Origin of the sequence: Amycolatopsis granulosa, from assembly GCF_011758745.1 — a bacterium.
Taxonomy (GTDB): Bacteria; Actinomycetota; Actinomycetes; order Mycobacteriales; family Pseudonocardiaceae; genus Amycolatopsis_E; species Amycolatopsis_E granulosa.
Map to the genome: position 1 here is coordinate 446,784 of NZ_JAANOV010000001.1, position 55,228 is coordinate 502,011.

Consider the following 55,228-nt stretch of genomic DNA (forward strand, 5'->3'; position numbering starts at 1 on the left):
CTCCGGCAGGTGCAGGATGACCTCCTCCCACACCGCGCCACGGAACCGGTCGGCGAGGTAGTGGATCTCGTCCATCACCACGTAGCCGAGGTCGGTGATGGCCGAGGAGCCCGCGTAGAGCATGTTGCGCAGGACCTCGGTGGTCATCACGACGATCTGCGCGTTGCCGTTGATCGCGGTGTCACCGGTGAGCAGCCCGACCGCGTCGTTGCCGTACCGGGCGACCAGGTCGCCGTACTTCTGGTTGGACAGCGCCTTGATCGGCGTCGTGTAGAAGCACTTGCGCCCCTCGGCGAGGGCGAGGTGGACCGCGAACTCGCCGACCACGGTCTTGCCCGCACCGGTGGGCGCGCACACGAGTACGCCGTGGCCGTCCTCCAGCGCGCGGCAGCCGCGGATCTGGAAGTCGTCGAACCCGAAGTCCGCCTCGTCGGCGAAGCGGGTCAGCTGGGGGTACTGGGCGCGGCGCTTGGCGGCCTGGTAGGCCTCGGCCGGCGACACGGAAGGGCGAGCAGCCACCCTGCCAGGGTGTCACATGCGGTGTCCGGGCCGCAGGCGGCGGGTATCAGCCCAGCACCGCCAGCGCGTCGCGCTCGCAGCGCACCGTGACCGGACCGGCGGCGAGCATCCCGCGGCCGGCGCACAACGGCCAGCCGCCGGCCTCGATCCGGGCCTCCCGCGCAAGCAGCGTCCGCACCGCCGGGTGGCGCAGGGGCTTGCCCTGCCGCAGGCCGGTGCGGGCGTTGACGGCGGCGTCGAAGCCGGTGCACCGCACAGTCGCGCACCAGGTGCCGCCCACGCGGCCCAGGTCCACGGTGCGATGCCACTGCTCCCGCACGGCGGCCGACCATCGCGTCGGCCGCCCTGACCGGACTGAGCGGACTGAGCGGAACCCCGAGACCGCGGGCCAGCTCGTTGCCGGTGCCGGCCGGAACCAGCCCCAGCGGCGTACCGGTGGCGGCGCAGAACTACACGGTGTGGTGCACCGCCCCGTCCCCGCGAGCACGACGAGCGCGTCGAGGTCCCCGGTCAGCGCCGGCCGGGGTGGACGGCCGGGGCCGCACGGACCCATCGAGCGCCGGCCGGCTAGGTCACATCCTCGGTCCTGGGCTTGGCCGGCGTGTCGTCATCGATGGTGGCCGGGGTGTAGTCGAACGGGGCGGGCTGGTCGTCGGGCAGGTGCGCCCACTCCGAGCTCTCCCTCTCGCGGTACTTGCGCGCGTCGTGGACGCGTGCGATCTGGATCGCGAGTTCGGCGAGCACGGTCAGCGCGCCGGCCAGGGCGATCATCGAGAACGGGTCGGAGCCGGGGGTGGCGAACGCCGCGAACACGAACACCAGGAAGATCAGCCCGCGACGCCACTTCTTCAGCTGGGCGTACTTGACCACGCCGACGAAGTTCAGCATCACCAGCACCAGCGGCAGCTCGAAGCTGACCCCGAAGATGATCAGCAGCGACAGGACGAACGAGATGTACTTGTCGCCGGTCAGGCCGGTGATGAAGAAGTCACTGCCGAAGCCCATCAGCAGCTGCAGTGCGTGCGGGATGATCAGGTAGGCCACCACCGCGCCACCGGCGAACAGCACGCTCGCGCAGCCGACGAACGTCAGCGCGTACTTGCGTTCCTTGCTGTACAGGCCCGGCGCGATGAACGCCCAGAACTGGTACAGCCACAGCGGGGAGGTCAGCACGGCGCCCGCGGCCAGGCCGACCTTCAGCTGGATCATGAACGCTTCGAACGGCACGGTCTGCAGCAGTCGGCAGCCTTCGCCGCTGCCCAGCCGCCGGTCGGGCGGGATGGCGCAGTACGGGTCGTTGACGATGTCGCCCAGCGACGGCACCGGCCCCATCCGGGTGTTGAACCAGATGAAACCGAAGATCCCCCCGGCGACCACGGCGAGCAGTGCCCAGCCGAGCCGGCGCCGGAACTCGTAGATGTGCTCGATGAGCGTCATCGTGCCGTCGGGGTTGAGCCGGCGGCTGCGCTTGCGCCGCCGGTCCCTCCGGCTCGGGGAGGCGGAGTCCGCCACGACAGGCTCCGTCCTCGTCAGCTGGCGTGCTTGTGCGCCTGGTCGGCCTTCTCCGCCGCCTGCTGCCGCTTCAGTTCGTCGAGCTGCCGCTGCAGCTGCGCGACCTGGTCGTCGGCCGGGCCCGCCGTGGACCCAGTGGACGCCGTGGCGGTCGTCCCCTCGGAGGTCGTGATCTGCTTCGTGTCGGGCTCGGTGGCCGTGCCGTCCTCACGGAGGTCCTTGGTCTCGGCCTTGAAGATCTTCATGGACTTGCCGATGGACCGCGCGGCGTCCGGCAGGCGCTTCGCGCCGAACAGCAGGACCACGAGGAGCACCAGAATGATCAAGTGCCACGGCTGCAACCCGTTCAGCATCAGTGGCCTCCTTCCTTGCTTGTGACCAATGCTACTTGCTCGGGGGTGGGACGCCGCCGCTGCTCGATCGCGACGCGCAGACCGGCCGACCGGGCCTTCAGCAGCCCGGTGCGGTCGGTGATGTTCACCGTCACCATGCTCGATGCCCGCCGGAACCGGCGCAAGACCCGGACTGTCCGGATCAGGACAACAATGAGCGCGAGCACACCCGCGGCGGCGAGCAGAACACTCGGCAGGTACGACACGGCGTCACCCTACTGGCCCAAGGTGACCGGCAGGTGACGTGCCCTTTCCAGCGCGGCGGCGGCCCGGCTGCGCACCGCCGCCGCGAGCCCGGGCGGGCTCTCCACCCGCGCATCGCCGCCCAGACCCAGCACCAGTCGCACCATCCAGGACTCGTCGCCGTAGCGCATCCGCACCCGCAGCCGCCCTCCGTCGAGCTCGCCCAGCTCCTCGCACGGGTAGTACTCGGCCACCCACCGGGCGTCCGGTTCGAGCACCAGCTGCGCCTCCGCCTGACCGGGCCGCGCCCGGAACACCCCGTCGGAGATGTCCGTGGGCCGCGCGGCCGACGGCGGCGCGGCCCGCTCGTCGAGCACGTCGACCTCGTCGATGCGGTCCAGCCGGAACAGCCGCACCCCCTCGGCGCGCCGGCACCAGGCCTCCAGGTACCCGACCGCCTGCACGATCAACAGCCGCATCGGGTCGACCGTGCGCTCGGTGATCTGGTCCCGCGACGCCGTGTAGTAGCGGATCCGCAGCGCCCGGCCGGCCCGCAGGGCGTGCTGCACCACCCCCCGGGTGGCCGCCGTCTTCTCACCCTCCCGCAGCGCCCGGCCGACCACGACCCCGGACGGCTGCGCCTGACCCGCCGCTGCCTCGATCTTCGCGATGGCGCGGTGCACCGCGTCGGTGTCGACCACGCCGGGGGTCTCGGCCACCGCGCGCAACGCGACCAGCAGCGCGGTCGCCTCACCGCCGGTGAGCCGCAGCGGCCGGTTCATGCCCGCATCGAAGGTGACGGTGACCGTGTCACCCTCGAAGGACAGGTCGATCAGATCACCCGGACCGTACCCGGGCAGACCGCACATCCACAGCAGCTCCAGGTCGCGGCGCAACTGCCGCGCGCTCACCCCGAAGTCGCGGGCCGCGTCCTCGATGCGGATACCCGGCCGGGCCAGCAGGTACGGCACGAGCGCGAGCAGCCGGGGCATCCGGTCGGTCGACCCGCTCATCGCCGCACCTCGTGGTGCAGGATCGACTCCAGCCGCCCGCGGACCGCCTTGGCCAGCACGTCCGGCTCCAGCACCAGCACGTCGGGCCCGTGCCCGGCGATCCAGTCCGCCGCGCTCTCCGGGAAGTACAGGTCGATCTCGGCCAGATCGCCCGGCACCCCGTCCACCGTCATCCGGCCGGTGAGGCGCGCCCGGCGCCGCACCCCCGCCGCGCGCTGGTCGGCGATCCACAACTTCGCGGTGGTCACCGGCGACGGTTCCGGCTCGCCGGTGCCGGCGATCAGCTCCAGCAGGTTCACGTTCTCCGGTCGCTGCACCTCACCCGGCCTGCCCACCGTGCGCACGTCACCGACGATTCGCGACAGCCGGAAACACCGCGGCGCCGCACGATCCCGGTCGTGCCCCACCACATACCACCGCGCCCGCCAGGACACCACACCCCACGGCTCCAGGGTGCGGATCAGCCGCTCCGCCGACCCCGACCGCCGGTAGGAGAACTGCACCGCCTGATGCGCCTGCACCGCGGCGACCAGCGGGGTGAAGGCCGGCTCGGCCCGCACCCGCGACTCCACCACCGGCGGTTCGCTGTGGTCCACCTCGACCCCGGCCGCACGCAGCTTCACCAGCGCACCCTGGGCCTGCCCGGTCATCTCCGGCGAGTCCCACAGCCGCACCGCGAGCCCCACGGCCGCGGCCTCGTCGGGCGCCAGCTCGATCTCCCCCAGCTCGTAGTCGCGGCGCGCGATGCGATAACCCTCCGCCGGGTCGAACGCCGAGTTGCGGCCGGTCTCCAGCGGAATGCCCAGTTCGCGCAGCTCGGTCTTGTCCCGCTCGAACATGCGGGAGAACGCCTCGTCACTGGCCGCGTCGGCGTACCCGGGCACGATCCCGCGGATCCGGTCAGCGGTCAGGTACTGCCGGGTCGACAGCAGAGCGAGCACCAGGTTGACCAGGCGCTCGGCGCGGGCGGTGGACACCCGACAACAGTAACTCGCACTGATGATCGAGTCCGCGCGGTCCGCCCCCGGCGCGCCAGGATCTTCACGAGATACCCACCCGTGCCGCGCCGAGCCGCGAAATCATCCGCTCAGCGGCGTTCCCACGGGATCTGCTCGCCCGCCTCCACGGCGAACGGCAACCGGTTCTCCGCCGGCGGCAGCGGGCAGGTCGCCAGGTCGATGAACGCGCACGGCAGGTTCACCGCCCGGTTGAAGTCCAGCTCCACCCGGCCCCCCGCGTCCGGCGCCGCGACCGACAGGCTGCGGTTCGCCGCATACGTCGTCACCCCGGACGTCGCGTCGGTGAACAGCACCGAGAAAGCCGCCGCCCCCTTGCCGTTGAACGCGGTCAGCGCGAACTCCTCGCCCGCACGGGTGAACCGCAGCACCCCCGGTGACGAATACACGTGCGACAGTCCCTCCACCACCGCCCCGACCGTCACCGCACGCGGCTCGTCGAACGGCTCGAACCGCCCGGGCAGCACCCACGCCGGATCCGGTTCGTAGGCCGGCACCCCGCGGAACGCCGCCCGCACCGGGGCCGCCGGATCCCGCAATCGCACCAGGTACCCGCCGCGTCGCGCCACCTCCACGACCCGGTCACCGGCCTTGACCATCTCACCGGGACCGCTCTCGGCCAGCTCGAACCGCGCCGTGCCGGCCACCTCGAGCTCGTCGTCCGGGCCGGCCGACACCACCGCGGCGGCGCCCTCCTCGTGCCAGGTGCCGGGGATGCCCTCGAACCGCTGCGGCTCCGGCGTCAGCCAATGCCGCGCCGTGATGCTCAACCAGCCGTGCGGCTCTGCGAGCACCCGCTCCCGTTCGGCGTGCCACTCCCGCCACGCCGCCGCGAACCCGCCACTCACAGCGAGCTGATCAGCCGGTCGACGCGCTCGTCCACCGCGCGGAACGGGTCCTTGCACAACACGGTCCGCTGCGCCTGGTCGTTCAGCTTCAGGTGCACCCAGTCGACCGTGAAGTCACGCCCCGCGGCCTGCGCCGCCGCGATGAAATCGCCCCGCAGCTTCGCGCGCGTGGTCTGGGGCGGAGTGTCCTTGGCCAGCTCGATCTCCCCGTCGTCGGTGATCCGCCGCACCAGCCCCTTGCGCTGCAGCAGGTCGAACAGGCCGCGCCCCCGCCGGATGTCGTGGTAGGCCAGGTCCAGCTGCGCCACCCGCGGGCTGGACAGGTCCAGGTTGTGCTTGGCCCGGTACCGCTCCACCAGCCGGTGCTTGATCGCCCAGTCGATCTCGGTGTCGATCTTGCCGAAGTCCTGCTGCTCCACCGCGTCCAGCGCGCGGCCCCACAACTCGACGACCCGCCGCGCGGTCGGGCCGGAATCGTTGGCCTGCACGTGCTGGACGGCACGGCCGTAGTACTCGCGCTGGATGTCCAGAGCCGAGGCCTCCCGCCCGCCGGCCAGCCGCACCGGGCGCCGCCCGGTCAGGTCGTGGCTGATCTCCCGGATCGCCCGGATCGGGTTGTCCAGCGTGAAGTCCCGGAACTGGACACCCTGCTCGATCATCTCGAGAACCAGGTTCGCCGTCCCGATCTTCAGCAGGGTCGTCGGCTCGGCCATGTTCGAGTCACCCACGATGACGTGCAGCCGGCGGTACCGCTCGGCATCGGCGTGCGGCTCGTCCCGGGTGTTGATGATCGGCCGCGACCGCGTGGTGGCGCTGGACACGCCCTCCCAGATGTGCTCGGCCCGCTGCGACAGGCAGTACACCGCGCCCCGCGGCGTCTGCAGCACCTTGCCCGCGCCGCAGATCAGCTGGCGGGTCACCAGGAACGGCAGCAGCACGTCCGCGATCCGGGAGAACTCGCCCGCACGCGTCACCAGGTAGTTCTCGTGGCACCCGTAGGAGTTGCCCGCCGAGTCGGTGTTGTTCTTGAACAGGAAGATGTCGCCGCCGATACCCTCGTCGGCCAGCCGCCGTTCCGCATCGACCAGCAGGTCCTCGAGGATCCGCTCACCGGCCTTGTCGTGCGTGACGAGCTGCACCAGGTCGTCACACTCAGCGGTCGCGTACTCGGGGTGCGACCCCACGTCGAGGTAGAGCCGGGAGCCGTTGGACAGGAAGACGTTGGACGAGCGCCCCCACGACACGACCCGCCGGAACAGGTAGCGCGCCACCTCATCGGGCGAGAGCCGGCGCTGCCCGTGGAACGTGCAGGTGACGCCGAACTCGGTCTCGATGCCAAAAATCCGCCGCTGCATCTCTCAATGCTAGGCGCTTTTGGCCCGCCAGCGGTGCGCCGTTCGGGCGGCGACACGCCGCGTGATCGTCGCATCCCGTGCCCGATCGCCGCGGGCAACGCCGTCACCTGGGGTTTCCCACCACCTCGCCGGAACCACCCGATAGAGTCGGATGGGACTGCGACAGGGGTGATCCGAAACCGTGACCGGCGACGAGCTGCGAGCCGACTGCTCCCGCTGCGTCGGCCTGTGCTGCGTCGCGCTGCCGTTCGCCGCCTCCGCCGACTTCGCCGTCGACAAGCCCGCGGGCACCCCCTGCACCAACCTGCTCGCCGACTTCCGCTGCGGCATCCACTCCCGCCTGCGCGCGGAGGGGTTCGCCGGCTGCACTGTCTTCGACTGCTTCGGCGCCGGTCAGCGCCTCTCCCAGGACACCTTCGGCGGCCGCGACTGGCGCCAGTCGCCCGAGCTGCGGCAGCCGATGTTCGACGCCTTCCCGGTGATGCGGCAGCTGCACGAACTGCTGTACTACCTCACCGAGGCACTCCGGCTGCCCGCCGCGCGCCCCATCCACGACGCGCTGCGCGCCGCACTGGACGAGACCGACCAGCTGGCCCGCGGCGGACCGGCGGACCTGGCCGCGCTCGACGTGACCGCGCACCGCGACCGGGTGAACAGCCTGTTGCTGCAGGCGAGCGAGCTGACCAGGGGCACGCGCGGGAAGAACCACCGCGGAGCCGACCTCATCGGTGCGAAACTGCGCGGAGCCGACCTCCGGGACGCCAACCTGCGCGGCGCGTACCTGATCGGGGCCGACCTGCGCCGCGCCGACCTGCGCCAGGCCGACCTGATCGGCGCCGACCTCCGCGGCGCGAACCTGGCAGGCGCCGACCTGACGGCCGGCCTGTTCCTCACCCAGGCCCAGGTCAACGCCGCCCGCGGCGACGTCACAACCCGCCTGCCCGAGGCGCTCACGCACCCCGCGCACTGGAGCTGATCGGGAGCCGGACGCGACAAGGCCCCCGGAACCGCAGTCCCGAGGGCCTTCCCGAGCAGTGTCAGCTCGCCGGCGGCGTCTCGTCGTTCTCCGGCGTCTCCGGCTTCGCATCACCGGCATCCGCGGGCTGCTCGGGCAGCAGCGCGTCCAACGCCGCGCCCTGGATCCGGCGGAACTTCCGGCCCGGCCGATCCCGGTCCAGCACCGCCACCTCCAACTTCAGCGGCGCGCTGTCCCCGTTGTTGCTCACCGCCCGCAGCGCGTCCAGCGCGACCTTCAGCGCGTCCCGCAGCTCCAGGCCGTCGGAGTAGATCTCCTTGAGCTTGTTCGCCACCGGCTCGGTCTGCCCACCGGTCACGACGTACCTCGGCTCGTCGAAGATCGACCCGTCGTAGGTCAGCCGGAACAGCTGGTCCTCCTCCGGCGTCGACCCCACCTCGGCCACGCACAGCTCCACCTCGTACGGCTTGAGCTGCTCGGTGAAGATACTGCCCAGCGTCGCCGCGTAGGCGTTCGCCAGGGCACGCGCCGTCACGTCACGGCGGTCGTACTGGTAGCCCTTCAGATCCGCGTGCCGGATACCCGCCACCCGCAGGTTCTCGTACTCGCTGTAGCGGCCGACCGCCGCGAACCCAATCCGGTCGTAGATCTCGGAGATCTTGTGCAGCGTGGTCGACGGGTTCTCCGCCACGAAAAGCACACCGCTGCGGTACTTCAGCACGACCACACTCCGGCCGCGCGCGATGCCCTTGCGCGCGAGCTCCGAGCGCTCGCGCATCAACTGCTCGGGAGAGGCGTACAGCGGCAGCGTCACGGTCAGGCTCCAAAGGTGTTCGAAGGAAGGGGGACTTCGGCGTCAGGCGCCCGCGGTCAGGTCCGGCCGCGCGTGGCCTGCTCGGCCCGGCCCTCGACGACCGCCTCCGCCACCGCGGCGGACTGCTCGTCCGGCAGCCGCACCGAGCCGCGCTCGGCGGTGATCGTCACCAGCGTCGGGAAGATCCGGCGCACCAGGTCCGGCCCGCCCGTCGCGCTGTCGTCGTCGGCCGCGTCGTACAGCGCCTCGATCGCGGTGCGCACCGCGGTCTCCTCGTCGGCGTCCGGGTCGTACAGCTTCTTCAGCGACGACTTCGCGAACAACGACCCCGACCCGATCGCGTGGTAACCCGCACGCTCCTCGTACCGGCCGCCGGTCACGTCGTAGGACACGATCCGCCCGGCCCGCTTCGGGTCGTCGGCCTCGATGTCGTAACCGACGAACAACGGCAGCGCCGCCAGGCCCGCCATCGCCACGTCCAGGTTGCCCTTCACCATCGTGGCGAGCTTGTTCGTCTTGCCGTCCAGCGACAGCGGAACGCCCTCGATCTTCTCGTAGTGCGCCAGCTCCACCGCGTAGAGCCGCACCAGCTCCAGCGCGATACCGGCGCTGCCCGCGATGCCCACCGCGGAGTAGGCATCGGTGACGTGCACCTTGTCCATGTCGCGGGAGGCGATCAGGTTGCCCGAGGTGGCCCGGCGGTCACCGGCGATCAGCACACCACCGGCGAACGACACGGCCACGATCGTGGTGCCGTGCGGGGCATCCAGCTCGCCCGCCCCGGAGTTCGGCAGCTGCCGGCGACCCGGCAGCAGGTCAGGCGCCTGCATGCGGAGGAACTCGGCGAACGACGACGTCGTGCTCGAGAAGAAGGCAGCGGGCAGCGCGGAGCCCGTGGGGCCCGAGGTGTGTTCCATACGTGCTCGTGGTTCCCATCGACGAAGTGTGGTGCTCCCGCGGGCCGGAAACCAGCGGGAACACGACAACCGGCACTACAAGCTACTCAGTGCGACCACCCTAATGGCCGCCGGTGAGCGGCTACTCGCCGCCCTTTTGCACGTAGGCGCGCACGAAGTCCTCGGCGTTCTCCTCGAGCACGTCGTCGATCTCGTCCAGGATCGTGTCGACGTCCTCACCCAGCTTCTCGCGGCGTTCCTGGCCGGCCGGGGCACCACCCTCGACCTCGTCGTCGGAGCCGCCGCCACCGTGCTTCTCGATCTTCTCCTGAGCCATCTCGCCTCCCGGTGAGTCCTGCCCCTAGCCTACCCAGAGACAACGACAATCGGTGGTTTTCCCGCTGCGGTCAGTCGGAACCGGTGAGCGCCTCGACCAGCTCCTCCGCCGTCGCCGACTCGTCCAGAAGGCGCCCGACGTGCGCCTTCGTGCCCCGCAGCGGCTCCAGCGTCGGGATGCGGACCAGGGACTCCTTGCCCACGTCGAAGATCACCGAATCCCAGGACGCGGCCGCGATCGAGGTGGCGTACTTCTCCAGCGCCCGCCCCCGGAAGTAGGCGCGGGTGTCCTCCGGCGGGTTCGTGATCGCCGCCTGCACCTCCTCCTCGGTGACCAGCCGCTTCATCGAGCCGCGGGCCACCAGCCGGTTGTACAGGCCCTTCTGCAGCCGCACGTCCGAGTACTGCAGGTCCACCAGGTGCAGCCGCGGCGCCGCCCAGCCCAGGTTGTCACGCTGCCGGTAACCCTCCAGCAGCCGCAGCTTCGCCGGCCAGTCCAGCCGGTCGGCGCACTCCGCCGGGTCCCGGGCGAGCGCGTCCAGGATCTCACCCCAGACCCGCAGCACCTCCTTCGACACCGCGTCCCCGCCCGTGCGCTCCAGGTGCGCCGCGGCCAGCTCGTGATAGGCGAACTGCAGGTCCAGCCCGGTGAACTTGCGCCCGTTGGCCAGCGACACCTTTGTCTTCAGCGTCGGATCGTGGCTGATCTGGTGCACCGCGCGCACCGGCTCGTCCAGCTTCAGGTCGTCGAACCGCTGCCCGGCCTCGATCATGTCCAGCACCAGCGCGGTGGTGCCCAGCTTGAGGTACGTCGAGTACTCGGCCATGTTCGCGTCCCCGATGATGACGTGCAGCCGCCGGTACTTGTCGGCGTCGGCGTGCGGCTCGTCGCGGGTGTTGATGATCCCCCGTTTCAGCGTCGTCTCCAGGCCGACCTCGACCTCGATGTAGTCCGAGCGCTGCGACAGCTGGAAACCGGCCTCCTCGCCCTGCGGCCCGAGGCCCACGCGACCCGAACCGGTGACCACCTGCCGCGACACGAAGAACGGGGTCAGCCCGCCGATCACCGAGGTGAACGGGGTGGACCGGGACATCAGGTAGTTCTCGTGGGTGCCGTAGCTGGCGCCCTTGCCGTCGACGTTGTTCTTGTACAGCTGCAACGGCGGCTGCCCGGGCACGGTGGCCGCCCGCATCGCGGCCTCCTCCATCACCCGCTCCCCCGCCTTGTCCCAGATGACCCCGTCCCGCGGGTTGGTCACCTCGGGCGCGGAGTACTCCGGGTGCGCGTGGTCGACGTAGAGCCGGGCGCCGTTGGTCAGGATGACGTTGGCCGCTCCGAGGTCCTCCACGTCCGGGTCGTGGCCCGGACCGCCCGGTCCGGCCAGGTCGAAGCCCCGGGCGTCGCGCAGCGGCGACTCGACCTCGTAGTCCCACCGCGCACGACGTGCCCTCGGGATGTCCGCGGCCGCCGCGTAGGCCAGCACGACCTGCGTCGATGTCAGTACCGGATTGGCCGTCGCGTCGCCCGGCACGGCGATGCCGTACTCGACTTCGGTTCCCATGATCCGCCGCATGTCCCAAGCCTACGGGTCCCGGGCCGCAACGGTGAGGTGGCTACCGGTTGCGACCAGGTGAAGCACAGTGCAGCACGGCCTCTGGGATGCTGGCCGTGATGGCGCGCGACGCGGACGAACTGGTGGCCCACTACGACGCGGCGGGGACGGTGGTGGGCCGGGTGCGCCGCGCCGAGATGCGCGCGCACGGTCTCTGGCACGCCGCGACGCTGGTGCTGGTGCGCTCCGGCGACGGTTCCCGGGTCTACGTCCACCGCCGCGCACCGGACAAGGACGTGTTCCCGGGTCTGCACGACTGCTGGGCGGGCGGGGTCTTCGCCGCCGGCGAAACGCCTGAGCAGGGGGCCGAACGGGAGCTCGCGGAGGAGCTCGGGGTGCGCGGCGTTCCGCTGGCACCGCTGTTCACGTTCGAGCAGCCGCCGGTGCGGTGCCACTACTTCGCCTACGAGGTGCGCTGGGACGGCCTCATCGCGCACCAGCCGGAGGAGATCGTCTCCGGCCGCTGGATGTCCCTGGCCGGACTGCGGGCCTGGGCCGAAGACCCGGAAAGCCCTTTCGTGCCCGACGGCAGGTACGCGATCCGGGAGTGGTTCCGCCGGCGCGGACAAGGCTTTCCGGGGCAGGACCTCAGCTCTGGGGCAGCTTCCCCGCCGCACGGGGGGCCAGGGTCTTGAGGGCCTCCGCGGCGCGGTTCTGCGTGCTCGCGGTGATCTGCAGGCCCGACAGCACGTGCCCGCCCGCCAGCAGGAGCGTGCAGGTGGTGCCGTCGCACCAGGCACGCACGGCTTGCGCACCCGCGGGGCGCGGCACTGTCAGGGCCTGCCCGCCGCAGGCCACGTGTGCCAGCACGTCCCCCGCGCTCCGGTCCAGATAGCCGGTGACCTGCTGGGTGAGCGTGGAACCGCTGCTGTAGAGCCAGGTCGAGCCACGGGGGTCGCCAGCGGGCACCGCGTCGAAGCAGGAACCGTCGGCGGCGCGGGCGGCCGCCTCCCGGACGCCCTCGCTCGCCAGGTCCGTCTTGGTCAGCACCGCCGCCGCCACGTCCTGGGCGATGTGGTTCACCGGGCCGTTCGCGGACGCCTGCTCGACCGGGACGCTGGACGAGGTCGCCGGGGGCACCGGGGACGAGCTGCCCGCACCCGCCGGCTTGTCGTAGTAGGTCTCGAGGTCGTTCGGGCGATCCGCGCACCCGGTAAGCCCGGTCAGCACGACCGCGGCCAGGACCACCATCCCTCCATGACGCACGGTGACGTTCCCTTCAGTATGCGTTGTGGGCGCTGAGATTAATGCAAGCGCTCACTGCCACTGCAGCGAGGACCGCCGATCCCAGTAGCGTTGCGCGGGTTCGGCCAGCCCGCGCAGCGCCGCGAGCTCACCCGGCGGCAGCACGACGGTGGATGCGGCGAGGTTCGCGGCCAGTTGCTGCGGGCTGGACGGGCCGATCAGGACGATGTCCGCCCATGGCTGCGCGAGCACGGCCGCGACCGCCACGGCGTCGGGCCCGACGCCGAACCGTTGTGCCAGGCGGCTGATCGCGGGCGGCGGCTCCACCACGAGACGCCCATTGGCGAGGGTTTCCTTCACCAGCACCAGGTTCCCGGCGGCGTGTGCCTCCGCCAGGGCCGGTCCGGCGGACGGCTCGAGGAGGTTCCAGGTGGACTGCACGGCCGAGAATACCGGCCGCCCGGCCACCTCCAGCTCGAACGCCCGCCGGATCGTCGCCGCCTGAGCCGGGCCGGAGGTGGAGAACCCGACCCGCACCCCGTCGTCGCTGAGGGCCGCCAGCGCCCGCTGCAGCGCCTCGTCGGTGAACAGCGGGCTGTCCACGGTGAGCGAGTGCACCTGGTAGAGGCTGATCGCGGATCCCAGCAGCGCGCGACTTTCGGTCCACTGGCGGGAAAACACGCCGGCGGAATGCTCCTTGACCTCGTGCATCGTGGCGTCCATGCGCCAGCCGCCGACGTAGGTGTAGCCCCACTTGCTGGACACCGTGAGGCCACCACGACCAGCACGTTCGCTGACGGCGCCGAGGTCTCCGACGTCCCGGTGCCCGCGCTCGGCCAGCCAGTCGGCGAGGAACTCCTCGGCGCGGCCGTAGGAGCGGGCCACGTCGATCCAGCGGACGCCGGCCGCGTAGGCCGCGTCGAGCACCGCGAAGGTTGCCTCCCGCATGCTCCGCACGTCCCGGCGGACCGGGAGCTCAGTGCTTCTGCCGAGGTTGATGTAGGCGGGCCGGCCGAGGGCCGCCAGGCCGAGTCCGATGCGCAGCAGACTGTCCTTTCCGTGCGGGTTTTTCGCGGCGGCGCGTTCGTCGCGCTAGCAGGCCGCGACGTATAGAACGTTATACACCTGACGATCGCTGGCGAAGGATCTCCAGCCACTGGTCCGAGTTCAACGCCTGCCGGTGCAGTTTCTCCAGTCGCGCCGCCGGCGCCCGCACATAACCCTTGCCGAAGACCGGCGCGATCTGCCGCAGGCTCGCCCCCTCCTCGCGCGCGGCCAGCAGCACCCAGTCCGAGGCGTCCGCACAGGCCGCCGACGCGCGCCGCAACTCCCCCAGCAGCCGGATGAGCTCCGCCGCGGGGATCTCGTGGGCCCGGACCGCTTCTGCGGTCTCCTCCAGCCAGGTCAGGACATCGGCTTCGGTGATCGGGGCGCGAGGCTCGGCCGTGGGCTCGGTCATGGGCAGCAGTATAGGCCGTTATACGGCCGCCGGGCCCATCGAACACGCCGGCGCCGTCGGGCCGCAACCGATGCCGAAAACAAGGAGAGGCCGCCGACCGTGTGGTCGGCGGCCTCCCGGACCTGCCTGGTTACAGGTACTGGCCGGTGTTGGTGGCCGTGTCGATGACGCGGCCGGACTCCTGGTTCTTGCCGGTGACGAGCGTGCGGATGTAGACGATCCGCTCGCCCTTCTTGCCGGAGATCCGGGCCCAGTCGTCCGGGTTGGTGGTGTTGGGCAGGTCCTCGTTCTCCGCGAACTCGTCGACGATCGCGTCGAGCAGGTGCTGCACCCGCAGCCCGGGCTGCTTGGTCTCCAGGACCGACTTGATCGCCGCCTTCTTCGCCCGGTCCACGATGTTCTGGATCATCGCGCCCGAGTTGAAGTCCCGGAAGTACAGGACCTCCTTGTCACCGTTGGCGTAGGTGACCTCGAGGAACCGGTTCTCGTCGGTCTCCTCGTACATGCGCTCGACGGTGTTCTGGATCATCGCGTCGACCGTGGCCTGCTCGTCCCCGCCGAATTCGGCGAGGTCGTCGGCATGGATCGGCAGTCCCGGCCGCAGGTACTTGGAGAAGATGTCCTTCGCGCCCTCGGCGTCCGGCCGCTCGATCTTGATCTTCACGTCCAGCCGGCCGGGCCGCAGGATCGCCGGGTCGATCATGTCCTCCCGGTTGGAGGCGCCGATGACGATGACGTTCTCCAGCCCCTCGACACCGTCGATCTCGGCCAGCAGCTGCGGCACGATCGTGGTCTCCACGTCCGAGGAGACACCACTGCCGCGCGTGCGGAAGATCGACTCCATCTCGTCGAAGAACACGATGACGGGCGTGCCGTCGGACGCCTTCTCGCGAGCCCGCTGGAAGATCAGGCGGATACTCCGCTCGGTCTCGCCGACGAACTTGTTGAGCAGCTCCGGGCCCTTGATGTTGAGGAAGTACGACTTCGCCTCGCTGGAGTTGCCGTCGCCGCGCGCCTCGGCCACCTTCTTGGCCAGGGAGTTGGCGACCGCCTTCGCGATCAACGTCTTACCGCAGCCGGGCGGGCCGTAGAGCAGAACACCCTTGGGCGGCCGCAGCTCGTACTCCCGGTAGAGGTCGGCGTGCAGGAACGGCAGCTCGACCGCGTCGCGGATCTGCTCGATCTGCCGCCCGAGGCCACCGATGTCCTCGTACCGGACGTCCGGGACCTCCTCCAGCACCAGGTCCTCGACCTCGGCCTTGGGCACCCGCTCGTAGGCGTAACCCGCCTTCGAATCCACCAGCAGCGAGTCGCCCGGCTTGAGCGTCTGCGCGGCGAGCGGATCGGACAGCCAGACCACCCGCTCCTCGTCGGCGTGCCCGACGACCAGGGCGCGGGCACTGCCGCTGTCCGTGGCCGGCGACAGGACCTCACGCAGCGAGCAGACCTCGCCGGTGAGCTCGAAATCGCCCGCCTCGACCACGGTCAGGGCCTCGTTGAGCCGGAGGGCCTGACCGCGCTGGAGGGACTCCACCTCCACCGCCGGGGACACGGACACCCGCATCTTGCGGCCGGCCGTGAACACGTCGACGGTGTTGTCCTCGTACGCGGTGACGAACACGCCGTACCCGCTCGGGGGCTGGGCGAGCCGGTCGACCTCCTCACGCAGCGCGAGGAGCTGTCCCCGTGCCTCGCGGAGGGTCTCCACCAGCTTGTTGTTCCGCTCCGTGAGCTGGGCGACCCGCTCCGACGCCTCGGCGAGACGCTGCTCCAGCACCCGGTTCTGACGGGGTGATTCGGTTAGTTTGCGCCGCAGCAGCGCCACTTCCTCTTCCAGGAAGCGGACCTGCCGCGCCTGCTCGTCCGCCGTCGTTCCAGCTCCACTGATCTCAGAAGGGTCGGCGTCCTCGTGCCGACCTCCGGGAAGGTCGTGTTGCATGTCGGCACCTCCTCGGAGTGCTTTTAACCCACGGTACCGGCGATCACCGACATGAAAAGCCCTATCCGCATCACAGGATCGGCGCGTCGCATCACGAATGCGGACAGAACCGTTACACCGGCGTCCCGCCCGGCGGTCGGCGAACCGCTCGAAAAACCACGGAAAGTGACCACCCGGCGGCCACCAGCGGCCATCCGGGCGGTGAGCGATTCACTCATGTGACGACCACCCAACCAAGGCTTTACCGGACGTTCACAGAGCGTCTTCCCCCTCGCCTCATGCTTCAAACCCCAGCGCTTTCCGCGCCACCACACCGGATCCGCGCCGCCAGGTCGCACCGCCGAGATCGGGTCCTCCCCCGCCCGGGCCACCACCGGCCCCGCTCCCGATCGGGACGAAACCGGAAGCCGTCCCGGCGCGTCCAAGGCGGGCGGACACCCACCGTGCACGAGGAGACGTCCGTGACCCGTCCGCCGCACGGCCCAGGCGGCCGGCCCGTGGACCCCGGGGATGCGCCGGCCGTCGCCCCGCGCCGATCTGGGGATCGGTCCACTCCCGGGGGCCACTCCGGGCGAAGTACCCAGCCTGCGGCCGGAGTGGGCGCCGGCCGAGCTGCGCGGCACCGGTGACCGCCGAGATGCGAAGATTCCGGTGAAACGGCAGGGTTCGCACTGGTGCGTCGACGGATCCTGAGCCAACCCATCCACGAAGGGCGACCCGATCATGACCTACCCGCCGCAACCGCCCGGGCCCCACGGCTCGCCCGGCCCCTACGGCCCGCAGGGCCGCCCGGGTCCCTGGGGGCAGCAGCCGGGCGGCGGCCACCCCCAGGGCGGGCCGCAGCAGCCGGGATACCCCCAGGGCGGGCAACCCGGTTATCCGCAGGGCGGGCAGCCGGGCTACCCGCAGACCCCGGCGCCCGCGTTCCCCGGCGCCACGCAGCCCTTCGGCCAGGACCCGTACGCCACCCCGCAGTTCGCGGGCGGCCCGGGCGGTGAGCCGCCGAAGAAGAAGACCGGGCTGATCGTGGGCATCGCGATCGCCGCGGTGGTCGTCGTCGCCGGCGCGGTCACCGCGATCCTGCTGCTCAGCAACGGCGGCGACACCGGCAGCACCGCCGCTCCGGCCACCGGCGCCGCCCCTGCCCCGGCGTCCAGCTCCGGTCCGGCCAGCAGCTCGCGCACCTCGGCCTCCACGCCGAAGGGCACCGCGGTGCCCGGTGCGAAGCCGAGCCCGGAGGAGGCCGCGCAGGCGATCGCCACCGCCTACAACACCGGGGACAAGGCGACGCTGCAGGACATGGTGTGCGCGAGCAAACCGCAGCAGGTGCCGCCGATCCCGTCCGGCATCACCGTGACGGTCACCGGCAGCCCCGACGTGGCGGGCGACACCGCCTACGTGCCGGTCCACGCGGTCGGCCCCGGCGGCACCAACGACTTCGACCTCGGCCTCGCCAACGAGGGCGGCGTCTGGTGCTACCTCGGCGACCGGCTCGGCAGCTGACGCTCGACCTCAGCCGCGGCTCGGCCGGCGCTGCGGCCGCGGCGGGGTCACCCCGTCCGCCAGCCGGCGGGTGGTGAGCAGGAAGGCGGTGTGCCCGACCATCCGGTGTTCCGGGCGCACCGCCAGCCCCACCACGTGCCAGGGCCGCACCAGGCTCTCCCACGACTCCGGCTCGGTCCAGCACTGCTGTTCCCGCAGCGCCTCCGTGACCCGCGACAGCTGCGTCACCGTCGCGACGTAGACGACCAGTACCCCGCCCGGGACGAGGCTGCGGTGGACGGTGTCGAGCACCTCCCACGGCGTCAGCATGTCCAGGACCACCCGGTCGACCTCGCCGGTGTGGTTGCGCAGGTCGTCCACTGTGAGCGTCCAGTTGGCCGGCCGCTCGTGGAAGAACCGCTCCACGTTCTTGACCGCGTGTTCGGCGTGGTCCTCGCGCACCTCGTAGGACAGCACGCTGCCCTCCGGGCCGACCGCGCGCAGCAAGGAGCAGGTCAGCGCGCCCGAGCCGGCGCCCGCCTCGAGCACCCGCGCACCCGGGAAGATGTCACCCCACATCACGATCTGCGCCGCGTCCTTGGGGTAGATCACCTGCGCACCGCGCGGCATGGACAGCACGTAGTCGGCCAGCCGCGGCCGCAGCGCGAGGTACGCGGTGCCGCCCACGGACGTGATCACCGACCCCTCGGGCTTGCCGATCAGGTCGTCGTGCCGCAGCGCGCCGCGGTGGGTGTGGTACTCCTCTCCCTCGGCGAGCACCAGCGTGTAGTTCCGCCCCTTCGGATCGGTCAGACGCACCCTGTCGCCCGGACGGAACGGCCCGCTCACCTGCACTTCCACACTCCTCGCATCACAACGAACGCAGCGCTGAATCTTCGCAGACGGGCCGTTCAGCGCCCGCGCCGGGCCGACAGCGCCGACCGCAGGTCCGCCCGGCGCAGCACCCCGGACGGACGGCCCTCGTCGTCGACCACGAGGAACTGCCAGGCCGCGGTCTCCCGGACCCGCTCGGCGATCTCCTCCCCCGGCTCCGAGGCCAGCAGGACGGTCTCGGCGCGGATCGGTTCCGCGGCCAGTTCCGCCGGCGCGTGCGGCGAGGTCTCGGCGAGCCGCTGCGCGGCCGCCTCGTCGAGCAGGCCGGCCGCGACCCCGTCCGCGCGCACGAGCACCACACCACGGCCGGCGGCAGCCTCCAGCGCGTCGGAGACCGGGCTCTCCGCGGGCAGCTGCAGCACCGGGCGGGTCAGCTCGGTCACCGCGAGCCCCTCCGGCCACCCGCGGCCGGCCTCCGCGGCGAGTTCGGACGCCGCGCCCACCGCGACGAACCACGCGGTCACCACGCACACGCCCAGCCGCAGCCACCGGTCCTCGGTGCCGGACACCATGCCGGCCATCGCCCACACGAGCAGCCCGGCGGCGACGATCCCGCCGCCGGCGACGGCCGCCCGCGTGCCGCCGGCCCGCCGCCCGGTCAGCGCCCAGACCCCGGCGCGCAGCATGCGCCCCCCGTCCAGCGGCAGGCCGGGCAGCAGGTTGAACAGGCCGACCGCGAGGTTGGCCACCGCACACTCGGCCACGACCAGCCACACCGCGCCCTCCGCCGGCACGGCGAACAGCAACAGCCCGCAGAACGCCGCGAGCAGGATCGACACGATCGGGCCCGCGGCCGCGATCAGCCCTTCCTGCCCCGGTTTGCGGGGTGTGCGGGCCACTTCGGACAGCCCGCCGAGCAGGAACAGCCGGAGCCGCCGCACCGGGATCCCCATCCGCAGCGCCACCACGCAATGGCCCAGCTCGTGGGCCAGCACCGACAGGCCGAGCAGCACGGCGAACGCCGCGGCCAGCGCCCAGGACACCGCGGCGGTCGCCCCGGGCAGCAGCCGGTCGACGAGCGGCTGGTAGAGCACGACGACCACCAGCGAGCCGATCCACCAGGACGGGGCGAGCAGCACCGGCACGTCCTGGACCCGGAACAGCAGCAGGCCGCCGTCGGCGGTGGTCAGCACCCGCCTCGGCTGGTTTCGCCCGTGCTCGCCGGTCGCGGTCATGCCGGACAGGGTAGAGCGTGTGGTGTCAGGCAACGGTGACCCGCGGGTGCGCGCGGCATCACGATCTTGTCGTACCCCTGCTCTAGGGTGCGGGGTATGGCTCAGACGGCGACCACGGAACCCCAGCTCGGCGTGCGCCGCCCCGCGCTGTCCCCCTCCCGGGCCAGCGACTTCAAGCAGTGCCCCCTGCTGTACCGCTTCCGCGCGGTGGACCGCCTGCCGGAGGTGCCGACCAGGGCGCAGCTGCGCGGCACGCTGGTGCACTCGGTCCTGGAGCGGCTGTTCGCGCTGCCCAGGTCCGAGCGTGACCCCGACCGCGCCCGCGGGCTGCTCTCGCCCACCTGGAGCGAGCTGGCGGCGGACAACCCCGGGTGGGCCGAGCTGTTCGGCGGTGCCGACGGTGCGGAGATCGACGGCTGGCTCGAGTCCGCCACCCAGCTGCTGGACAGCTACTTCCAGCTGGAGGACCCGCGCCGGTTCGATCCCGAGGCGTGCGAGCTGCACGTCGAGCTCGAACTGGAGTCGGGGGTCCGGCTGCGCGGGTACGTCGACCGGCTGGACGTCGCGCCGACCGGCGAGATCCGCGTGGTGGACTACAAGACCGGGGCCGCGCCGCGGGAGATCGGCGAGGCCAAGGCGATGTTCCAGATGAAGTTCTACGCCGTGGTGCTGTGGCGGCTGCGTGGCGTGGTGCCGCGTCAGCTCAAGCTGATGTACCTGACCGACGGCCAGTCCCTGGCCTACACACCGGACGAGGCGGAGCTGCGCCGGTTCGAGCGCACGCTGGAGGCGATCTGGCAGGCGATCCTCAAGGCCGGCCGCACCGGCGACTTCCGGCCCAGTCCGAGCCGGCTGTGCGACTGGTGCGCGCACCAGTCGTTGTGCCCGTCGTTCGGCGGTACCCCGCCGGAGTACCCGGGCTGGCCGGAGCCGGACCCTGGCGTGGAGACGGCACTGGACCGGGCGGACTGAGATGACGGACGCGAGGGACGGAACAGGGATGACCGGGGAAGGGATGACCGGGACAGGGATGACGGAGAGCGCTTTCTACCTGCCGCTGGGCGGCGACCGGTACCAGCCGACCGAGCACACCGCCGGCCCCTGGACACCGGACGCACAGCACTTCGGGCCGCCCTCGGCCCTGCTCGCCCGCGCGCTGGAAGGACTGGTGACCGACCGGCCTGGGCTGCTGGCGCGGGTCACCGTCGAGATCCTCGGTCCCGCACCGCTGACCGAGCTGTCCGTGCGGGCGGGGATCGAGCGGCCGGGGCGGTCGGTCCAGCTGCTCGGCGCCGAACTGCACGACGGCACGCGGGCCGTGGCGCGTGCTTCGGCGTGGTGGATCACCGAATCCGACAGCACGGCGGTGGCGACCGAGGAGCAGGCCCCACCGTCTCCTGAGGACTGCGCACCGGCGTCGTGGCCGGACAGCTGGCGCCCGGGCGGTTACCTCGGCGCGATGGAGTGGCGGGGCATCGCCGGGTCGCCGGCCGAGCCCGGGCCGGCGTGGGTGTGGGGCCGGCAGCGGGTCGAGCTGGTGGCCGGTGAGAAGCCGACGCCGCTGCAGCGGCTGTTCGCGGTCGCCGACACCGGCAACGGCGCGTCGAACTTCCTCGACCCGGCGCGCTGGTGGTTCATCAACAGCGAGCTGACCGTGCACCTGCGCCGCGCGCCGGTCGGCGAGTGGATGGCCCTGGACGCCCGCACCGCGATCGGCCCGGCCGGGGTCGGCACGGCCACCAGCACGCTGTCCGACGTGCGCGGACCGGTGGGTCAGGGCGCGCAGGCACTCATGGTGCGGACACGCTGACGGCCATGACCGTCCCCCGCGGGTCACGGGAGATCGATTACGCTGCGGCGAGGATCGATCGACCTGGGAGCGCTCGAGTGCAGATCACCTCGGTGGTCAACCAGAAGGGCGGCGTGGGCAAGACGGCGCTGAGCGTCGGGGCGGCCGCGGCGCTGGCCGAACGCGGCCGGCGGGTGCTGCTGATCGACCTCGACCCGCAGGGTCACGCGACCACGGAGATGCTCGGCCTGGATGAGGTGCCGGCGCACGCGCCGAGCCTGGCCAAGGCGCTGACCAAAACCTGGAAGGGCCCGGTCGAGGAGCTGATCGTGCCGCACCGGCGCAGCAACATCGGTCCGGGCGGCGCATTCGACGTGATCCCCACCTCGCCCGGCATGTTCGACCTCGTGCGCAGGCTCGACCAGTTCCGGGTGCCGGGCTGGCAGCTGGCACGCGTCGTGCAGTTCGCCAACTACGACCACGTCATCATCGACTGCCCGCCGGCGCTGGACGTGCTGACGAACAACGCGCTGGCGGCGACGCACGGCATCCTGGTGCCGGTGCAGCCGGACCGGACGAGCATCCGGGCGCTGCGGCTGCTCAACGACCAGCTCCACTTCGTGCAGCAGGCGCTCAACCGGCCACCCATTCCCTACTTCGGCGTGGTGCCGGGCCTGTACCGGCGGCCGATGTCGGGGTACGCAGTGGCGGCCTTGGAGCAGCTGCGGCAGTTCGGCTATCCGCTGCTGGCCCATGTACCGCTGGGCGTGGTGATGAACGAGGCCGCCGCGCACGGCATGCCGGTCACCACCTTCGCTCCGGAGACCACGCAGGCGGTGGCGTTCCGGGAGATCGCCGCGGTGCTGGACGGGCATCTGGCCCGGCAGGGCCCGTCAGCCCCGGTTCCCGAGGACGATTTCGTGTTCGAGGACTTCATCACCCAGGTCGCGCACGCCCGCAACCAGAACGACAACGGGGCGCGCAAGAAGTTGTACGACCTGATGCCCAAGCGCCCGCGCGGCTAGCCCGGCGCGGAAAACGCCTTCACCTCTGATCCTGCGCGGGGTCCCGCGTGCTCTCGTGCGGACCAGACCACGCTGGTTCGTACCAGGCAATGCCGTATAGGGCGTTATACATCGCGCGGGCCGCAGGCCCGGGCCCGTTCCTCCAGGTACCGCCGCTCCGGCACACTCGACGTCCGCCGCGCCGCGGCCCGGTACGCCGCCTGGGCCGCCGGCCGGTTCCCGGCCCGCTCCAGCAGGTGCCCGCGGACCGCGTCGACCCGGTGATGCCCCGCCAGCGCCGGATCCGCCTCCGCCACGGCCAGTTCCCGCAATCCGGCGTCCGGACCGTCCACCTCGGACACCGCGACGACCCGGTTCAGCGTCACCATCGGGCCGGGCGCCACCACGGCGAGCAGTTCGTAGAGCCCGGCGATCTCCCGCCAGTCCGTGTCCGCCGCCCGCTCCGCCTGGGCGTGCACCCCGGCGATCGCGGCCTGCAGCTGGTAGGGCCCGATGGGCGCGGTGCGCAACGCCCGCCCGAGGAGTTCGAGGCCCTCGGCGATCATCGCCCGGTCCCAGCGCGCCCGATCCTGCTCGGCGAGCGGGACCAGGGCGCCGCCCGCATCCGTGCGCGCGGGTCGCCGCGCGTCGGTCAGCAGCATCAGCGCGAGCAGGCCGGACACCTCGCCCTCGTCCGGCAGACGCGCGTGCAGGTGCCGCGTCAGCCGGAGCGCCTCACCGGTCAGGTCCGCGCGGTGCAGCTCCTCCCCCGCGCTCGCGGTGTGCCCCTCGGTGAAGATCAGGTACAGCACGTTGAGCACCGCCGCCAGCCGCGCCGGGTACTCCTCCGGCGTGGGCGGCCGGAACCGCGCCCCACCCGCCCTGATGCGGTGCTTGGCGCGGCTGATGCGCTGCGCCACCGTGGCTTCCGGCACCAGGAAGGCCCGCGCGATCTCCGCCGTGGTCAGCCCACCCACCGCGCGCAGTGCCAGGGCCACCTGCGACGCCGGCGTCAGCGACGGATGACAGCACAGCATCAGCAGGGTGAGCGTGTCGTCCACCGCCGCCACCGGCTCCGGATCCGGCGGCGTCAGCAGCGCGGCGTTCTCCTCGCGGCGCCGGCGGGCGGTGTCGGCGCGCCACAGCTCGATCCGCCGCCGGGACGCGGTGGTGATCAGCCATCCCTTCGGGTTGGCCGGCATCCCCTGGGCCGGCCACTGCGTCGCGGCGGCGAGCAGCGCCTCCTGCACCGCGTCCTCGCAGGTGCCGAAGTCGCCGTAGCGGCGGACCAGCGCGGCGAGGACCTGCGGCGCCAGCTCCCGCAGCAGGTCGCTCACGGCAGGAACACGCTCAGGTCCTGCGTCGGCCGCACCTCGACCAGCCCCAGCGCCGCCTCCGGGATCCGCGCCGCGCACCCCACCGCCCGGTCGAGGCTGTCGCAGTCCAGCACGTAGAACCCGGCCAGCTGCTCCTTGACCTCGGCGAAGGGACCGTCACCCGCGACGATCTGCCCGTCGCGCACCAGCACCCGCTTGCCGGTCTCCGGCGGCGCCAGCGACGACGACGCCACCAGCTCCCCGGAGGAGGCGAGGTCGCGGCCGAGCGCCTCGTACGCCTTCAGGCCTTCGCGCTTCTCCTCGTCGGTCAGGCGTTCCCACACCTCCTGGGACGCCGCGTTGTGGTAGATCAGCACCAGGAACCTCATGGGCCCTCCCCCGGTCCGCCGGGACACTCCGCACGGGACACCGTGCACCCGGGATGTCGAGACCGCCGCGGCGGCTTCGACGTCCCCGGTGAACTCACCACCCTAGCGACAGGAGCAGCCATGACGAGCACCATCGACGAGCAGGACGAGATCCGCGCCGTCATCGAGGAGCAGGCCGCCGCGATGCGGGCCGGGGACGCCGACGCGGTGGTCGCGCGGTACGCCCCGGACATCGTCGCCTTCACGCTCGCGCCCCCGCTGGCCCACGGCCCGGACGAACTGCGCGACCCGGCCACGCTGCGGGGCTGGTTCGCCGGGTTCGCCGGCCCGGTCGACTACGAGGTACGGGACCCGCGGATCACCGTGCGCGGCGACCTCGCCTTCTGCGCGAGCCTGAACCGGATGTCCGCGGTTCCGGCGGGCGCGGCCGGGCCGTTCACGCTGTGGTTCCGGTCGACCGTGTGCCTGCGCCGGGAGCGCGGCCGCTGGCTGATCGCGCACCAGCACCAGTCCACGCCCTTCCACATGGACGGCTCGTTCGCCGCGGCGCTGGACCTGGAGCCCTAGCCGATCCCCGCGACCAGCCAGGCGAGCAGGGACAACGAGCCCATCGCCAGCAGGGTCGACACCAGCACGCAGTCCCGCACGAACCTGCTGTCCAGCGCGTACTGGCTGGTCGCGATGAACACGTTCTGCGCGGTGGGCAGGCCGGCGCACACCACCGCGACCGCCAGCGCCGGGTGCGGCACCCCGAGCAGCAGCCCGGCACCAAGGGTGATCGCGGGCTGGGCGACGAGCTTGAGCGCGACCACGGTCGCGAGCTCGGTCCGCCGGGTCCCGCCGCCGAGGGGGGCGCGGCCGCCGGAGGTGAGCGACATCCCCAGGACCACCAGCGCGGTGCCGACGCCGGCGCCGGCGATCAGGTGCAGCGGCTGGGCCGCCAGGGCCGGCAGGTGCAGCCCGCTCGCCCGGAACAGCACGCCGAGCAGCGACGCGGCGATCACCGGGGTGCGCACCGGCAACGCCACCAGTGCCCGCCACCGCGACCGGCCGGGCGTGTGCGCGTCGCTTTCCAGCAGCGCGAGCAGCGACGGCATCAGCACCAGCGTCTGCAACAGGATCAGCACCACGGTGAACGCGGAGCTGCCGAACAGCTGCATCGTCACCGGGATGCCCAGGTTCGCCGCGTTGGTGTAGCAGGAAGCCATGCCGGTGACCGCCCACTCCGCCGGCTTGCGCCGGAACACCCACCGCCCGAGCGTGAACCCGATGCCACCCACCACGACGGTGCCGGCGAGGAACGCGATCGCACCCGGGTTGGCCAGTGCGGTCAGCGGCGTGTCCAGCATCGTGCTGAACAGCACCGCCGGCATGGCTACCGCGAAGACGTACCTGGTCAGCACCTCCTCGGCCCGCTCGCCGAGCACCCGGAAGCGGCCGAGGAGGTACCCCAGTCCGGTCAGTGCCCAGATCGGCGCGAACGCCGGCAGGACACCGCCGGTCAAAGCCGGCAGGACCGGATGTCGGAGGCGAGCACCGCCTTCGCGCCGACCTCGGCGAGCTCGTCCATGATCTGGTTGACCTTCTTGCGCGGGACCATCGCCCGCACGGCGACCCAGTCCGCGTCGGCCAGCGGCGCGACCGTCGGCGACTCGAGACCCGGGGTGATCGCGACGGCCCGCTCCAGCAGGGAACGCGGGCAGTCGTAGTCGAGCATCATGTACTGCTGGGCGAACACGACACCCTGCAGCCGTGCGGTCAGCTGCGACTTGGCCTTGACTGCGTCGCTCCCGGCCCGCTGCACGAGCACCGCCTCGGACACGCAGATCGGGTCACCGAACGCGACCAGGTTGTGCTGGCGCAGCGTGCGGCCCGAGCCGACCACGTCGGCGATCGCGTCGGCGACCCCGAGCTGGATCGAGATCTCCACCGCGCCGTCGAGCCGGATCACCTCGGCCTCGACGCCGTGCCTCGCCAGGTCGTCACGCACCAGCTTCGGGTACGACGTCGCCAGCCGCTTGCCGTGCAGGTCGGCCGGTTTCCAGTCCTGCCCGGCCGGTGCCGCGTAGCGGAACGTGGAGCCGCCGAAGCCGAGGGCGAGCACCTCCTCGACCGGCGCGCCGGAGTCCAGCGCCAGATCACGGCCGGTGATCCCCAGGTCCAGTTCACCCGAGCCGACGTAGATCGGGATGTCCTTGGGGCGCAGGAAGAAGAACTCGACCTCGTTGGTCGGGTCGAGGACGGTCAGGTCACGCTGCTCATGCCGCTGGCGGTATCCGGCCTCGCCGAGCATCTCCGACGCCGGCCCGGCCAGCGCTCCCTTGTTCGGCACCGCAACCCGCAGCATGCCCTCACTCCTCGTTCGTTCCTCGCGCCCGCTACAGGTAGCGGTACACGTCCTCGGTGGTCAGCCCGCGACCGAGCATCAGCACCTGCACCCGGTACAGCAGCTGGGAGATCTCCTCGGCCAGCCGCTCGTCGGACTCGTGCTCGGCGGCGATCCAGACCTCACCGGCCTCTTCGAGCACCTTCTTGCCCTGGGCGTGCACGCCGGCGTCCAGCGCCACCACGGTGCCGGACCCGGCGGGCCGGGTGCGGGCCCGCTCGGTGAGCTCGGCGAACAGCTCGTCGAAGGTCTTCACGGTCTGTAGATCCTTCCATCCGTGTCCCGGCCGCAACGACCCGGCCCGCCGCTGCCGGCGGACAGGTCACACCCCGGCGTGGATCGCGGCGAGGGTGTCCGCGTCCACCCCGGCCAGCGAGGTGCGGAACACCCGCCGCGGCCCGGGTGCCACGGAGACGTCGTTGGGCACCACGAGGACGACGCAGCCCGCTGCCGCCGCCGACGCGGCGCCCGGCGGGGAATCCTCGACGGCCACGCAACGCGCCGGATCCACGCCGAGCAGCCGCGCCGCGCGCAGGTAGGGCTCCGGGTCCGGCTTGTTGCGGCCGCCGACCTCGTCACCGCAGACGGTGGCGTCGAAGAAGTCCCGGCCGATCGTGTTCAGCGCCAGCTCGGTCAGCGCCCGTTCGGTGGAGGTGACCAGCGCCGACGCCAGCCCCGCCCGCCGCACCGACGCCAGCGCCTCGCGCGCGCCGGGCCGCCAGGGCAGCTCGTCGGCGAACAGGTTCGCGGTGCGGTCGCGGATCCATGCGCCGGTGCGGGCGACCGCGGCGGGCGCCGGTTCGTGCCCGGTCACGGTCAGCAGGTAGGACGCGGTGGCGTCCATGTTGGACCCCACGAGGGTCAGCCGCTGCTCGGTGCTCAGCGTGCCGCCCAGCCACTCCGCGCACTCGTACAGCGCCACATCCCACAGCTTCTCCGAGTCCACGAGCGTGCCGTCCATGTCCCAGAGCACGGCAGCCAGGCCGTCCGTCAAGTGGTTCTCCCTCTGCTCAGGTGTTGAAGTACTTGGCCTCGGGGTGGTGGGCCACGATTGCGTCGGTGGACTGCTCGGGATGCAGCTGGAACTCCTCGGACAGCTTGACGCCGATGCGCTCGGCGCCGAGCAGCTCCACAATGGTGGCGCGGTCCTCCAGGTTCGGGCAGGCGCCGTAGCCGAGGGAGAACCGGGCGCCGCGGTAACCCAGCTTGAAGAACTCCTCGACCTCGCGCGGGTCCTCGTCGGCGACCGCGCGGCCGCTGGCGAAGTGCAGCTCCTGCCGGACACGGCGGTGCCAGTACTCGGCCAGCGCCTCGGTCAGCTGCACGCCAAGGCCGTGCACCTCCAGGTAGTCGCGGTAGGCGTCGGCGGCGAACAGCTCGTTGGCGTAGTCGGCGATCGGCTGGCCCATGGTCACCAGGGTCAGCGGCAGCACGTCCACCTCGCCGGTCTCGCGCGGCCGGTAGAAGTCGGCCAGGCACAGGTACCGGTCGCGCGTCTGCCGCGGGAAGGTGAACCGGGCCCGCTCGGGGGCATCGGCGTGCGCCTCGGACAGCACCACCAGGTCGTTGCCCTCGGCAACGGCCGGGAAGTACCCGTAGACGACGGCCGCGTGCTGCAGGACCCCGTCGGTGGCCAGCCGGTCCAGCCAGTACCGCAGCCGTGGGCGGCCTTCGGTCTCCACCAGCTGCTCGTAGCTGGGGCCGTGTCCACCGCGGGCGCCGCGCAGGCCCCACTGGCCGAGGAAGGTGGCCCGCTCGTCGAGCAGGGTGGCGTATTCGGCGACCGGGATGCCCTTCACCACGCGGGTGCCCCAGAAGGGCGGCACGGGCACGGGCACGTCGGTCGCGACATCGGATCGGGCGGGAATCGGGGCCTCCGGCTCTCGGGCGGACTTGCGGGCTTCGGCAATGCGCAGGGACCGCTCGCGGCGGGCCTTGCGCTCCGCTCTCTTCGCGGCCTCCTCGGCGCTGATCTCCGGTGCCCGGCCCTGCTTGGCGGCCATGATGGTGTCCATCAGCCGCAGGCCCTCGAACGCGTCCCGCGCGTAGCGGACGTCGCCGTGGTAGAGCTCGGCGAGATCGTTCTCGACGTAGGTGCGGGTCAGGGCCGCACCGCCGAGCAGGACCGGCCAGCGGCCCGCGACCTCCCGCGAGTTCATCTCCTCCAGGTTCTCCTTCATGATCACCGTGGATTTCACCAGCAGCCCGGACATGCCGATCGCGTCCGCCGCGTGCTCCTGCGCGGCATCCAGGATCGCGCTGATCGGCTGCTTGATACCCAAGTTGATCACGTCGTACCCGTTGTTGGACAGGATGATGTCGACCAGGTTCTTGCCGATGTCGTGCACGTCGCCCTTGACCGTGGCCAGCACGATCTTGCCCTTGGTCTGCACGTCGCCGTGACTCTGCTCCTGGATGTGCGGCTCGAGGTGGGCCACGGCGGCCTTCATCACCTCGGCCGACTGCAGCACGAACGGCAGCTGCATCTGACCGGACCCGAACAGCTCACCGACCGTCTTCATGCCGGACAGCAGGGTCTCGTTGACGATGTCCAGTGCCGGCTTCTCGGCCAGCGCCGCGTCCAGATCGGCCTCCAGGCCGGTGCGCTCACCGTCTACGATCCGCCGCTCCAGCCGCTCGAACAACGGCAGCGCGGCCAGCTCCTCGGCGCGGGAGGCGCGGCTGGAGGCCGCCGAAACGCCCTCGAACAGCGACATCAGCTCCTGCAGCGGGTCGTAGCCCTCCCGCCGCCGGTCGTAGACCAGGTCGAGCGCCACCTGGCGCTGCTCGTCGGGGATGCGGGCCATCGGCAGGATCTTCGACGCGTGCACGATCGCCGTGGTCAGCCCGGCCTGCACGCATTCGTGCAGGAACACCGAGTTCAGCACCTGGCGCGCGGCGGCGTTGAGCCCGAACGAGACGTTGGAGATGCCCAGCGTCGTCTGCACCGCCGGGTAGCGGCGCTTGAGCTCCCGGATCGCCTCGATCGTCTCCAGGGCGTCCCGGCGGGTCTCCTCCTGGCCGGTGGTGATCGGGAACGTCAGGCAGTCGACGATGATGTCCTCGGCGCGCATTCCCCAGTTGGCCACCAGGTCCTCGATCGTGCGACTCGCGACCCGCACCTTCCACTCGGCGGTGCGGGCCTGGCCCTCCTCGTCGATGCACATCACCACGACCGCGGCGCCGTGCTCGGACACCAGCCGCATGATCCGCTGGAACCGGGAGTCCGGGCCGTCACCGTCCTCGTAGTTGACGCTGTTGACCACGCAGCGGCCGCCGAGCCGCTCCAGCCCCGCCTGCAGCACCGCCGGTTCGGTGGAGTCCAGCATGATCGGCAGCGTGGACGCGGTGGCCAGCCGCCCCGCCAGCTCGGCCATGTCCGCCGCGCCGTCGCGGCCCACGTAGTCCACACACAGGTCGAGCAGGTGGGCACCGTCGCGGGTCTGCTCGCGCGCGATCTCCACGCAGTCCTCGTAGCGGCCCTCGAGCATCGCCTCGCGGAACTTCTTGGAACCGTTGGCGTTGGTGCGCTCGCCCACCATCAGCACCGAGGCGTCCTGCTCGAACGGCACCGCCTGGTACAGCGACGACACCCCCGGCTCGGACCGCGGGCGGCGCTCCGCCCGCTCCACCTCGCGCACCGCCTCCGCCAGCCGCCGGATGTGCTCGCCGGTGGTGCCGCAGCAGCCGCCCACCAGGCCCACGCCGAACTCGCGCACGAACCCGGACAGCGCCTCGGCGAGCCCGTCCGGCGACAGCGGGTACACCGCGCCGTCCGGGCCCAGCTCGGGCAGGCCCGCGTTCGGCATCACCGACAGCGGAACCCGGGCGGATCTGGACAGCGTGCGCAGGTGCTCGCTCATCTCGGCCGGGCCGGTGGCGCAGTTCAGGCCGATCAGGTCGATGCCGAGGGGTTCCAGCGCGGCCAGCGCGGCCCCCACCTCGGTGCCGAGCAGCATCGTGCCGGTCGTCTCCACCGTGATCGAGGCGATCACCGGCACCTCCTGCCCGGCCGCGTGCATCGCCCGCCGCGCCCCCAGGATCGCCGCCTTGGTCTGCAACAGGTCCTGGGAGGTCTCGACCAGCACCGCGTCGACGCCACCGTGCAGCAGGCCGGTGACCTGCTCGGCGTAGGCGTCGCGCAGCTGCGCGTACGGCGCGTGCCCCAGGGTGGGCAGCTTGGTGCCCGGCCCCACCGAACCCAGCACGAACCGGGGCCGCCGCGGCGTCGCGTACTCGTCGGCGGTCTCCCGCGCCAGCCGCGCGCCGGCCTCGGCCAGCTCGGCGATCCGGTCGGCGATCCCGTACTCGCCCAGGTTCGCCAGGTTCGCGCCGAAGGTGTTGGTCTCCACCGCGTCCGCGCCGGCCTCGAGGTAGCCGCGGTGGATGCCGCGCACCACGTCCGGCCGGGTCACGTTCAGGATCTCGTTGCAGCCCTCGAGCCCCGCGAAGTCGTCCAGCGAGAGGTCGTGCGCCTGCAGCGCCGTGCCCATCGCGCCGTCCGCCACGACCACACGGGCGGCGAGGGCGTCCAGCAGCGGTGACGAAGAGCGATCCGACATGACCTCCAGGCTACGGTCTCGTCCGTGCCCGGGGGGTCGTAGGCTGGGTGGGTGAGTGACCCAGCCGACGCGACCCCGCAGCCCGAGCAGTCCGTCCCCGGGGACGACGCGTCCCGGGAACGCGTCATGATTCTGGCCTTCGAAGGCTGGAACGACGCAGGTGACGCGGCCAGCACCGCCGTGGAGCACCTCCAGCTCAGCTGGGACGCCAAACCGCTCGCCGAGCTGGAACCGGACGACTACTACGACTTCCAGGTCAGCCGCCCCACCGTCCGCCTGGTGGACGGTGTCACCCGGAGAGTGGAATGGCCGACCACCCGCCTGGCGATCTGCCACCCGCCCGGCTACGACCAGGACATCGTGCTGGTGACCGGCCCCGAGCCGAACATGCGGTGGCGCGCGTTCTGCCGTGAGCTGCTCGACCACATCGAGGACCTGGGGGTGACCACGGTCGTCACGCTCGGCGCCCTGCTCGCCGACACCGCCCACACCCGGCCGGTCCCGGTCACCGGCACCGCCTACGACCCGGAGGCGGCGGCCCGGTTCGGGCTGGAACGCAGCCGCTACCAGGGCCCGACCGGCATCGTCGGCATCCTCCAGGACGCGTGCGTGCAGGCCGGCATCCCGGCCATCTCCATCTGGGCCGCGGTGCCGCACTACGTGTCCCACCCGCCGTCCCCCAAGGCGACGCTGGCGCTGCTGCACAAGCTCGAGGACGTCCTCGACGTCGAGGTCCCGCTGGGTGCGCTGCCCGAGCAGGCCGAGGAGTGGCAGCAGACGGTCACCGAGATGGCCGAGGAGGACGAGGAGATCGCCGAGTACGTGCGCACGCTGGAAGAGCGCGGCGACGCCGAGACGGCGATCACCCTGGAGGAGTCGAGCGGCGAGAAGATCGCCGCCGAGTTCGAGCGCTACCTGCGGCGGCGCCGTCCGGGCGCGGAGGGGCCGGGCCCGGCCGGCCGGTGAGCGGGCGGCCCGCCCGCGCCGCGCTGTACGTCGGAGGGCTGCTCGGCCCGTTCGGGGGCGGGGTGGTGTCGTCGATGCTGCCCGAGCTGTCGGGCAGTTTCGGCGTGTCGCAAGCCGCCGCGGCGTCCGCGCTGACCGCCTACCTGCTGCCGTTCGCGCTGGTCATGCTCGTGTCCGGGACGTTCGGCGCGCGCTGGGGACCGGGGCGGACGATCCGGATCGCGTATGCCGGTTACGTCGTGGCAGCGGCGCTGTCGGCCCTCGCGCCGTGGTTCTGGCTGTTCCAGATCAGCCGTGGCCTGCAGGGCGTGGCGAACGCGTTCACCACACCCCTGTTGCTGACCAAGCTCGCCGCCAGCACCCCGCCCAGCCGGCTCGGCCGGGCGCTCGGCGCGTACGGTGCCGCGCAGGCGCTGGGGCAGACGTCGGCTCCGCTGGTGGGCGGGCTGGCCGCGGAGACCGACTGGCGGTGGGCGTTCGCCGGCATCGCGCTGGTCGCGCTGGTCCTCACGGCCAGTCCGCTGCCGCCGGACGAGCCGGCCGGGGCGGCGGGGACGCAGCTGCGCGACGCGTGGCGGCCGATCGTGCTGTGGGCCGGCGCGGTGGTGTTCCTGGCCTGGGCGTGCCTGGCCGGGCTGCCGTTCCTGGTCGCCTTCCGGGTGGACGACCTGTTCGGACTGGCACCGGACGTGCGTGGTCTGGTGCTGACCGCCTACGGCATCGCCGGCTTCGTGGCCGCCCGGCTGGCCGGGACGGCGTCGGACCGGTTCGGGCCGCGGGCCGCGCTGGCTGCCGGGCTGCTGATGGGCGCGGCGGCGATCGCCTCGATCGGGCTGTTCCCGTCGCTGCCCGCGGTGACGATCGCGTGGGCCGTGGGCGGGGTGTGCGGGCAGTTGATCCTGGTCGCGGTCAACGCGACCGTGCTCGGGGGCGCCGGTCCGGGGCGCAGTGGTGCGATCTCGGTGGTGACCTCGCTGCGGTTCCTCGGCATGTCCGCCTCGCCCGCCGTGTTCACCGGCCTGTACCGGCAAAGCCCGGTGCTGGGTTTCCTCGTGGCAGCCGGGGTGCTCGCGGCGGCGGTTCCGCTGGTGGCGCTGCGGCCGCGGTCAGAGGATGCGGCGTAGCGGGACCGGCCCCCGTGCCCGCTTGCGCCACTCGCGCGGGTAGCCCAGGGACACCTCCTCGAAGCGGACGCCGTCGGCCCACGTCGTGCGCGGAATGTGCAGGTGCCCGAACACCGCGGCCTCGGCCCGGTAGCGCAGGTGCCAGTCCTCGGTGCGGGTGGTGCCGCACCACAGCGCGAACTCGGGATGACGCAGCGGCGCCGTCGGGTGGCGATGGAGCGGCCAGTGCGACAGGAGGATGGTGCCGTGGTCGGCGGGGATGGCGTCCAGCCGCTGTTCGCTGATCTTGAGCCGGTGGTCGCACCAGTCCGGCCGGCTGGGGAACGGGTCCGGGTCGAGGTAGAACTCGTCGGTGCACACCACGTTCGCCGCGCGGGCCTGCGCGAGCGCCTCGGCCGTCGACGCGTTCTCGGCCTGGGGTGTGCGCCAGCTGTAGTCGTAGAGCAGGAACAGCGCCGCGATGGTGAGCGGGCGGCCGGCGTGCGGCCAGACCAGGTAGTCGTCCTCGGGGGTCCGGACGCCCAGGTCGCGGCAGCGCTGCACGAGGTGCCGGTAGCGGGTCTCGCCGCGCAGTTCGCCGCCGTCGCGCGGGACGGTCCACAGTTCGTGGTTGCCGGGCACCCACACCACCTCGGCGAAGCGGGACTTGAGCGTGGCGAGGGTGCCGATGACGGCGTCGGCCCGCTCGGCGACGTCCCCCGCGACGAGCAGCCAGTCCTGCGGGGAGTCCGGCTGGATTTCGTCGATCAGCGGCGCGTTGCCGGTGTGGGTGACGTGGAGGTCGCTGGTGGCGTAGAGGCAGGGCACGGCTCCACCGTAGAGCGGCCCGCCCACGACCAGCACGTCGGTGGCGCGGCGGTCCGTGCGCTCAGCGGCGGAAAGAGGCCGGCGCGGCCCTGAGGCTCGCTCAGGGCGAGGCCTGCCCAGGGCCGCGCCGTATAGGTCGTTATACGCCGGTCAGAGCTCGACGCCGAGCAGCGCGTCGACGGCGACCCGGATGAGCCCGGGCGCACCGGTGTCGCGCCCGCCCTGGCGGATCGCCTCGTCCGCCCACGCGTCGATCGCCCGCAGGGCGTTGACCGTGTCCAGGTCGTCGGCCAGGTGGTCGCGCAGGCGGGCAATGGTGTCGTCGGCCTCCGGCCCGGACGGCAGCGCCACCGCCTCGCGCCAGCGCGCGAGCCGCTCCTGCGCGGTGGTGAGCAGGTCGTCGGTCCACGAGCGGTCGCTGCGGTAGTGGCCGGCGAACAGCGCGAGCCGGATCGCGTTCGGATCGACCCCGTCGGCCCGCAACCGCGACACGAACACCAGGTTGCCCCGGGACTTCGACATCTTCTCGCCGTTGAGGCCGATCATGCCGCCGTGCACGTAGTGCCGGGCGAACGGGTGCTCACCCGAGAGCGCCTCGGCGTGCGCGGCGCTGTACTCGTGGTGCGGGAAGATCAGGTCCGAACCGCCGCCCTGCACGTCGAAGCCCATGCCGAGCCGGTTCACCGCGATGGCGCTGCACTCGATGTGCCAGCCGGGCCGGCCGGGACCGAGCTCCGACTCCCAGGACGGCTCGCCGGGGCGGGCGCAGCGCCACAGCAACGCGTCCAGCGGGTCCCGCTTGCCCCGGCGGTCCGGGTCGCCCCCACGCTCGGCGAAGAACCTCGCCATGGTCTGCGTGTCGTAGTGGGACTCGTAGCCGAACCGGCCGGTGGCGGACCGGTCGAAGTAGATGTCCGGGTACTCCGGGTCGTCGGCCCGGTAGGCGGCGCCGTCGGCCAGGAGCTTCGAGATGGCCTCGACGATCTCCGGGATGCTCTCCACCGCGCCGACGAACTGCTTCGGCGGCAGCACCCGCAGCGCCTCCATGTCCTCGCGGAACAACGCGGTCTCGCGCAGGCCGAGGACCACCCAGTCGTCGGAGTCCCGTTCGGCGCGCTCCAGCAGCGGGTCGTCGACGTCGGTCACGTTCTGCACGTAGTGGACCGTGTGGCCGCTGTCCCGCCATACCCGGTTGACCAGGTCGAACGCGAGATAGGTCGCCGCGTGCCCGAGGTGGGTGGCGTCGTACGGGGTGATGCCGCAGACGTACATCCGCGCCGTCTTGCCGGGCGTGGTGGGACGCACCTGCCCGGTGGCCGTGTCGTACAACCGGAGAGCGCGCGGAGTGCCCGGCACGTACGGCAGGGGCACCGAGGACCAAGTCTTCATACCCCAACCCTAGGTGGCGCCTGGGTTCCGCGTCCCGCCCGGTGGGAACGGCGCCGTCCCGGCCGGCTAGTCCTCGACGACCAGGCCGGTCTGGGTCGCCAGGCTGACCGCGATGGCGACGGCCTGCTCGGTGCTGATCTTCGCACCGGTCAGGGTGCGCAGTCCGCGCACCGCCCGGAGGTTCGAGGAGCGCAGGTCGCAGTCCGCGGCACGGCGAACGGCGAACTCGGCGCCCTCCAGGTCGCACTCCACGAACGCGACCGTGGACAGGTCGCCCAGGAACATCGCTTCCCGGAACGAGCAGCCCTGGAAGACCACCGCCTGCTTCACCCGCTCCAGCTCGATCGTGGCGTAGTCGAAGCGGCATCCCTCGGCGAGGAAATCGCTCGCCTGCCGGAACACCAGGTGCACCCCGATGCCCCGGCTCGCCTCGACGTGGACGCGGCGCGCCGTCGTCGCCGGCAGGGTGGCGTTGGACAGCTCGGTGTCGACCAGGTGCACGTTGGACAGTTCCAGGGGCGCGAGCCGGCTCCGCGACAGGTCGACGTTGGACAGGACCGACTCCGCGATCGACCCCTCGCCGGTCACCTCGGCACAGTTACCGCCGGTGATGGCCACCCGCGTCAGGTCGAACTCGCCGCGCAGTCCCGGGGCGCCCGCCGCCAGTTCGTCACGGTCGAGGGACGGAAGCCGGATCTTGCGGCCGGCCACCTCGCGGAACTCCATCCGGCGACGATACCGCCGCCACCCGGACGACCGTCCGCTGTGGACAGGAGGGGGACCGCACTCAGGAGGCGGTGAGCGATCGCAGTTCCGCGAGGGTGCCGAAGAACGTGTCCTGGTTGCCGGGCAGCGGGCCGGTGACCGCGGACTGCCAGAACTTCGCCGTCCAGCCGCCGGGCGCCGCGCCCATCGAGGTGTTGTACCGGGCCAGCCAGAGGACGTGGTCGGCGGCGAAGGCATGGCTGTCGCCGGTGCACGCCTGCCACCAGCTCGTCGTGGTGTAGATGATCGGCGTGTGCCCGGTGCGCCGCGTCAGTTCGGTGCTGAAGTCGCGGATCCAGGCGACCATGTCGGCGGGCGCCATCGCGTAGCACGGCGGCGTGTTCGGGGTGTCCTCCAGGTCCAGCGCGGGCGGCAGGGTCATCCCGTCGGCGAACCACTTGCCGTCGTGCGTGTGCAGGTACGCGGCCTGCTGGGCGCCGCTGCTCTTGTCCGGCCGCGCGTAGTGGTACGCCGAACGGTACAGCCCCGCGGCCTTGGCGCCGCGGAACTGCGCGAGGTAGTTCGGGTTGGCGTACCCGACGCCGGCGGTGTCCTTGACGAACACGAACCCCGCCCCGGCGGCTTTGGCCGCGCCGAAGTCCGGCACACCCTGTGAGGCGCTGATGTCGAACCCGGCGACCGTCCCCGCGGGTTGCGCGGACGCGGCCGCGGGCACGAGCACGCCCGCGAGCGCGGCCAGTACCGCCACCATCCGGAAGATCACTTTCGTTGCCACGACCGGACCGTAAGTCGGCTTTCCGATCATCGCGCGCGGAGCGACCGCATCGGGTGAACCCGTCCGGAAGGGGGCGGTGACCCGGTTCGCAGCTGGAGCGCGGTCAGCCCGCGGCGGCCAGCAACAGCCCCGCCAGCGTGAGCAGGGCCAGCACCTTGACGACCTCCAGCACGATGTAGGCCACGTGCGCGCGGGAACGGGGAACGTCCTCGCCCGCCAGCACCCGCTCGGAGCGCCGGTTCAGCGGCGGCCGCACCACGGCCAGCTGCACGATCAGCACGAGCGCGGTGATCCCGCCGCACAGGTAGACCGGCCAACGCACGTCCGCCACCGCGATCGCCGCCGCCACGAGGACGGCGAGCACCACCTCCGCGCCGTTGAGCGCGCGGAAAACCAGCCGCCCGATGCCCAGTCCGATCGGCACGGTCACCCCGGGGGCGCGGAACTTCAGCGGCGCCTCCAGGAACGAGATCGCGAGCACCATGCCCAGCCACAGACAGGTCAGTCCACCGGCGAAGTCACTCACGCGTTTCCTCCAGCTCCACGACGCAGGCGTCCGGTTCGGCGAACGGCAGCAGCTGCCTCGCCCGCAGCGGGCCACCCTCCAGTGCGCCGCTGAGCATGCCGAGGTGCACCGCGCACACCGCGTCGCGGTGGCGGCCGGCGAGCTCGTGGAACGGGCAGTGCCGCAGCCGCACGCGGTGCGGGTCGCCGCCGGGCTCGGGCGCAAAACCCAGGCCGTCGAGCAGCCGCACCACCTGTGCGGGCGTGCCGGGGCGCTCCGGGAGGCGGCGCCCCCACGCCGCGCCCGCCGCCTCCGGGCCGTCCGGGCCGCCGGTGAGCAGGATCTCCGCCAGCACCTCGTAGCGGCGGTCCCGGCCCCGGGCGGTCACCGGGGGCACGCGGTACTCCGCCGCCGGGCGGCCCGGGCCCCGGGCCGCTCCGGGGACCCGTTCGACCAGTTCGTCGGCGACCAGCTGGTCCAGGTGGAACCGGACGCTGTTGGGGTGCAGCGCGAGCCGCCGGGCCAGCTCCGCGACGCCCACCGGCCCCGCCTCGCGGATCGCGTGCAGCACCTGCGCACGCCGTCCGGACACCTGGTGCGTCATCTGGGGCCTCCCGTGCGGGTTATGCTGACCCCGAATTTATCCAACTATTTCTCGTACTAACAAGGCGGGTCCCGTTGCGCGAACACACCCCGAGCGAAGCCGTCCCCGCGAACCTGCGGGAGATCGCCGCCACCGGCGCGGCCGGCATCCTGTGGCGGCTGCGCGAGGAGGGCCGCCAGCTCGACGCGAACCTCGTGCGCCTGGCCGCCGGCGAGCGGATCGACCAGCACGCCGAGCCGGATCTGGACGTGCTGCTCGTCGTCGTGTCCGGCGCCGGGACCCTGACCACCGGCGACGGCGCGGTGAGCCTCACCCCCGGTGCCCTGGCCTGGCTGGCGCACGGCCAGGCCAGGGCCGTCGAGGCCGGCCCGGAGGGCCTGTCCTACCTGACCGTGCACCGGCGCCGGCCGGGCCTGCGGATCGGCTTCCGCAGCTAGCGGATCAGCGGCGCCGCGTGCGCAGGTAGTCGCTGATCACCGCGGCGCCCAGACCGTCCACATCGGGCGCCACCACCCGCCCGCCGGAGCGCCGCGCGATGAGGTCCACGAACGCCGCCAGCCGCGGCTCGTCACCCAGCCGGAACACCGACACCGACGCGCCCATCTTCGCCAGCCGGTCCACTTCGGACAGAGTCTTGACCAGCGTGCGCGGCTGCGGCGGGTAGTCGAATTCCGCCGTGCCGTCCGGTTCCAGGTGCGCGGTGGGCTCGCCGTCGGTGACCATCAGCACCACCGGCTGTGCGTCCGGGTGCCGCCGCAGGTGCCGCCCGGCCAGCAGCAGCGCGTGATGGGCGTTGGTGCCCTGCTCCCACGCGCCCTCCAGACCGACCAGCTCCGGCAGCTCCACCGAGGCGGCGTACCGGCCGAAGGTGATCAGCTGCAGCGCGTCGTTGCGGAACCGGGTGGAGATCAGCTGGTGCAGCGCCAGGGCGGTGCGCTTCATCGGCAGCCAGCGTCCTTCGGACACCATCGACCACGACGTGTCCACGCACAGCGCGACCGCGGCGCGGGACCGCAGCTCGGTCTCCACCACCTCCACATCGGACACGTCCAGGCGCACCCGGCCACCGCCGGTGGTGGCCGTCCGGAGCACCGCGTTGCGGACCGTGCGCGAGACCTCCCACGGCTCCCGGTCGCCGAACTGCCACCGCCGGCTCGCCCCGGTCGGCTCGCCCGCCGCACCGGCGGACTCGGTCTGCCGCTCGCCGGTCCTGCCGCGCAGCGAGTGCACGATGTCCGACAGCGCCGTCTCCCCCAGCCGCCGCAACGCCTTCGGGGTGAGCCGGAGCGAACCGTCCGGCGCGCGTTCGAACAGGCCCTGCGACCGCAGTTCCCGCTCCAGTTCGGACAGTCGCCGCGCGTCCACGCCCGCGTCCGGCCCGAGCTGGCGTTCCAGTGCCTCCAGGTCGATGTCCTCCAGCCGGGCGCCGGGGTAGGACTGGGCCAGCTGCTCGGCGAGCGCGTCCAGCTCGGCCAGGTCCGCCATCGCCTGGGCACCCTCGCCCAGCCCCAGCGGGTCCTGTCCGCGGAAGCGGGCCGAGGACGTCCAGTCCTCCCCCGGCCGCAGCGCCTGCAGCCGGGCGTCCAGGCCGGCCAGCTGCTGCCCGATGCGCGGGTCACCGAACGCCTGCTGGGCCAGCTCGGCCAGCTCCGCGCGCTGCTCGGCCGACATCGAGTTGAGCATCCGCTGGGCCGCGGCCGCCCGGGCGGCCAGCGCGTCGATCAGCTCGTCCACGTTGCGCGGGTTCTCCGGGAAGAACTCGCCGTGCCGGCGCATGAACTCGGCGAACCGCTCGTCGAGATCGTCCACGTCACGGGCGTGCGCGTCGAGCAGGGCGTTGAGGTCGGCCAGCATCTGGTGGACGCGTTCGACGTCCTCCGGGCTGGTGCTCTGCAGCGCCTCCTTCATGCCTTCGAAGCGGGCGTCGAGCATCTCGCGGCCGAGCAGGTCGCGGATCTGGTCGTACTTCTCGCGGGCGTCGGCCGACCGCCACGGGTATTCGGACAGCTCGCGCACCGCGGCTGCGGTGCCCGGCGGCAAGGCGTCCAGCTGGGCCTCGGCGAAGCGAGCGTCGTCCGAGGGGTCGGGGAACAGCGCCCGCCGCTCGGCGTCGAGCGCCTCGTCGAGCAGGCGCCGCACCTCCTGCAGGGTGCCGTCGAGCCGGTGCCGCCGCTGGATCTCGGCGCGGCGCTGCCACAGGCGCCGCGTCATCTCGTCCAGCCCGCGGGTGTTCGGTGTGCCGCGGCGCAGCAGCTCCTCCAGCGCCGAGCGCGGCGAGGCGCCGTCCATGACTTCGCGGCCGATCTCGTCCAGCGCCTCACGCAGGTCGACCGGGGGCGCCAGGGGGTCCGGCCCCTCGTGCCACGGCCCGTAGGACCAGCTGCCGGGTGCGGTGGTCACGGCCCGTACACCGTGGTCGCGTCGTCGGAGTCCTTGGCCAGCTGCCTGGCCAGGTACAGCGACTCCAGGGCCAGCTCGACGGCCGCCGCGATCCGTCCGGGCTCGTCGGTGGCCGACACCCCGACCCGCGCGGCGACCTCGTGCAGCACCGGCAACTCGGGCAGCGCGGCGAGCACATCGGCGCCCGGCACGCGTTCGCCGGTGGCCACCAGGTGCCCGTCCGCCACCGCCTCGACCAGCGGGCGCAGGTTGAGGCCGCCGAACCGCTCGCGGGCGGTCTCGGCGACCGCGCGGCGCAGCAGGTGCACCAGGTGCTCGGTCTCGCGGCCCTCCTCGCCCGGCTCGAACTCGATCTTGCCGCGCAGCACCGCGGGCACGGCCTCCAGGTCGACCGGGCGGGCAACCGCGGGGTGCTCGCCGGTGAGGGCGGCGCGGCGCAACGCGGCCGCCGCCACGGTCTCCGCCGCGGCCACGGCGAACCGGGCCGACACGCCGGAGCGCTGGTCCACGACGGTGGACTCACGCAGGTTGCGCACGAACCGGGCCAGCACCTCCAGCAACGGTTCGCCGACCTCGGCGACCAGGTCCGCCTCCTGGCGCACCACGTCCACCTCGGCGGCCACGGTCAGCGGGTAGTGCGTGCGGATCTCGGCGCCGAAGCGGTCCTTGAGCGGGGTGATGATCCGGCCGCGGTTCGTGTAGTCCTCGGGGTTCGCGGTGGCCACGAGCAGCACGTCCAGCGGCAACCGCAGCGTGTAACCGCGGATCTGGATGTCGCGCTCCTCCATCACGTTGAGCAGCGCCACCTGGATGCGCTCGGCGAGATCGGGCAGCTCGTTGATGGCCACGATGCCGCGGTGCGCGCGCGGCACGAGTCCGAAATGGATGGTCTCCGGGTCGCCCAGGCTGCGGCCTTCCGCGACCTTCACCGGGTCGACGTCGCCGATCAGGTCACCCACCGAGGTGTCCGGCGTGGCCAGCTTTTCGGTGTAGCGGTCGTCGCGGTGCAGCCAGGCCACGGGCAGGTCGTCGCCGAGCTCGGCGGCGCGGCGCCGGGAGACCGGCGTGATCGGCTCCAGCGGGTGCTCGGCCAGCTCGGAGCCCTCGATCACCGGCGTCCACTCGTCGAGCAGCCCGGCCAGCGTGCGCAGCAACCGGGTCTTGCCCTGCCCGCGCTCGCCGAGCAGCACCACGTCGTGGCCGGCCAGCAGGGCGCGTTCGAACTGGGGCAGCACGGTCCGGTCGAACCCGACGATGCCCGGCCACGGATTCCGGCCCGCGCGCAGGGCGGCGAGCAGGTTGTCGTGGATCTCGGTCTTGATGCCGCGCGGCTGGTACCCGGCGGCGCGCAGCTCCCCCGCGGTACGCGGAAGGTTCTCGGGTGCGGGTGTCACCTCTACGACGCTACGCACCTCCGGCGGTGCCGTCGACGTGGAGCAACTCCAGCGTCCGGGTGCCGTATTCTGGGTCGCCGTGTGCTGTCCCAGTGCGACCCTCACCGTGTGGGCCTCGGCGTGGCTGTCCGGTGCCGCCGCGTCCGACGACGTGCTCGACGCCCTGCTCGCCTGGGGCGAGGCGCACGAGGTGGTCGCGGCCGACGCCGAAACGGCGGTGACCCTCGACCTCCCGCTCACCGGCGACTTCCCCGGCACGGCCGTCCAGCTGCTCGCCGCGCTGCGCGCGCACGGCGCCTCCTCGGCCCGGCTGGTGCTGCCCGCCCCGGGCGACGCGCGGGGACTCGGCGGCGGTGGCCCGTTCACCGAGGCGGCGATGCGGGCGGGTGAGGCGGTGCTGCTGCCGGATCTGGGGTTCGGTCTGGTGCCGGTGCCCATCGCCGAGGGTCTCCTGCGGTGGTCCGTGCACAAGGTCGCGGTGCCGCCGGCGCCGGACTACGTCGGGCTGGCCGAGGCCGAGCACGGCCTGACCGACGCGATCCGCGACTCGGCCGGCGCGCTGCAGGCGCTGGACGTGGCGCGGGAGCGACCCGGGGTGCGGGCCGAGCTGGCCGCGAAGCTGCGCGCGCGGCCCCACCTCGACTGGCCGGCCGGGACGCCGGGCCGGGCGCTGCGGGTGCTGCAACGCGCCGACGAGGTGGGCGCGATCCTGGCCATCGCCGAGATCGACGAGCCGGGCGGCGCGCTGTCCTCCTCGGCCGCGGTGCGCCGTGCCGATGCGCTGCGGCCGCTGAACACCGCCGTCCGCACGGCCCGCCTCGCGGCGATCGGCGAGGCGGTGCGGCAACTCACCGGTCAGGCCGACCGGCAGCCCTGACCGGTCGTGTCTCCGGGTTCAGGTGCGGTCCGGGCGGCGCACCGGCTCGCAGCACCCCATCGCGCACGGCGCGCCGTTCACCGTGCAGCCGGCGAGCGGGAAGTCCGACAGCTTCCGCACCGGCGCGCCGGTCAGGTGCTCGCGCACCAGCTCCACCACCAGCTCCGCGAATCGCGGGTCACCGTTGGGCGTGGCGGCGCGGGCGAATCCCATGCCGTGCTCCGCGGCGCGCTGGGCGGCCTCGTTGTCCAGGTCCCAGACCACTTCGAGGTGGTCGGACACGAACCCGACCGGGCACACCACGACCCCGGTGACGCCCCGGGAATGCAGGGTGTCGAGGTGGTCGACGATGTCCGGCTCCAGCCACGGCACCTGCGGTGGCCCGGACCGGGACTGCCACACCACGTCGTACTCGGCCACCCCGGCCTGCGCGGCCACCAGGCGCGCGGCCTCGTGGATCTGCCGCGAGTAGCGCCGGCCGCCCTCCGACGGCGGCCCGGCGGCCCGGTCCGCGCTGTCGGGCACCGAGTGCGCGGTGAACACGACCCGGGCGCCGGGCACCCGCGCCAGCCCGGCCCGCACGGCGTCGGCGAAGGCGCCGACGAACAGCGGGTGGTCGAAGAACTGCCGCAGCTTCACCAGCTCCGGCGCGCCCTCGCCGACGGCGGCGCGGGCTCGTTCGATGTCCTCGTCGTACTGCCGGCACGCCGAGTAGCCGCCGTAGGCGCTGGTGGGGAACACCAGCGCGCGGCGCACCCCGTCGGCCCGCATCCGCGCGAGGGTGTCCTCGACCATCGGTGCCCAGTTGCGGTTGCCGAAGTACACCGGCAGGTCGACGCCCTGCGCCGCGAGTTCCTTCTCCACCGCGGCGATCGCCTCGCGGTTGAGCCGGTTGATCGGCGACACGCCACCGAAGTGCTGGTAGTGCTCGGCGACCTCGAGGAGCCGTTCCCGCGGCACCCCCCGCCCCCGGGTCACGTTCTCCAGGAACGGCATGACGTCGTCCGGTCCTTCCGGACCGCCGAAGGACAGCCACAGCAGCGCGTCATAACCCACGGCAGGAGATTCTGCCGCTGTGGCCGCCCCCACGCCCCCTCAGGGGTCACTGTCCCAGCGCGTGCACCCCGCCGTCGACCATGATCATCGAACCGGTGGTGGCGGGCAGCCAGTCCGACAGGACGGCGCAGATCGTCTTCGCCACCGGTGTCGGGTCCTCGGCGTCCCAGCCCAGCGGGGCGCGGTCGCCCCAGCCGCTCTCCAGCTCGCCGAAGCCCGGGATGGACTTCGCGGCCATGGTCTTGACCGGGCCGGCCGCGACCAGGTTCACCCGGATGCCCCGCGGCCCCAGGTCGCGCGCCAGGTAGCGGTTGACCGACTCCAGCGCCGCCTTCGCCACGCCCATCCAGTTGTAGGCCGGCCACGCCACCCGCGCGTCGAAGTCCATGCCCACCACCGAGGAGCCGCGCGACAGCAGCGGCAGCAGCGCCCTGGTCAGCGACATGAACGAATACGCCGAGACCTCGACGGCAACCGAGACGTCCTGCCTCGGGGCGTCCAGGAACGGCGCGCCCAGGCACGACTGCGGCGCGAAGCCGATCGAGTGCAGCACCCCGTCCAGCCCGTCGGTGTGCTCGCGCACGCGCTCGGCCAGCGTGTCCAGGTGCTCGGTGTTCTGCACGTCCAGCTCGATCACCGGCGCCTCCTGCGGCAGGCGCTTGGCGATGCGCTCCACCAGCGAGAGCCGGCCGAAACCGGTGAGCACGACCTGCGCGCCCTGCTCCTGCGCGGCTTTCGCCGCGTGGAACGCGATCGAGCCGTCGGTGATCACGCCGGTGATCAGCAGCCGCTTGCCTTCGAGAAGTCCGGCCACGCCAGTCCTTTCGTGTGTGTTCGCAGAAGGTGTCAGTGCCCCATGCCGAGGCCGCCGTCGACCGGCAGCACGGCACCGTTGATGTAGCCCGCTTCGTCGGAGGCCAGGAACCGCACCGCGGCGGCGATGTCCGCGGTTTCGCCGTAGCGCCCGGCGGGGATCTGGGCCAGCGCCGCGCTGCGCTGGTCCTCGGTGAGCGCGCTCGTCATGTCGGTGACGACGAACCCGGGCGCGACGACGTTCGCGGTGATGTTGCGCGAGCCCAGCTCGCGGGTCAGCGACCGCGCCATGCCGACCAGGCCGGCCTTGCTCGCCGCGTAGTTCACCTGCCCGGCGCCACCGGACAGGCCGACCACCGAGGAGATGAAGATGAACCGGCCCCACTTGCCGCGCAGCATGCCGCGGGAGGCCCGCTTGGCGACCCGGTAGGCACCGGTCAGGTTGGCGTCGACGACCCGGGTGAACTGGTCCTCGCTCATGCGCATGAGCAGCGTGTCGTCGGTGATGCCGGCGTTGGACACGACGACCTCGACCGGCCCCTGGTGCTCCTCGACCTGCTTGAAGGCCGCGTCGAGCTGCTCGCCGTCGGTGACGTCGGCCTGCACGCCGAACAGGCCCTCCGGCGCACCGGACCCCCGGTGCGTCACCGCCACCTGGTGCCCGTGCTCGGCGAGGTCCCGGGCGATGGCCAGGCCGATGCCCCGGTTGCCGCCGGTGACCAGTACGGACCGTCCCACGTACCACTCCTCGTTCGATTTCCCGCAGTTGCCCGGAGAGGTTATCCGGCGGCGGCGTGGCCGGGCAGCACCCCCGCCCGGCTACGCCGGAGTAACCCGGTGAGCCCGGTCACGAGCGCCGCGGCTTAAGGGACTGTTAGGTGTGCGGGCACGCCCTTGTCGCCGACCGCTCCCGGCACCGAACGTGGTCGGCGGTCATGAGACAAGGGAGTTTTCGATGACGACACGGATCTCCACCGGCGGGGACGAGCGCGCCGGGCGCCGCGTGGTGAGCAACATCCTCCGCGGCTCGGTGGGCAACCTGATCGAGTGGTACGACTGGTACGCCTACACGGCGTTCAGCGTGTACTTCGCCGGCACGTTCTTCCCGAAGGGCGACTCGACCGCGCAGCTGCTCAACACCGCGGGCGTGTTCGCGGTGGGCTTCCTCATGCGGCCGCTCGGCGGGTGGCTGCTCGGGCGCTACGCCGACCGCTTCGGGCGGCGCGCCGCACTGACCCTCTCGGTGAGCATGATGGCGGCCGGTTCGCTGCTCATCGCGCTCACCCCGGGTTACACCACGATCGGTCTCGCCGCGCCGTTGCTGCTGGTGCTGGCCCGGCTGCTGCAGGGCATCTCCGTGGGCGGCGAGTACTCGACCTCGGCGACGTACATGTCGGAGGTCGCCACCCGCGGCCGGCGCGGCTACTACTCCAGCTACCAGTACGTCACGCTGATCGCCGGCCAGCTGGTCGCGCTCGCGGTGCAGATCCTGCTGCAGCAGGTGCTCACCACCGGGCAGCTGCACAGCTGGGGCTGGCGCGTCGCGTTCGGGATCGGCGCGATCGGCGCGCTGATCGTGTTCTGGCTGCGCCGCGGCATGGACGAGTCGGCCGACTTCGAGGAGTCGAAGGCCGAGCGCGGTCCCGCCGGGCACGGCACGCTCAAGGCGCTGGCGAAGCACCCGCGGGAAGTCGCACTGGTGGTCGGCCTCACCATGGGCGGCACGCTGTTCTTCTACACCTACACGACGTACCTGCAGAAGTTCATGGTCAACACCAGCGGTATCAGCAAGCCGACCGCGGCGTGGATCAACTTCCTCGCGCTGGTGGTGTTCGTGGTGCTGCAGCCGCTCTACGGGGCGGTGTCGGACCGGGTGGGGCGCCGCCCGCTGCTGATCGGGTTCGGCGTGCTGGGCACGCTGGTGACGGTGCCGTCGCTGACGCTGCTCGCGCACACCCGCAACCCGGTGTTCGCGTTCGTGCTGATGACCGTGCCGCTGGCGATCAGCGCGATGTACACCTCGATCAGCGCGGTGGTGAAGGCGGAGCTGTTCCCGACCAACATCCGCGCGCTCGGGGTCGGGCTGCCGTACTCGGTGGCGGTCGCGGTGTTCGGCGGCACCGCCGAGTACATCGCCCTGTGGTGCAAGCAGGCCGGGCACGAATCGCTGTTCTTCTGGTACGTCACGGTGGTCGTGTTCCTGTCGCTGATCATCTACGTGCGGATGCGCGACACCGGCAAGAACTCGGCGATCGACGCCTCCTAGGGTGAGGGCCGTGCGCGTGCTGCTGGTGGAGGACGACGACGGGGTGGCCGGCGCCCTCACCGACTCCCTCGGCGCGCACGGCCACCGGCTCACGCGGGTGCGGCGCGGTGCGGACGCCCTGCTCGCCCACCGCGACGCCGACCTGGCGCTGCTCGACCTGGGCCTGCCCGATCTGGACGGCCTCGAAGTGCTCCGCAAGCTGCGGGCGGTGAGCGCGCTGCCGGTCATCGTGCTCACCGCACGGGGCGACGAACGCTCCGTGGTGCGCGGCCTGCGGCTCGGCGCGGACGACTACCTGGTCAAACCGGTGCGGCTGAGCGAGCTGCTCGCCCGGATCGAGGCCGTCACCCGGCGGGCGGCCGCCGCCCGGCCGCAACCGCGCGTGGTGGCCGTCGGCGACATCGAGGTGGACCTGGACGCGCGGCGGGTCCAGGTGGGCGGCGCGGAGATCGACCTGACCGCGAAGGAGTTCGCCGTGCTGGCGGCGCTGGCGCGCCGCGCGGGCACGGCGGTGAGCCGGCAGCAGCTGATGGACGAGGTGTGGGGCGACGCCTTCGTGGCGGTGTCCCGGTCGCTGGACGTGCACCTCACCCAGCTGCGGGCGAAGCTGCGGCGGCCGGAGCTGCTCACCACGATCCGCGGCTTCGGCTACCGGCTGGGCGGGTAGGTGCGCACCCGGGTCCTGGCCGTGCTGCTGGCGTTCGTCGTGCTCGCGACCGCGGGGTTCGCGTTGCCGCTGCTGAGTGTGACCGCCACCGAGCGCACCCAGCAGCTGCTGCTCGCGCGCACCGCGGACCTGGACCGGTTCGCCGTGCTCGCCGACGCGGGTGACCGCGCCACACTCCGGGCGGAGGTGACCCGCTACACGGAGCTGTACGGGGAGGGGATCGTCGTCGTCACGGCGCAGCGCGTACCGCTGGCCGAGACGGGCGGGCTGAGCGCGGCGGACCCTGCGGTGGCCCGGCTGATCGACGCGGCGCTGCGCAACCAGCCGGCCCAGCCGGCGGGGACGGTGCGGCCGTGGTCGCGCACGCCGGTGCTGCTGGCGCGCCCCGCCGGAACCGGGACGAAGGTGTCCGGGGCGGTGGTGCTGCGCGCGTCGGTGGCCGCTGCCGCCGACGACGTGCGGCGCAGCTGGTTCGCCGTGCTGGCCGGTGCGGTGCTGGTGACCCTGGCCGGGGCGGGACTCGCGCTGGGCGCGGCGCGCTGGGTGCTGGGCCCGCTGCGGCGCCTGGACCGCGCCGTCGGGACCCTGACCGCCGGGCTGCGGCCGGTGCACGCCGACCTGGCCGGACCACCCGAACTGCGGCAGCTCGCGGCGGGGTTCAACCGGATGTCGGACACCGTGACGGCGGCGCTGGACCAGCAGCGGCGGCTGGTCGCGGACACCTCGCACCAGATGCGCAACCCGATGACGGCGCTGCGGTTGCGGGTGGACGCGCTGGAACCGTCGCTGCCCGAGTCGGCTTCGGCCACCTACGCGGGGGCGGTCGGGGAACTGGACCGGCTGGAGGCCCTGCTGGACGACCTGCTGACCCTCGCGGCCGCCGAGCACCGGGCGGGTGAGCTGGCCGTGTCCGGGGAGGCCGCCTGCTGTGACGCGGCCGCGGTGGCGCGGGCGCAGACGCACCTGTGGCAGCCGCTCGCGGAGCGGGCCGGGGTGACCTTGCGCTTCGGCCCGGCGCCGGCCGGGCCGGTGCGGGCGGCCGCGACGGAGGCGGAGCTCGCGCAGGTGCTGGACGTGCTGGTGGACAACGCCCTGAAGTACGCGCCGGGCGCGGAGGTCACGGTCTCCTGCGTCCTCGAGGGACCGTGGGCGGTGGTGTCGGTGCGCGACTCCGGGCCCGGGCTGGCCCCGGACGAGCTGGCGCGGGCGCAGTCCCGGTTCTGGCGCGCCGACCGGCACCGTGGCCTGCCCGGGACCGGCCTCGGGCTGGCCATCGCCGAACGGCTGGCCGCCGGCCGCGGCGGGCGCGTCGAACTGCGGGCCGCGCACCCGCGCGGGCTCGTGGTGCGTGTCCTGCTGCCCACTGCACGGGAGGCGCGATGACCGCCACCCCGCACCGGCTGTTCCCCGGCGCGGACCGTCCCGGCGCCAGCCGCCGGAGTGTGCTGCGGGCCGGGGTGGCGCTCGCCGTCACCGGCGGTGTCCTCACCGCCGCGCAACCGCCCCGCAGCGAGGGACCGGCCGGGCCGCTGCGCATCGCGACCGGGGAGGAGTCCGGGTTCTACCGCGCGTTCGGCCAGCTGCTCGCCGCCGAGCTGCGGGCCGCCTACCCGCGCCTGGACGCCGTCGCCCTGGTCACCGAGGCCAGCGTCGCCAACCTGGAGATGATCGAGGCCGGCACCGCCGATCTCGCCCTGGTCCTCGCCGACATCGCCGGCACCGCGCTGGGCGGCACCGCCCCGTTCGGCCACCGCATCGAGCTGCGCGCGCTGGGCCGGGTCTACGAGAACTACCTGCAGCTCGCCGTGCGCGCCGACTCCCCCGTCACCACCGTCGCGGACCTGGCCGGGCGCACCGTCTCGCTCGGCGCGGCCCGCTCCGGCGGGGCGGTGCTCGGTGACCGGGTCCTGGCCGCCGCCGGGGTGACCGCGACGATCCGCCACCTGTCCATGGCCGCGGCCCGCGACGCGCTGAAGGCGGGGGCGATCGACGCCATGCTCGTCTCCGGCGGCGTGCCGCTGCCCGTGCTGTCCACACTGGACAGTGAGGTGGGCATCCGGCTGGTGCCACTCGCGCCCTACCTGCCCGCCCTGCACGGCTTCGGCTACGAGGCCGTCCGGGTGCCCGCCGGCGCCTACCGCTCCCCCGAGGTCGACACGATCGGCGTGGCGAGCCTGCTCGTCTGCCGCCCGGACCTGCCCGCCCCGACCGCCGCGGCCGTCACCCGCGTGCTCGTGCAGCAGGCGAGCCGGCTGGTTCCGGCGCAGACGGTGGCGATCCAGTTTCTCGATGTCCGGTCGCTCATCGGAACCGGTAGCGTGCCCCTGCACCCCGGAGCCGTGGCGACCTACCGCGCGCTGCACGGCTGAACGAGGAAGGAACACCCGTGACCCAGTCCCGTCCGCCGGTCGTGGCGATGCCGCTGCGCGTCCGCTTCCACGAGTGCGACCCGCAGGGGATCGTGTTCAACGCCCACTACCTGGCCTACTTCGACATGGCGTCGTTCGAGTTCTTCAAGGCGGTCTTCGGCTCCTACGACGCCCTGCGCGAGTACGGCGTGGACGTCGTGGTGGCCGAGTCGAACCTGCGCTACCACGCGCCGAGCCGCTTCGACGACGAGCTGGTCGTCGAGGTCGTGATCGACCACCTCGGCACCACCTCGATGATCCTCGGGTTCACCGTGCGCCGCGGCGACGACCTGATCGCCACCGGCACCAACCGGTACGTGTTCGTGGACGCCACGGCGCTCACCAAGGCCGCGCCACCGGAGGACGTGCGCGCGAAGCTCGCGGCGCACACGTGACCGATCTCGTGCGCGAGACCTGCGGGACCTGCGGGGTTCGGGGTGGACGCGTCGGGCATCGCCGTCGCGGTGACACGGTTCGGGCCCGCGCCCGCCCTGTGATGGGATGGGCCCACCAGCACGGGCGAACCACGGGTGACAGGACACGATCAATTCCGATGTTTCGGATTCTCTTCTACCAGCCGGAGATCCCGCCCAACACGGGCAACGCCATCCGGCTCGCCGCCAACACCGGCTGCCAGCTGCACCTCGTCGAACCGCTGGGGTTCGCGTTCGAGGACAAGCACCTGCGCCGGGCCGGACTGGACTACCACGACCTGGCCGACGTGCACGTGCACCCGGACCTGGACAGCGCGTGGCGGGCGCTGCTGCCGGCGAAGGTCTACGCGTTCAGCGCGGGCGCCACCCGGTGGTACACCGACGTGGCCTACCAGCCGGGTGACGTGCTGCTGTTCGGACCGGAATCCACCGGCCTGCCGCCCGCCGTGCAGGACGCGCCACAGATCACCGACCGCGTCCGCGTGCCGATGCGGCCGGGGGTGCGTTCGCTCAACCTCGCGAACACCGCGGCCATCGCCGTCTTCGAGGCGTGGCGCCAGCACGGGTTCACCGGCGGCCGCTAACGGTGCTGGTCCACCGGGGCGGTGGAGAGCAGGTCCTGCCGGTAGTCGGCGGGCAGCTGCCGTTCGAGGTGGTCGAACTCGCCCTGGCTCACGCCGGCCTTGAGCGCGGCGATCACCGCCCGGGCGTGCTCGCGGGCGCCGTCCTGCGTGCAGCCGTGACCTTCGGCGTCCATGACGCGCCGGTAGAACTCCTCCACGCCGAACGAGGCGCCTTCGCCGGTCTCCGGCAGCGCTTCCCTGATCCCGGCGGGCAGCTGCCCGGCCAGGTCACCGGGCTCACCGCCGGCGAGCCGCTGCCCCAGCACGGTCAGCGTGGCCCGGGTGGCCGCCTCGGCGTGCCCGGCGTCGGCCAGCCCCGCGGTGCGGCGCACCGCCGCGATGATCTCGTGTTCCTTCATCACGCCTCCCTGTTCGGATCTCCCGGCAGGCGCATACCCGGCGAGGCCGGGCACCACACCCGTCAGGGCAGCCGTTGACCCACGAACAGCGCCGTGCCGGCCGCGGTGACGAGGGCGAGCGTGCCGAGCAGCACCCACGGCCGGCTCGCGTCGGCCTCCTTCATCTCGTAGCCGATCTGCTCGCCGAGGTCGGCGTAGACCTGCTTGAGCTGCTCGGCCGAGCCGGCCTGGTAGAACTGCCCGTCGGACAGCCGCGCGACCTCCTGCAGCGAGCCGTCGTCGACGTCCACCGGCACCTCGCGGCCGTCGATCTCGACCGTGCCGTGGCTGGTGCCGAACGAGATCGTGGCGATCGGCACCTGCTCCTTGCGCGCCTCCTGCGCGGCGGTGAACGCCCCGCGCGGTGCGTACAGGTCGTCCGGCACGGTCTGCTTGCCGTCGCTCATCAGCACGATCCGCGCCGGCGGCGGCCCGTCCGCCCCGCCGACCACCGCGGAGAACCCCTGGATCGACTGCAACGCCGCGTAGATTCCCTCGCCGGTCGCGGTCGACTGGGCCAGCTTGAGGTTGTCGATCGCGGTGACCACGCTCTGCCGCTGCGTGGTCGGCGCGACCAGCACGGTCGCGGTGCCGGCGAAGGACACCAGCCCCAGGTTGATGCCCGGTGTGAGGCCCTGGGCGAACTGGGTCGCCGCGTCCTGCGCCGCCTTGATCCGGGACGGCTTGACGTCGGTGGCCTCCATCGACAGCGACACGTCCACCACCAGCATCACGGTGGCCCGGTTGCGCGGCACCTTCTGCTCGGCGGTCGGGCCGGCCAGCCCCACGGTCAGCAGCAGCAGCGACAGCACGATCAACGCGGCCGGCACGTGCCGCGGCCACCCCTGGGAGCGGGGCGCGATCCGGTCCAGCAGCTCCAGGTTGGCGAACCGCAGGGTGCGGCGCCGCCGGGCGCGCTGCGCCAGCACGTAGCCCACCGCCACCGCGGCGACCACGAACAGCAGCAGGAACCACCAGGGGGCGGCGAATCCGGAGACGCTCATGCCGCGCCCCCGCTCCACCGCCGCTTGCGGGCCACCACGAAGCGCACCGTGTCGGCGATCCAGTCGGAATCCGTGCGCAGCACCAGGTGCGCGGCTCCTGCCTGCCGCAGCGCCCGCGCCACCTGCTCCCGGTGGGCCTGCGCGGCGGCCGCGAACTCGCGGCGCAGCAACGCCGAGGCCCGCACCTCACGCTGCTTGCCCGTCTCCGGGTCGGCCAGCACGATCGTGCCCACCTCGGGCAGGTCGACGTCACGCGGGTCGAGCACCTCGATGCCGATGAGATCGTGCCGCGCGGACAGCGCCCGCAGCGGCCGCTGCCATTCGGTGCCGCCGAGGAAGTCCGACACCACCACGACCAGCCCGCGGCGGCGCGGCGGGCGGCGCAGCTGCTCGATCATGGCGGCGAGATCACCGCGGGTGCCCTCGGGCGCGCGGGGCGTCTCGGCGATCCGGCGCAGGAGGTTGCGCGCGTGGGCACGGCCGCCGCGGGCCGGGATCCGCTCGGTCCGCTCGCCGTTGGCGAACACCGCGCCCAGCCGGTTGCCCCCGCCGCCGGTCAGGTGCGCGATCGCGGCGACCGCGCACACCACGAGGTCCCGCTTCTCCGACAGGGCGGTGCCGAAGTCCAGGCTCGCCGACAGGTCCGCGGCCACCCAGGTTTCCAGCTCGCGGTCGGCGACCGTCTCCCGGATGTGCGGCTCGGTGGTGCGGGCGGTGACCGCCCAGTCCATCCGGCGCACGTCGTCGCCCGGCTGGTAGGGACGCGCCTCCCCCGGCTCCGACCCGGGGCCGGGCACCAGGCCGAGGTGGTTGCCCTGCAGCAGGCCGTCCAGGCGGCGGCGCACCTCGAGTTCGAGCATGCGCAGGCCGGCGTCCAGCCGTTCCCCGCGGAGCACGGGCGGCGCCCACGCGGGCCGGCCGTCGCCGGTGTTCACAGACCTGGCCACTACCGCCCCGGGGTTCCGCTCGGCACCGGCTGACCCTGCGGGCGGGCGGAGACCTGCGGCAGCGGCACGGTCTGCAGCACGCGGGTGATGATGTGGTCCAGCGGCACCGCGTCGGCGAGCGCGTCGTAGGACAGCACGAGCCGGTGCCGCAGCACGTCCGGCACGACGTCCACCACGTCCTGCGGCAGCACGTAGTCGCGGCCCCGGACCAGCGCGAGCGCGCGGGCGGCGGCGATGATGCCCAGGCTGGCGCGCGGGGAGGCACCGTAGGACACCCAGCCGGCGACGTCGGTGAGGCCGTGCTCGGCCGGGGTGCGGGTGGCCAGCACCAGGCGCACGACGTAGTCGACGAGCGAGTGGTGCACGAACACCGTCGACGCGACGTCCTGCAGCCGCACCAGCTCGGCCGGGCTGAGCACCTCGTGCGGCTCCGGGGGCGTCACGCCCATCCGGTAGATGATCTCGCGCTCCTCCTCCGCGGAGGGGTAGTCGACGATGATCTTGAACAGGAACCGGTCGCGCTGCGCCTCGGGCAGCGGGTAGACGCCCTCGTTTTCGATCGGGTTCTGCGTGGCCAGCACGAGGAACGGGTCCGGCATCGGGAAGGTCTTGCCGCCGATGGACACGTGCCGCTCGGCCATCACCTCCAGCATCGCCGACTGCACCTTGGCCGGGGCGCGGTTGATCTCGTCGGCCAGCACGAAGTTCGCCACCACCGGCCCGAGCTCGACGTCGAACTTCTCGCTGCCCTGCCGGTAGATGCGGGTACCGAGGATGTCGGCGGGCACCAGGTCGGGGGTGAACTGCACGCGCGAGAACGAGCCGCCCACCACGCGGGCGAGGGTCTCCACCGCCAGTGTCTTGGCCACCCCGGGAACGCCTTCCAGCAGCAGGTGGCCCTTCGCGAGCAGGCCCACCAGGAGCCGCTCGACGAGCCGGTCCTGCCCGACAATCACCCGCTTCACCTCGAACACGGTGCGCTCCAGCAGCTGCGCGTCCCGCGCGGGGGTCGCCTGCTGCTGTTGCCCGTTCGCGCCCTCCGGGTAGCGGGGCTCGGTCACGGTTCCCTCCTCGCTCACGTTCACCTCTCGCGCTGCGACCGTACTAGCCGGCCGGGCACGGAGAGTCGCCACGGTAGTCAACGCGCCCACCGGTGTGACGGCTGTGAGCTGCGTCGCGCGGCCGGTCGTCAGGTCAGGCGGTCCAGGTCCGCGGGCGTGTCGACGTCCGCGCTCTCCCCCGGGACCGCCGGCACGTCGACGATCTCCAGCCCGGCGAGCACCCGGCGCAGCGAGGCCCCGTGCGGTTCGGCGGGCAGTGCGGCGCGCAGGCTCGCGCTGCGCCACACCCCGATGAGCCACTGGCGGTGACCGGACTCGGTGAGCACCGCGCCGTCGGCCTGCCCGACGGCTGCCGCGAGCCGGTCCACGGTGGACGCGGTGATCCCGGCCAGGTCACCGGCCAGCACGGCGACCCGCGGCGCTCCCACGTGCCGCAGGCCCGCCGCGAGCGCCGCGACCGGACCGCCGCCGGGCGGTTCCTCGCGCGTCCAGAGCACCCCGGCCGTCCCGGCCCGCCGCGGCCCCACGACGACGACCGGATCGGCACCGGCCACGGCCGCGAGCACGCGGTGCAGCAACGGTGTCCCGCCCACGACCAGCATGGGCTTGTCCACACCGGACATCCGGCGGGCGGCGCCACCCGCGAGCACCACGGCGGCCAGTTCACGCACCCCGCCAGGCTATCCCCGGCTCGCCGGGAGCACCGCGGCCAGGGAGCCGAGCGCGGCCAGCCGGTCCGGCGCGACCGGGATCAGCACCACGGACGTGGCTCCGGCCGCGGCGAGGGCGGTGATCCGCCGCCGCACCGCGGGCGCGGGCCCGGCCAGTGCGAGGGCGTCGACCCACTCCGGCCGCAGTGCGCCGGCCACGGTCCCGGGTGCGCCTGCGGCCAGCGCGCGCAGTTCGGCGGCGAAGGGCAGCGACTCGACGT

The 55,228-nt window shown here is 72.7% G+C and carries 61 protein-coding genes and 1 pseudogene (2 of these 62 only partly in view); 17 read left to right on the plus strand and 45 right to left on the minus strand.

The features are described from left to right. From FHX45_RS02160 to pafA, 10 genes and pseudogenes are all read right to left on the minus strand, one after another. On the minus strand, positions 1-519 hold the 5' portion of the coding sequence (locus FHX45_RS02160) for a DEAD/DEAH box helicase (RefSeq protein WP_167096348.1). 2,232 nt of this gene lie to the left of the window's left edge; 519 of the gene's 2,751 nt are visible here — the first part of the coding sequence; its start codon is at positions 517-519; its stop codon lies off the left edge, out of view. Between the two features lie 46 nt (positions 520-565). Then, positions 566-838, minus strand: coding sequence for a hypothetical protein (locus tag FHX45_RS28525; protein WP_341771312.1), 273 nt, complete (start codon positions 836-838; stop codon positions 566-568). Between the two features lie 58 nt (positions 839-896). Next, positions 897-944 (minus strand): annotated as a pseudogene (locus tag FHX45_RS28530) (hypothetical protein); the annotation flags it as partial. A 142-nt stretch (positions 945-1,086) separates the two neighbouring features. Then, the gene (gene tatC, locus FHX45_RS02170; protein ID WP_167096349.1) at positions 1,087-2,031 is read right to left on the minus strand and encodes a twin-arginine translocase subunit TatC; all 945 of its coding nucleotides are present in this window, start codon (positions 2,029-2,031) and stop codon (positions 1,087-1,089) included. A gap of 17 nt (positions 2,032-2,048) precedes the next feature. Continuing rightward, positions 2,049-2,384 (minus strand): Sec-independent protein translocase subunit TatA, encoded by a 336-nt coding sequence (tatA, locus tag FHX45_RS02175; protein ID WP_167096350.1) that lies wholly within the window; start codon positions 2,382-2,384, stop codon positions 2,049-2,051. After that, the gene (locus FHX45_RS02180) at positions 2,384-2,629 is read right to left on the minus strand and encodes a bacteriophage holin (RefSeq protein ID WP_167096351.1); all 246 of its coding nucleotides are present in this window, start codon (positions 2,627-2,629) and stop codon (positions 2,384-2,386) included. Before FHX45_RS02180 ends, tatA begins: the two co-directional genes overlap by 1 nt. Positions 2,630-2,638: 9 nt before the next feature. Beyond that, positions 2,639-3,619: a helix-turn-helix transcriptional regulator gene (locus FHX45_RS02185; RefSeq protein ID WP_167096352.1), complete on the minus strand. Its 981-nt coding sequence runs from the start codon at positions 3,617-3,619 to the stop codon at positions 2,639-2,641. After that, on the minus strand, positions 3,616-4,596 hold the full coding sequence (locus tag FHX45_RS02190; protein WP_167096353.1) for a WYL domain-containing protein: 981 nt from the start codon (positions 4,594-4,596) through the stop codon (positions 3,616-3,618). The genes FHX45_RS02185 and FHX45_RS02190 overlap by 4 nt, the downstream gene beginning before the upstream one ends. 110 nt (positions 4,597-4,706) lie before the next feature. Continuing rightward, entirely contained in the window at positions 4,707-5,483 is a 777-nt protein-coding gene (locus tag FHX45_RS02195) for a DUF1684 domain-containing protein (RefSeq protein WP_167096354.1), read from the minus strand. Next, positions 5,480-6,838, minus strand: coding sequence for a Pup--protein ligase (pafA, locus tag FHX45_RS02200; protein ID WP_167096355.1), 1,359 nt, complete (start codon positions 6,836-6,838; stop codon positions 5,480-5,482). Before pafA ends, FHX45_RS02195 begins: the two co-directional genes overlap by 4 nt. A gap of 181 nt (positions 6,839-7,019) precedes the next feature. Here pafA and FHX45_RS02205 point away from each other — a divergent pair, with 181 nt between their 5' ends. Beyond that, on the plus strand, positions 7,020-7,814 hold the full coding sequence (locus tag FHX45_RS02205; RefSeq protein ID WP_167096356.1) for a pentapeptide repeat-containing protein: 795 nt from the start codon (positions 7,020-7,022) through the stop codon (positions 7,812-7,814). Between the two features lie 61 nt (positions 7,815-7,875). On the opposite strand, the gene prcA is transcribed toward FHX45_RS02205, so the two are convergent. From prcA to dop, 4 genes are all read right to left on the minus strand, one after another. After that, positions 7,876-8,628, minus strand: a complete 753-nt coding sequence (gene prcA, locus FHX45_RS02210) for a proteasome subunit alpha (RefSeq protein ID WP_167096357.1) — start codon at positions 8,626-8,628, stop codon at positions 7,876-7,878. A gap of 56 nt (positions 8,629-8,684) precedes the next feature. Beyond that, a complete protein-coding gene (prcB, locus tag FHX45_RS02215) occupies positions 8,685-9,545 on the minus strand; it encodes a proteasome subunit beta (RefSeq protein WP_167096358.1) in 861 nt (286 codons plus the stop codon). 121 nt (positions 9,546-9,666) lie between these two features. Further along, positions 9,667-9,861, minus strand: a complete 195-nt coding sequence (locus FHX45_RS02220) for a ubiquitin-like protein Pup (protein ID WP_017982463.1) — start codon at positions 9,859-9,861, stop codon at positions 9,667-9,669. A 70-nt stretch (positions 9,862-9,931) separates the two neighbouring features. Next, positions 9,932-11,434 carry a depupylase/deamidase Dop gene (dop, locus tag FHX45_RS02225; RefSeq protein ID WP_167096359.1) on the minus strand — a complete coding sequence of 501 codons (1,503 nt, stop codon included), beginning with the start codon at positions 11,432-11,434 and terminating at the stop codon, positions 9,932-9,934. Positions 11,435-11,532: 98 nt separating this feature from the next. On the opposite strand from dop, the gene FHX45_RS02230 reads away from it, so the two are divergent. Then, positions 11,533-12,108 (plus strand): NUDIX hydrolase, encoded by a 576-nt coding sequence (locus FHX45_RS02230; protein ID WP_167096360.1) that lies wholly within the window; start codon positions 11,533-11,535, stop codon positions 12,106-12,108. Here the strand turns inward: FHX45_RS02230 and FHX45_RS02235 are convergent. From FHX45_RS02235 to FHX45_RS02255, 5 genes are all read right to left on the minus strand, one after another. Next, entirely contained in the window at positions 12,062-12,664 is a 603-nt protein-coding gene (locus tag FHX45_RS02235) for a hypothetical protein (RefSeq protein WP_167096361.1), read from the minus strand. The genes FHX45_RS02230 and FHX45_RS02235 overlap by 47 nt on opposite strands. Before the next feature lie 66 nt (positions 12,665-12,730). After that, the gene (locus FHX45_RS02240; RefSeq protein WP_243868905.1) at positions 12,731-13,606 is read right to left on the minus strand and encodes an aldo/keto reductase; all 876 of its coding nucleotides are present in this window, start codon (positions 13,604-13,606) and stop codon (positions 12,731-12,733) included. A 169-nt stretch (positions 13,607-13,775) separates the two neighbouring features. Next, a complete protein-coding gene (locus FHX45_RS02245) occupies positions 13,776-14,117 on the minus strand; it encodes a hypothetical protein (RefSeq protein WP_167096362.1) in 342 nt (113 codons plus the stop codon). Positions 14,118-14,247: 130 nt separating this feature from the next. After that, the gene (arc, locus tag FHX45_RS02250) at positions 14,248-16,056 is read right to left on the minus strand and encodes a proteasome ATPase (protein ID WP_167096363.1); all 1,809 of its coding nucleotides are present in this window, start codon (positions 16,054-16,056) and stop codon (positions 14,248-14,250) included. A gap of 23 nt (positions 16,057-16,079) precedes the next feature. Next, positions 16,080-16,274 carry a hypothetical protein gene (locus FHX45_RS02255; RefSeq protein WP_167096364.1) on the minus strand — a complete coding sequence of 65 codons (195 nt, stop codon included), beginning with the start codon at positions 16,272-16,274 and terminating at the stop codon, positions 16,080-16,082. A gap of 505 nt (positions 16,275-16,779) precedes the next feature. Between FHX45_RS02255 and FHX45_RS02260 the strand changes: the two genes are divergently transcribed. Then, positions 16,780-17,559, plus strand: coding sequence for a hypothetical protein (locus FHX45_RS02260; protein ID WP_167096365.1), 780 nt, complete (start codon positions 16,780-16,782; stop codon positions 17,557-17,559). A 9-nt stretch (positions 17,560-17,568) separates the two neighbouring features. On the opposite strand, the gene FHX45_RS02265 is transcribed toward FHX45_RS02260, so the two are convergent. Further along, positions 17,569-18,393 (minus strand): tRNA (adenine-N1)-methyltransferase, encoded by an 825-nt coding sequence (locus FHX45_RS02265; RefSeq protein WP_167096366.1) that lies wholly within the window; start codon positions 18,391-18,393, stop codon positions 17,569-17,571. Between the two features lie 56 nt (positions 18,394-18,449). Further along, complete coding sequence (locus tag FHX45_RS02270) at positions 18,450-19,607, minus strand: M50 family metallopeptidase (RefSeq protein ID WP_208405772.1); 1,158 nt, start codon at positions 19,605-19,607, stop codon at positions 18,450-18,452. A 96-nt stretch (positions 19,608-19,703) separates the two neighbouring features. On the opposite strand from FHX45_RS02270, the gene FHX45_RS02275 reads away from it, so the two are divergent. The 3 genes from FHX45_RS02275 to FHX45_RS02285 all read left to right on the plus strand — a co-directional run bounded on the left by FHX45_RS02275 (position 19,704) and on the right by FHX45_RS02285 (position 22,421). Further along, entirely contained in the window at positions 19,704-20,579 is an 876-nt protein-coding gene (locus FHX45_RS02275) for a RecB family exonuclease (protein ID WP_167096367.1), read from the plus strand. Between the two features lie 58 nt (positions 20,580-20,637). Then, entirely contained in the window at positions 20,638-21,417 is a 780-nt protein-coding gene (locus FHX45_RS02280; protein ID WP_167096368.1) for a thioesterase family protein, read from the plus strand. Positions 21,418-21,494: 77 nt separating this feature from the next. Next, positions 21,495-22,421 (plus strand): AAA family ATPase, encoded by a 927-nt coding sequence (locus FHX45_RS02285; protein WP_167096369.1) that lies wholly within the window; start codon positions 21,495-21,497, stop codon positions 22,419-22,421. 104 nt (positions 22,422-22,525) lie between these two features. Here FHX45_RS02285 and FHX45_RS02290 read toward each other — a convergent pair whose 3' ends face one another. Continuing rightward, on the minus strand, positions 22,526-23,737 hold the full coding sequence (locus FHX45_RS02290) for a DUF6596 domain-containing protein (protein WP_167096370.1): 1,212 nt from the start codon (positions 23,735-23,737) through the stop codon (positions 22,526-22,528). Continuing rightward, the gene (locus FHX45_RS02295; protein WP_167096371.1) at positions 23,734-24,105 is read right to left on the minus strand and encodes a YciI family protein; all 372 of its coding nucleotides are present in this window, start codon (positions 24,103-24,105) and stop codon (positions 23,734-23,736) included. Before FHX45_RS02295 ends, FHX45_RS02290 begins: the two co-directional genes overlap by 4 nt. A gap of 120 nt (positions 24,106-24,225) precedes the next feature. On the opposite strand from FHX45_RS02295, the gene FHX45_RS02300 reads away from it, so the two are divergent. Continuing rightward, positions 24,226-24,672 carry a YybH family protein gene (locus FHX45_RS02300; RefSeq protein ID WP_167096372.1) on the plus strand — a complete coding sequence of 149 codons (447 nt, stop codon included), beginning with the start codon at positions 24,226-24,228 and terminating at the stop codon, positions 24,670-24,672. Here the strand turns inward: FHX45_RS02300 and FHX45_RS02305 are convergent. The 5 genes from FHX45_RS02305 to metH all read right to left on the minus strand — a co-directional run bounded on the left by FHX45_RS02305 (position 24,669) and on the right by metH (position 31,053). Then, positions 24,669-25,610, minus strand: coding sequence for an AEC family transporter (locus FHX45_RS02305; RefSeq protein WP_167096373.1), 942 nt, complete (start codon positions 25,608-25,610; stop codon positions 24,669-24,671). The genes FHX45_RS02300 and FHX45_RS02305 overlap by 4 nt on opposite strands. Further along, positions 25,607-26,452 carry an ATP phosphoribosyltransferase gene (gene hisG / locus FHX45_RS02310; protein ID WP_167096374.1) on the minus strand — a complete coding sequence of 282 codons (846 nt, stop codon included), beginning with the start codon at positions 26,450-26,452 and terminating at the stop codon, positions 25,607-25,609. The genes FHX45_RS02305 and hisG overlap by 4 nt, the downstream gene beginning before the upstream one ends. 31 nt (positions 26,453-26,483) lie before the next feature. After that, on the minus strand, positions 26,484-26,747 hold the full coding sequence (locus tag FHX45_RS02315; protein WP_167096375.1) for a phosphoribosyl-ATP diphosphatase: 264 nt from the start codon (positions 26,745-26,747) through the stop codon (positions 26,484-26,486). Positions 26,748-26,813: 66 nt separating this feature from the next. Beyond that, positions 26,814-27,485, minus strand: coding sequence for an HAD family hydrolase (locus FHX45_RS02320; protein ID WP_279588834.1), 672 nt, complete (start codon positions 27,483-27,485; stop codon positions 26,814-26,816). Positions 27,486-27,501: 16 nt separating this feature from the next. Then, complete coding sequence (gene metH, locus FHX45_RS02325; RefSeq protein ID WP_167096376.1) at positions 27,502-31,053, minus strand: methionine synthase; 3,552 nt, start codon at positions 31,051-31,053, stop codon at positions 27,502-27,504. A gap of 51 nt (positions 31,054-31,104) precedes the next feature. On the opposite strand from metH, the gene FHX45_RS02330 reads away from it, so the two are divergent. Both FHX45_RS02330 and FHX45_RS02335 read left to right on the plus strand, forming a co-directional pair. After that, positions 31,105-32,019, plus strand: coding sequence for a PAC2 family protein (locus tag FHX45_RS02330; RefSeq protein WP_167096377.1), 915 nt, complete (start codon positions 31,105-31,107; stop codon positions 32,017-32,019). Continuing rightward, positions 32,016-33,143 carry an MFS transporter gene (locus FHX45_RS02335; RefSeq protein WP_167096378.1) on the plus strand — a complete coding sequence of 376 codons (1,128 nt, stop codon included), beginning with the start codon at positions 32,016-32,018 and terminating at the stop codon, positions 33,141-33,143. The genes FHX45_RS02330 and FHX45_RS02335 overlap by 4 nt, the downstream gene beginning before the upstream one ends. Here FHX45_RS02335 and FHX45_RS02340 read toward each other — a convergent pair. From FHX45_RS02340 to FHX45_RS28300, 6 genes are all read right to left on the minus strand, one after another. Next, entirely contained in the window at positions 33,126-33,950 is an 825-nt protein-coding gene (locus FHX45_RS02340; RefSeq protein WP_167096379.1) for a metallophosphoesterase, read from the minus strand. The two genes, FHX45_RS02335 and FHX45_RS02340, sit on opposite strands and share 18 nt — an antisense overlap. 150 nt (positions 33,951-34,100) lie before the next feature. Next, positions 34,101-35,339: a cysteine--1-D-myo-inosityl 2-amino-2-deoxy-alpha-D-glucopyranoside ligase gene (gene mshC / locus FHX45_RS02345; RefSeq protein WP_167096380.1), complete on the minus strand. Its 1,239-nt coding sequence runs from the start codon at positions 35,337-35,339 to the stop codon at positions 34,101-34,103. Positions 35,340-35,405: 66 nt separating this feature from the next. Then, complete coding sequence (locus tag FHX45_RS02350; RefSeq protein WP_167096381.1) at positions 35,406-36,065, minus strand: pentapeptide repeat-containing protein; 660 nt, start codon at positions 36,063-36,065, stop codon at positions 35,406-35,408. 61 nt (positions 36,066-36,126) lie between these two features. Next, positions 36,127-36,840 (minus strand): GH25 family lysozyme, encoded by a 714-nt coding sequence (locus FHX45_RS02355; protein WP_341771313.1) that lies wholly within the window; start codon positions 36,838-36,840, stop codon positions 36,127-36,129. Between the two features lie 103 nt (positions 36,841-36,943). Then, positions 36,944-37,366 (minus strand): hypothetical protein, encoded by a 423-nt coding sequence (locus FHX45_RS02360; protein ID WP_167096382.1) that lies wholly within the window; start codon positions 37,364-37,366, stop codon positions 36,944-36,946. Beyond that, entirely contained in the window at positions 37,359-37,949 is a 591-nt protein-coding gene (locus FHX45_RS28300) for a helix-turn-helix transcriptional regulator (protein ID WP_167096383.1), read from the minus strand. Before FHX45_RS28300 ends, FHX45_RS02360 begins: the two co-directional genes overlap by 8 nt. 74 nt (positions 37,950-38,023) lie before the next feature. Here FHX45_RS28300 and FHX45_RS02370 point away from each other — a divergent pair, with 74 nt between their 5' ends. Continuing rightward, positions 38,024-38,386 (plus strand): cupin domain-containing protein, encoded by a 363-nt coding sequence (locus FHX45_RS02370; protein ID WP_167096384.1) that lies wholly within the window; start codon positions 38,024-38,026, stop codon positions 38,384-38,386. A 4-nt stretch (positions 38,387-38,390) separates the two neighbouring features. Here FHX45_RS02370 and FHX45_RS02375 read toward each other — a convergent pair whose 3' ends face one another. Further along, positions 38,391-40,349, minus strand: a complete 1,959-nt coding sequence (locus tag FHX45_RS02375; protein WP_167096385.1) for a VWA domain-containing protein — start codon at positions 40,347-40,349, stop codon at positions 38,391-38,393. Continuing rightward, positions 40,346-41,743 (minus strand): ATP-binding protein, encoded by a 1,398-nt coding sequence (locus FHX45_RS02380; RefSeq protein WP_167096386.1) that lies wholly within the window; start codon positions 41,741-41,743, stop codon positions 40,346-40,348. The genes FHX45_RS02375 and FHX45_RS02380 overlap by 4 nt, the downstream gene beginning before the upstream one ends. 79 nt (positions 41,744-41,822) lie before the next feature. Between FHX45_RS02380 and FHX45_RS02385 the strand changes: the two genes are divergently transcribed. Beyond that, complete coding sequence (locus FHX45_RS02385; RefSeq protein ID WP_167096387.1) at positions 41,823-42,620, plus strand: hypothetical protein; 798 nt, start codon at positions 41,823-41,825, stop codon at positions 42,618-42,620. A gap of 18 nt (positions 42,621-42,638) precedes the next feature. Here FHX45_RS02385 and FHX45_RS02390 read toward each other — a convergent pair whose 3' ends face one another. Genes FHX45_RS02390 through fabG form a run of 3 tightly spaced genes read right to left on the minus strand, consistent with a single transcriptional unit; the run spans position 42,639 to position 45,227 of the window. After that, positions 42,639-43,676: a ferrochelatase gene (locus tag FHX45_RS02390; RefSeq protein ID WP_167096388.1), complete on the minus strand. Its 1,038-nt coding sequence runs from the start codon at positions 43,674-43,676 to the stop codon at positions 42,639-42,641. A 46-nt stretch (positions 43,677-43,722) separates the two neighbouring features. Continuing rightward, positions 43,723-44,490 (minus strand): enoyl-ACP reductase FabI, encoded by a 768-nt coding sequence (fabI, locus tag FHX45_RS02395; protein ID WP_167096389.1) that lies wholly within the window; start codon positions 44,488-44,490, stop codon positions 43,723-43,725. Positions 44,491-44,522: 32 nt separating this feature from the next. Next, positions 44,523-45,227: a 3-oxoacyl-ACP reductase FabG gene (fabG, locus tag FHX45_RS02400; protein ID WP_167096390.1), complete on the minus strand. Its 705-nt coding sequence runs from the start codon at positions 45,225-45,227 to the stop codon at positions 44,523-44,525. A 217-nt stretch (positions 45,228-45,444) separates the two neighbouring features. Between fabG and FHX45_RS02405 the strand changes: the two genes are divergently transcribed. From FHX45_RS02405 to FHX45_RS02430, 6 genes are all read left to right on the plus strand, one after another. Further along, complete coding sequence (locus tag FHX45_RS02405; protein ID WP_167096391.1) at positions 45,445-46,755, plus strand: MFS transporter; 1,311 nt, start codon at positions 45,445-45,447, stop codon at positions 46,753-46,755. 10 nt (positions 46,756-46,765) lie between these two features. After that, a complete protein-coding gene (locus tag FHX45_RS02410) occupies positions 46,766-47,422 on the plus strand; it encodes a winged helix-turn-helix domain-containing protein (RefSeq protein ID WP_167096392.1) in 657 nt (218 codons plus the stop codon). Further along, positions 47,423-48,805 carry an ATP-binding protein gene (locus FHX45_RS02415; protein WP_167096393.1) on the plus strand — a complete coding sequence of 461 codons (1,383 nt, stop codon included), beginning with the start codon at positions 47,423-47,425 and terminating at the stop codon, positions 48,803-48,805. Continuing rightward, positions 48,802-49,791, plus strand: a complete 990-nt coding sequence (locus FHX45_RS02420) for a TAXI family TRAP transporter solute-binding subunit (protein ID WP_167096394.1) — start codon at positions 48,802-48,804, stop codon at positions 49,789-49,791. The genes FHX45_RS02415 and FHX45_RS02420 overlap by 4 nt, the downstream gene beginning before the upstream one ends. A 17-nt stretch (positions 49,792-49,808) precedes the next feature. Further along, the gene (locus tag FHX45_RS02425; protein WP_167096395.1) at positions 49,809-50,225 is read left to right on the plus strand and encodes a YbgC/FadM family acyl-CoA thioesterase; all 417 of its coding nucleotides are present in this window, start codon (positions 49,809-49,811) and stop codon (positions 50,223-50,225) included. 158 nt (positions 50,226-50,383) lie between these two features. Further along, complete coding sequence (locus FHX45_RS02430; protein ID WP_167096396.1) at positions 50,384-50,848, plus strand: tRNA (cytidine(34)-2'-O)-methyltransferase; 465 nt, start codon at positions 50,384-50,386, stop codon at positions 50,846-50,848. Here FHX45_RS02430 and FHX45_RS02435 read toward each other — a convergent pair. The 6 genes from FHX45_RS02435 to FHX45_RS02460 form a co-directional block, all read right to left on the minus strand. Then, positions 50,845-51,246: a DUF2267 domain-containing protein gene (locus FHX45_RS02435; protein WP_167096397.1), complete on the minus strand. Its 402-nt coding sequence runs from the start codon at positions 51,244-51,246 to the stop codon at positions 50,845-50,847. The genes FHX45_RS02430 and FHX45_RS02435 overlap by 4 nt on opposite strands. A 62-nt stretch (positions 51,247-51,308) precedes the next feature. Then, positions 51,309-52,289, minus strand: a complete 981-nt coding sequence (locus tag FHX45_RS02440; protein WP_167096398.1) for a VWA domain-containing protein — start codon at positions 52,287-52,289, stop codon at positions 51,309-51,311. Then, entirely contained in the window at positions 52,286-53,236 is a 951-nt protein-coding gene (locus FHX45_RS02445) for a DUF58 domain-containing protein (RefSeq protein WP_167096399.1), read from the minus strand. Before FHX45_RS02445 ends, FHX45_RS02440 begins: the two co-directional genes overlap by 4 nt. Next, a complete protein-coding gene (locus FHX45_RS02450; RefSeq protein WP_167096400.1) occupies positions 53,236-54,297 on the minus strand; it encodes an AAA family ATPase in 1,062 nt (353 codons plus the stop codon). Before FHX45_RS02450 ends, FHX45_RS02445 begins: the two co-directional genes overlap by 1 nt. Before the next feature lie 128 nt (positions 54,298-54,425). Then, entirely contained in the window at positions 54,426-54,920 is a 495-nt protein-coding gene (gene mobA / locus FHX45_RS02455; RefSeq protein ID WP_167108255.1) for a molybdenum cofactor guanylyltransferase, read from the minus strand. A gap of 57 nt (positions 54,921-54,977) precedes the next feature. Continuing rightward, a protein-coding gene (locus tag FHX45_RS02460; RefSeq protein ID WP_167096401.1) for an LLM class flavin-dependent oxidoreductase crosses the window boundary here: on the minus strand, positions 54,978-55,228 show its 3' end. The gene runs 703 nt beyond the window's last position; only the last 251 of its 954 coding nucleotides appear in the window; its start codon lies beyond the right edge, outside the window; its stop codon occupies positions 54,978-54,980.

Excerpts from the sequence above, each read along its gene's own strand:
- FHX45_RS02280 (WP_167096368.1), top strand. The coding sequence starts at position 20,638 with ATGACGGAGAGCGCTTTCTACCTGCCGCTGGGCGGCGACCGGTACCAG.
- FHX45_RS02275 (WP_167096367.1), top strand. The coding sequence starts at position 19,704 with ATGGCTCAGACGGCGACCACGGAACCCCAGCTCGGCGTGCGCCGCCCC.
- FHX45_RS02300 (WP_167096372.1), top strand. The coding sequence starts at position 24,226 with ATGACGAGCACCATCGACGAGCAGGACGAGATCCGCGCCGTCATCGAG.
- metH (WP_167096376.1), bottom strand. The coding sequence starts at position 31,053 with ATGTCGGATCGCTCTTCGTCACCGCTGCTGGACGCCCTCGCCGCCCGT.
- mobA (WP_167108255.1), bottom strand. The coding sequence starts at position 54,920 with ATGTCCGGTGTGGACAAGCCCATGCTGGTCGTGGGCGGGACACCGTTG.
- FHX45_RS02255 (WP_167096364.1), bottom strand. The coding sequence starts at position 16,274 with ATGAGTGAATCGCTCACCGCCCGGATGGCCGCTGGTGGCCGCCGGGTG.
- FHX45_RS28300 (WP_167096383.1), bottom strand. The coding sequence starts at position 37,949 with ATGACGCACCAGGTGTCCGGACGGCGTGCGCAGGTGCTGCACGCGATC.
- FHX45_RS02185 (WP_167096352.1), bottom strand. The coding sequence starts at position 3,619 with ATGAGCGGGTCGACCGACCGGATGCCCCGGCTGCTCGCGCTCGTGCCG.
- FHX45_RS02420 (WP_167096394.1), top strand. The coding sequence starts at position 48,802 with ATGACCGCCACCCCGCACCGGCTGTTCCCCGGCGCGGACCGTCCCGGC.
- FHX45_RS02435 (WP_167096397.1), bottom strand. The coding sequence starts at position 51,246 with ATGAAGGAACACGAGATCATCGCGGCGGTGCGCCGCACCGCGGGGCTG.
- dop (WP_167096359.1), bottom strand. The coding sequence starts at position 11,434 with ATGCGGCGGATCATGGGAACCGAAGTCGAGTACGGCATCGCCGTGCCG.
- hisG (WP_167096374.1), bottom strand. The coding sequence starts at position 26,452 with ATGCTGCGGGTTGCGGTGCCGAACAAGGGAGCGCTGGCCGGGCCGGCG.
- FHX45_RS02295 (WP_167096371.1), bottom strand. The coding sequence starts at position 24,105 with ATGAGGTTCCTGGTGCTGATCTACCACAACGCGGCGTCCCAGGAGGTG.
- FHX45_RS02405 (WP_167096391.1), top strand. The coding sequence starts at position 45,445 with ATGACGACACGGATCTCCACCGGCGGGGACGAGCGCGCCGGGCGCCGC.
- pafA (WP_167096355.1), bottom strand. The coding sequence starts at position 6,838 with ATGCAGCGGCGGATTTTTGGCATCGAGACCGAGTTCGGCGTCACCTGC.
- FHX45_RS02350 (WP_167096381.1), bottom strand. The coding sequence starts at position 36,065 with ATGGAGTTCCGCGAGGTGGCCGGCCGCAAGATCCGGCTTCCGTCCCTC.
- FHX45_RS02220 (WP_017982463.1), bottom strand. The coding sequence starts at position 9,861 with ATGGCTCAGGAGAAGATCGAGAAGCACGGTGGCGGCGGCTCCGACGAC.
- FHX45_RS02245 (WP_167096362.1), bottom strand. The coding sequence starts at position 14,117 with ATGACCGAGCCCACGGCCGAGCCTCGCGCCCCGATCACCGAAGCCGAT.
- mshC (WP_167096380.1), bottom strand. The coding sequence starts at position 35,339 with ATGAAGACTTGGTCCTCGGTGCCCCTGCCGTACGTGCCGGGCACTCCG.
- FHX45_RS02240 (WP_243868905.1), bottom strand. The coding sequence starts at position 13,606 with ATGCGGGAGGCAACCTTCGCGGTGCTCGACGCGGCCTACGCGGCCGGC.
- FHX45_RS02430 (WP_167096396.1), top strand. The coding sequence starts at position 50,384 with ATGTTTCGGATTCTCTTCTACCAGCCGGAGATCCCGCCCAACACGGGC.
- FHX45_RS02440 (WP_167096398.1), bottom strand. The coding sequence starts at position 52,289 with ATGAGCGTCTCCGGATTCGCCGCCCCCTGGTGGTTCCTGCTGCTGTTC.
- prcB (WP_167096358.1), bottom strand. The coding sequence starts at position 9,545 with ATGGAACACACCTCGGGCCCCACGGGCTCCGCGCTGCCCGCTGCCTTC.
- FHX45_RS02230 (WP_167096360.1), top strand. The coding sequence starts at position 11,533 with ATGGCGCGCGACGCGGACGAACTGGTGGCCCACTACGACGCGGCGGGG.
- FHX45_RS02270 (WP_208405772.1), bottom strand. The coding sequence starts at position 19,607 with ATGACCGCGACCGGCGAGCACGGGCGAAACCAGCCGAGGCGGGTGCTG.
- arc (WP_167096363.1), bottom strand. The coding sequence starts at position 16,056 with ATGCAACACGACCTTCCCGGAGGTCGGCACGAGGACGCCGACCCTTCT.
- tatA (WP_167096350.1), bottom strand. The coding sequence starts at position 2,384 with ATGCTGAACGGGTTGCAGCCGTGGCACTTGATCATTCTGGTGCTCCTC.
- FHX45_RS02235 (WP_167096361.1), bottom strand. The coding sequence starts at position 12,664 with ATGGTGGTCCTGGCCGCGGTCGTGCTGACCGGGCTTACCGGGTGCGCG.
- FHX45_RS02260 (WP_167096365.1), top strand. The coding sequence starts at position 16,780 with ATGACCTACCCGCCGCAACCGCCCGGGCCCCACGGCTCGCCCGGCCCC.